This is a genomic window from Pirellulales bacterium (genome assembly GCA_035533075.1).
Classification (GTDB): domain Bacteria; phylum Planctomycetota; class Planctomycetia; order Pirellulales; family JAICIG01; genus DASSFG01.
This window is the reverse complement of the sequence record DATLUO010000262.1, coordinates 1-49,267: the sequence shown is the minus strand read 5'-3', so window position 1 is coordinate 49,267 and position 49,267 is coordinate 1. Positions and strand designations below refer to the sequence as shown.

39 protein-coding genes are annotated in these 49,267 nt (G+C 63.2%); 21 read left to right on the top strand and 18 right to left on the bottom strand.

The genetic code is table 11. The features are described 5' to 3' along the window. Positions 1-346 precede the first annotated feature (346 nt). Positions 347-1,621: a fumarylacetoacetase gene (gene fahA, locus VNH11_32880; protein ID HVA51183.1), complete on the top strand. Its 1,275-nt coding sequence runs from the start codon at positions 347-349 to the stop codon at positions 1,619-1,621. Positions 1,622-1,642: 21 nt separating this feature from the next. Further along, the gene (locus VNH11_32875) at positions 1,643-2,455 is read left to right on the top strand and encodes a hypothetical protein (protein HVA51182.1); all 813 of its coding nucleotides are present in this window, start codon (positions 1,643-1,645) and stop codon (positions 2,453-2,455) included. A 48-nt stretch (positions 2,456-2,503) separates the two neighbouring features. Here the strand turns inward: VNH11_32875 and VNH11_32870 are convergent, their stop codons facing one another. After that, the gene (locus tag VNH11_32870; GenBank protein ID HVA51181.1) at positions 2,504-3,340 is read right to left on the bottom strand and encodes a hypothetical protein; all 837 of its coding nucleotides are present in this window, start codon (positions 3,338-3,340) and stop codon (positions 2,504-2,506) included. Between the two features lie 344 nt (positions 3,341-3,684). Between VNH11_32870 and VNH11_32865 the strand changes: the two genes are divergently transcribed. Next, positions 3,685-4,716 (top strand): hypothetical protein, encoded by a 1,032-nt coding sequence (locus VNH11_32865; GenBank protein HVA51180.1) that lies wholly within the window; start codon positions 3,685-3,687, stop codon positions 4,714-4,716. A gap of 93 nt (positions 4,717-4,809) precedes the next feature. On the opposite strand, the gene VNH11_32860 is transcribed toward VNH11_32865, so the two are convergent. Further along, on the bottom strand, positions 4,810-7,047 hold the full coding sequence (locus VNH11_32860; GenBank protein ID HVA51179.1) for an SO2930 family diheme c-type cytochrome: 2,238 nt from the start codon (positions 7,045-7,047) through the stop codon (positions 4,810-4,812). A gap of 220 nt (positions 7,048-7,267) precedes the next feature. Here VNH11_32860 and VNH11_32855 point away from each other — a divergent pair, with 220 nt between their 5' ends. Both VNH11_32855 and VNH11_32850 read left to right on the top strand, forming a co-directional pair. After that, positions 7,268-7,597, top strand: coding sequence for a hypothetical protein (locus tag VNH11_32855; protein HVA51178.1), 330 nt, complete (start codon positions 7,268-7,270; stop codon positions 7,595-7,597). A gap of 118 nt (positions 7,598-7,715) precedes the next feature. After that, positions 7,716-8,414 (top strand): hypothetical protein, encoded by a 699-nt coding sequence (locus VNH11_32850; protein HVA51177.1) that lies wholly within the window; start codon positions 7,716-7,718, stop codon positions 8,412-8,414. A 154-nt stretch (positions 8,415-8,568) separates the two neighbouring features. Here the strand turns inward: VNH11_32850 and VNH11_32845 are convergent, their stop codons facing one another. Further along, positions 8,569-9,318: a YebC/PmpR family DNA-binding transcriptional regulator gene (locus VNH11_32845; GenBank protein ID HVA51176.1), complete on the bottom strand. Its 750-nt coding sequence runs from the start codon at positions 9,316-9,318 to the stop codon at positions 8,569-8,571. Between the two features lie 72 nt (positions 9,319-9,390). Further along, positions 9,391-11,619: a tetratricopeptide repeat protein gene (locus VNH11_32840; GenBank protein HVA51175.1), complete on the bottom strand. Its 2,229-nt coding sequence runs from the start codon at positions 11,617-11,619 to the stop codon at positions 9,391-9,393. Between the two features lie 191 nt (positions 11,620-11,810). Between VNH11_32840 and VNH11_32835 the strand changes: the two genes are divergently transcribed. The 4 genes from VNH11_32835 to VNH11_32820 all read left to right on the top strand — a co-directional run bounded on the left by VNH11_32835 (position 11,811) and on the right by VNH11_32820 (position 16,991). Further along, on the top strand, positions 11,811-13,511 hold the full coding sequence (locus VNH11_32835) for a serine/threonine-protein kinase (GenBank protein HVA51174.1): 1,701 nt from the start codon (positions 11,811-11,813) through the stop codon (positions 13,509-13,511). A 307-nt stretch (positions 13,512-13,818) separates the two neighbouring features. Next, positions 13,819-15,204 (top strand): threonine synthase, encoded by a 1,386-nt coding sequence (thrC, locus tag VNH11_32830; protein ID HVA51173.1) that lies wholly within the window; start codon positions 13,819-13,821, stop codon positions 15,202-15,204. Positions 15,205-15,235: 31 nt separating this feature from the next. Then, a complete protein-coding gene (locus VNH11_32825) occupies positions 15,236-15,388 on the top strand; it encodes a hypothetical protein (GenBank protein ID HVA51172.1) in 153 nt (50 codons plus the stop codon). A 451-nt stretch (positions 15,389-15,839) separates the two neighbouring features. Continuing rightward, the gene (locus tag VNH11_32820) at positions 15,840-16,991 is read left to right on the top strand and encodes a hypothetical protein (GenBank protein ID HVA51171.1); all 1,152 of its coding nucleotides are present in this window, start codon (positions 15,840-15,842) and stop codon (positions 16,989-16,991) included. Positions 16,992-17,667: 676 nt separating this feature from the next. Here VNH11_32820 and VNH11_32815 read toward each other — a convergent pair. Then, on the bottom strand, positions 17,668-19,692 hold the full coding sequence (locus VNH11_32815; GenBank protein HVA51170.1) for a GNAT family N-acetyltransferase: 2,025 nt from the start codon (positions 19,690-19,692) through the stop codon (positions 17,668-17,670). 509 nt (positions 19,693-20,201) lie between these two features. Between VNH11_32815 and VNH11_32810 the strand changes: the two genes are divergently transcribed. Next, on the top strand, positions 20,202-20,624 hold the full coding sequence (locus tag VNH11_32810) for a hypothetical protein (protein HVA51169.1): 423 nt from the start codon (positions 20,202-20,204) through the stop codon (positions 20,622-20,624). A 671-nt stretch (positions 20,625-21,295) separates the two neighbouring features. On the opposite strand, the gene VNH11_32805 is transcribed toward VNH11_32810, so the two are convergent. The 5 genes from VNH11_32805 to cphA form a co-directional block, all read right to left on the bottom strand. Then, positions 21,296-21,832 carry a restriction endonuclease gene (locus VNH11_32805; protein HVA51168.1) on the bottom strand — a complete coding sequence of 179 codons (537 nt, stop codon included), beginning with the start codon at positions 21,830-21,832 and terminating at the stop codon, positions 21,296-21,298. Continuing rightward, the gene (locus VNH11_32800; GenBank protein ID HVA51167.1) at positions 21,825-22,766 is read right to left on the bottom strand and encodes a toll/interleukin-1 receptor domain-containing protein; all 942 of its coding nucleotides are present in this window, start codon (positions 22,764-22,766) and stop codon (positions 21,825-21,827) included. The genes VNH11_32805 and VNH11_32800 overlap by 8 nt, the downstream gene beginning before the upstream one ends. A gap of 1,502 nt (positions 22,767-24,268) precedes the next feature. Then, entirely contained in the window at positions 24,269-24,550 is a 282-nt protein-coding gene (locus VNH11_32795; protein HVA51166.1) for a hypothetical protein, read from the bottom strand. A 292-nt stretch (positions 24,551-24,842) separates the two neighbouring features. Further along, complete coding sequence (locus VNH11_32790) at positions 24,843-25,799, bottom strand: ATP-binding cassette domain-containing protein (GenBank protein HVA51165.1); 957 nt, start codon at positions 25,797-25,799, stop codon at positions 24,843-24,845. A 6-nt stretch (positions 25,800-25,805) separates the two neighbouring features. Continuing rightward, entirely contained in the window at positions 25,806-28,526 is a 2,721-nt protein-coding gene (gene cphA, locus VNH11_32785; GenBank protein ID HVA51164.1) for a cyanophycin synthetase, read from the bottom strand. A 730-nt stretch (positions 28,527-29,256) separates the two neighbouring features. Here cphA and VNH11_32780 point away from each other — a divergent pair. The 3 genes from VNH11_32780 (at position 29,257) to VNH11_32770 (ending at position 33,522) form a co-directional block, all read left to right on the top strand. Further along, positions 29,257-31,527, top strand: a complete 2,271-nt coding sequence (locus VNH11_32780; GenBank protein HVA51163.1) for an ABC transporter ATP-binding protein — start codon at positions 29,257-29,259, stop codon at positions 31,525-31,527. A 70-nt stretch (positions 31,528-31,597) separates the two neighbouring features. Beyond that, positions 31,598-32,095, top strand: a complete 498-nt coding sequence (locus VNH11_32775; GenBank protein ID HVA51162.1) for a DUF1854 domain-containing protein — start codon at positions 31,598-31,600, stop codon at positions 32,093-32,095. Between the two features lie 47 nt (positions 32,096-32,142). Beyond that, entirely contained in the window at positions 32,143-33,522 is a 1,380-nt protein-coding gene (locus VNH11_32770; GenBank protein HVA51161.1) for a DUF1501 domain-containing protein, read from the top strand. 10 nt (positions 33,523-33,532) lie between these two features. On the opposite strand, the gene VNH11_32765 is transcribed toward VNH11_32770, so the two are convergent. From VNH11_32765 to VNH11_32740, 6 genes are all read right to left on the bottom strand, one after another. Continuing rightward, a complete protein-coding gene (locus tag VNH11_32765) occupies positions 33,533-34,351 on the bottom strand; it encodes a hypothetical protein (GenBank protein ID HVA51160.1) in 819 nt (272 codons plus the stop codon). 94 nt (positions 34,352-34,445) lie between these two features. After that, positions 34,446-34,703 (bottom strand): hypothetical protein, encoded by a 258-nt coding sequence (locus tag VNH11_32760; GenBank protein ID HVA51159.1) that lies wholly within the window; start codon positions 34,701-34,703, stop codon positions 34,446-34,448. A gap of 4 nt (positions 34,704-34,707) precedes the next feature. Next, positions 34,708-34,896: a hypothetical protein gene (locus VNH11_32755; protein ID HVA51158.1), complete on the bottom strand. Its 189-nt coding sequence runs from the start codon at positions 34,894-34,896 to the stop codon at positions 34,708-34,710. Beyond that, positions 34,893-35,555 (bottom strand): hypothetical protein, encoded by a 663-nt coding sequence (locus tag VNH11_32750; protein HVA51157.1) that lies wholly within the window; start codon positions 35,553-35,555, stop codon positions 34,893-34,895. Before VNH11_32750 ends, VNH11_32755 begins: the two co-directional genes overlap by 4 nt. Before the next feature lie 8 nt (positions 35,556-35,563). Next, a complete protein-coding gene (locus VNH11_32745; GenBank protein HVA51156.1) occupies positions 35,564-35,818 on the bottom strand; it encodes a hypothetical protein in 255 nt (84 codons plus the stop codon). A gap of 82 nt (positions 35,819-35,900) precedes the next feature. Continuing rightward, complete coding sequence (locus tag VNH11_32740) at positions 35,901-37,370, bottom strand: Nramp family divalent metal transporter (protein HVA51155.1); 1,470 nt, start codon at positions 37,368-37,370, stop codon at positions 35,901-35,903. Between the two features lie 726 nt (positions 37,371-38,096). Here VNH11_32740 and VNH11_32735 point away from each other — a divergent pair. The 8 genes from VNH11_32735 (at position 38,097) to VNH11_32700 (ending at position 46,975) form a co-directional block, all read left to right on the top strand. After that, on the top strand, positions 38,097-39,929 hold the full coding sequence (locus VNH11_32735) for a sigma 54-interacting transcriptional regulator (protein ID HVA51154.1): 1,833 nt from the start codon (positions 38,097-38,099) through the stop codon (positions 39,927-39,929). 475 nt (positions 39,930-40,404) lie between these two features. Then, on the top strand, positions 40,405-41,340 hold the full coding sequence (locus tag VNH11_32730) for a radical SAM protein (protein HVA51153.1): 936 nt from the start codon (positions 40,405-40,407) through the stop codon (positions 41,338-41,340). 234 nt (positions 41,341-41,574) lie between these two features. Beyond that, positions 41,575-42,159 (top strand): YceI family protein, encoded by a 585-nt coding sequence (locus VNH11_32725; protein HVA51152.1) that lies wholly within the window; start codon positions 41,575-41,577, stop codon positions 42,157-42,159. Positions 42,160-42,162: 3 nt separating this feature from the next. Continuing rightward, entirely contained in the window at positions 42,163-43,068 is a 906-nt protein-coding gene (locus VNH11_32720) for a hypothetical protein (protein HVA51151.1), read from the top strand. A gap of 37 nt (positions 43,069-43,105) precedes the next feature. Further along, positions 43,106-45,070 (top strand): PDZ domain-containing protein, encoded by a 1,965-nt coding sequence (locus tag VNH11_32715; protein HVA51150.1) that lies wholly within the window; start codon positions 43,106-43,108, stop codon positions 45,068-45,070. A gap of 47 nt (positions 45,071-45,117) precedes the next feature. Next, positions 45,118-45,426 carry a hypothetical protein gene (locus tag VNH11_32710; protein ID HVA51149.1) on the top strand — a complete coding sequence of 103 codons (309 nt, stop codon included), beginning with the start codon at positions 45,118-45,120 and terminating at the stop codon, positions 45,424-45,426. A 2-nt stretch (positions 45,427-45,428) separates the two neighbouring features. Further along, positions 45,429-46,223 (top strand): TatD family hydrolase, encoded by a 795-nt coding sequence (locus VNH11_32705; GenBank protein ID HVA51148.1) that lies wholly within the window; start codon positions 45,429-45,431, stop codon positions 46,221-46,223. Between the two features lie 98 nt (positions 46,224-46,321). Then, positions 46,322-46,975: a Uma2 family endonuclease gene (locus VNH11_32700; protein HVA51147.1), complete on the top strand. Its 654-nt coding sequence runs from the start codon at positions 46,322-46,324 to the stop codon at positions 46,973-46,975. Positions 46,976-47,023: 48 nt separating this feature from the next. On the opposite strand, the gene VNH11_32695 is transcribed toward VNH11_32700, so the two are convergent. Both VNH11_32695 and VNH11_32690 read right to left on the bottom strand, forming a co-directional pair. Beyond that, positions 47,024-47,749 (bottom strand): hypothetical protein, encoded by a 726-nt coding sequence (locus VNH11_32695; protein ID HVA51146.1) that lies wholly within the window; start codon positions 47,747-47,749, stop codon positions 47,024-47,026. 718 nt (positions 47,750-48,467) lie between these two features. Continuing rightward, the gene (locus tag VNH11_32690) at positions 48,468-48,800 is read right to left on the bottom strand and encodes a hypothetical protein (GenBank protein ID HVA51145.1); all 333 of its coding nucleotides are present in this window, start codon (positions 48,798-48,800) and stop codon (positions 48,468-48,470) included. Positions 48,801-49,267 lie beyond the last annotated feature (467 nt).

Sequence of the window (49,267 nt, the reverse complement as noted above, 5' to 3'; positions counted from 1 at the left end):
TGCGAGATTGGCTGGCGTCAAAGATCCACCTGCACGGCCAGCGTTACAGCGCGGCCGAGTTGGTCGAGCTAGTGACCGGCGCGCCTCTGTCGCACGAGCCGCTGCTGGCCCATCTGCGGGCGAAATTGACGCCGCTTTACGGACTGGCGTAGGGTGGGACCAGCGAGCTTGCGAGCGCCGGCCCACCGTAACAGGGTTCAGGGTTCAGAGATACTTGAATTGACTTTTTGCCGGATGCCTGATGCCTAACGATGGTGGGCCGGCGCTCGCAAGCTCGCTGGTCCCACCCTACGTGGCCGCGTTCTTGATAGAATCGTGACACTGCAAATTCGCCAAACGGCTTACTATGACGATCCACGAAAGCTTGGTGCCGGTCGCTCCCGACTCGCACTTTCCAATCCACAATCTCCCCTACGGCGTCTTTCGGCCGCCGGGGGCTCGTATGCCGCGCGTCGGCGTCGCTATCGGCGAGCGGGTGTTGGATCTCTCCGTGCTCGAGCGCGAGGGGTTGCTGCACGTGCCCGCCTCGCCCGGCGACACGATTTTCGATCGGCCGTCGCTGAACGCCTTGATGGCGCTGGGACGCGAGGCGTGGAGTTCGGTGCGGCGGCAAATCGCCGACTTGCTGCACCGCGACACGCCGACCTTGCGAGACGATGCCGCGCTACGGCACGAGGCCCTGGTGCCGATGAACCAGGTCGAGATGTTGCTGCCCGTCGAAATCGGCGACTACACCGATTTTTATTCGTCCAAGGAGCACGCCACCAACGTCGGCACTCTGTTGCGGGGGGCCGAGCACGCCTTGCCGCCGAACTGGCGGTGGCTGCCGATCGCCTATCATGGCCGCGCCAGCTCGGTGGTCGTCAGCGGCACCGATCTGCGTCGTCCGTGGGGCCAAACCAAAGGCGATGATAAAGAGGCGCCGACGTTCCACCCCGCGCGAGCGGTCGATTTCGAGTTGGAGGTCGGTTATTTCATCGGTCAAGGAAACGACTTGGGCGAGCCGATCGCGGTCGAGCGGGCTTGCGAGCACGTCTTCGGCCTCGTGCTGTTGAACGACTGGAGTGCCCGCGACATTCAAAAATGGGAGTACGTCCCGCTGGGTCCGTTTTTGGCCAAGAGTTTCGGAACGTCCATTTCGCCCTGGGTCGTCACGCTCGACGCGCTGGCGCCCTTTCGCGTGGCGGGGCCGACGCAAAACCCGCATCCGCTCGATTATCTGCGGTCGCGCGACCACCAGGCTTACGACATTCAACTGGAGGTCGCTATGCAAACCGAGGAGATGGAGGCACCGCGGCGCATCTGTTCGTCGAACTTCAAGTATCTGTATTGGAACATCGCGCAACAGATCGCTCATCACACCAGCAACGGCTGCAATCTACGCACGGGCGATTTGCTGGCCTCCGGCACAATCAGCGGCCCCGCGCCGGAATCGCGCGGAAGCCTGCTGGAACTGACGCAAGGCGGCGCCGAGGCGATCGCGCTGGCCGAAGGTGTCGAGCGGCGTTTTCTGGAAGACGGCGACCGCGTCACGATCAGCGGCTACTGCCAGGCCGCCAACCACCGCGTGGGTTTCGGCGAGCTGACGGGGACGCTGCTCCCGGCGAACGCAACGCCGTAGTGCGTCCCCGCGCCGTGCGGAGTGAGCCGCTGCACGTCCTTAGCCCGATGCCGTTCGCCATGCTATGTTGCAGGGAGCGAAGCCGACCAATTCGGCCGCCACTTCTTCGCCACGGTGCCACAGGTTATGTGCCCTGCAAGTCCATTCAAATCGGATTTCGACGTCGCCAAGACGGTCGCGGCCGTCGCACTGACGATGCTTGGCCTTGGCATCATCAAACTGGGTGGCCCGCGACGTGCCGGCGAGTTCGGTTTGATTGGCGGGATCGTGGTCATTGTCGGCCTGGTGCTGGCACTGGTCGTCATCGGCCGATACGTTCTCGGCCCGCTCGACTCCGAGGCGCGATACAGGCGGCGGCCGACGCAATTCACCATCGCCGATTTCCTGGCGCTCGTGTTTTTGTTCCAGCTTCCCGTGGCGCTCATTCGCCTGGCGGTGCCATCGGAAGCCCCGCAAATGCGGTTCCTTTACATTTTCGCCTGGACCGCGAGCACTCTAATGTGGGCCTTGTCGGTGCAGACGCTCTCGCGGGCGGGCGTTGCCACACCGTGGCGACGCGTGGTGTTCTTGTCGGCGGTGTTGCCGATTGCTTACTTCGGCTCAGTCGTCTTCATCGGTGCAGGGCTGTTAGCCGTGTCAGCGGTCATGTTCGACGCTGCCCTGGCCGAAATGAGAGGTTTTTGGTGGTACATCGCTATCGGTGCAGCGCTGCCGGCGGCTTTTTTCTGGGCGGCACGATTCGTGCGCGGCATGGTAGCTGAGTCTCAAGCCGACGAGACATTGACGGCGGCCCTTCTCGTCGAACCGGCGAAAAATGCCGATGCGCCAGACTAAGCTGGTCCGCCGGCTGCGGGAGGCGTGAGCCTCACGGAAGTTTCCGCATCAACGCTTTGCCCCCGGATGCAGCTTGGCCAGTTCTTGCTTGGCGGATTGATGCACTTCCGAATCGCGCGGCGCCTTGGCCAGGATGTCCTTGAACAGCGCCTCGGCCTTTTCGGGCAACGATTTCTCCAGCAGTTCGGCCTGGTGGAATAGCTTGTCGCATTCATGCAAGGTGCGGCACTCCTCGGCCTCGGCCACGATCTCAGGGTCCTTCTTCATCGCCTCATAGCGTTCTTCTGCTTTGATGGCCGAAGGCGCGGGCACCAACTTGGCGGTTGCTTCGTACATCCAGAAAGCACAGCAACGCGCATCGTCCTGTTCCGCGGCCTGTGCCTGCGCCAGCATGTCGGCCGCCGGTTTTTCGTTGAGCACCGCTTGATAGCGCGACTCATTGTGCAAGCGGGTCACGTGGCTCTTGATCTCCTCGTTGAAGTTGGGCACATCCTCGTAGGCCCAGGCCAGATAATCGAGCTTCTCGAAGGCTTCCACGATCTTGTTTTGGGCCAGCAATTCATCGGCTTTCTTCATCTCGGCCTGGCCTTCGGCAGCCATCTGTTTGAGCGCGGCCTTGGCGGCGGGGGCGTACTTCTCCTTGCGCGAGAGGGCGACCCGCAAATAAAGCGTGGCGGCCAGCCGCGGTTTGCCTTGCTTGCGCGCCAACTCGGCATATTTCATGCGTTCCTGATTGTTCTTGGCGCGACGAATCTTCTCGGCGGCCGCTTCCCGGCGCTCCCAAGCGGCCCGTTGGGCGTTAAAGGCCGCCGCCGCGCTGAAAATCATGCCGAAGCCGCCGCCGCCGCGATGCCCACGGGCCAGAACCGCGCTAGGAAGAAGCATACTGCCAACCAAACAGAGAACCACAGCGGAGCGCTTGGACATGCGATAGACCTTGCGAAAGCCAAAGGAGGGGCGAGCGAGGCGGGACGCGGATCGGCTCATTATGCGCTATCGGCCGGCGTTTTTGCAACTGGCGCGCGACCTTGATAAGCTTACTTTGTCGCAAGCCGGGTCTAGCAGCATTGCAAGCAATGACATTGCGGATCAATCAAAGACGTGATCGGAAAAGCCGTGATAGATGCCCCATCGGCGGCAAGTCTCGGGGAATAGCGGGTTTAGAATTGTCTTAGTCCGGCATACTATTTCCACCCTGGGGCCTGAGAAAGTGAGAAAGGGGGACGAAAATGTGGCAGTTCGCCAAGGCTTGGCAAACAGGGGCTCATCGGGGCCGCGGCGCGGGTCAGCCGCGGCACGACCGTCGTCATGGCTTCTCGCATCCCGCACGATTCGAAGCCCTGGAGGAACGCCTCGCGCTGAGTCTGGCGCCTGGCACGACCGAGTTCGGTAATGTGTCTCCGGACGCGTCGTCGATCGCTCAAAGTGGTCTGGTTGCCCTGCCGGGTTCCGCCGCACCCTCGAACAGCACCAACCCGGCAGACATTGCCCTGGTCGGCGCGACCGGCAGCGCCGTTCCCGTGGATATCAGCTACGCGGCCAACGACGCGCTGGCCTTCAACCATCCGTCTTGGATACCGAACGACCGACCTCCCTTCCCCGGCGAGAATCTGCCGCCCGAATTGTCGCCGAACCTTTACTACCAGGCGGCGAACACGCCCTACGGCATTCGCAACTTCAACATCGGCGCCAACACGAGCTTGGTCCATCGCAACACGGTGCCTATGGGCGTGGGCACGCCGACCGCGCGTCGAGCGACGGACACCAAGACGGCGATGACCGAGTTGATCGCGCGGCCGCTCGGCGAGGGCCGGCCGGCCGACATTGATTTGCTTGCACCGCACGCAAAGGCGCCGCCGGGCGACCGTTCATCGACGGGCCACGCTCTTTTGGCGAACCAAGATCAGCCTGGGAACGAGGATCCGTCGTCGCCGGGCAGCGCGGCGGCCTCGCGCGGCGACCGAGAAAGACAGGAAGACGCCCCGCCGACGTTGCTTGCCGCGTCGGACGATGCCCCAGCGAAGTCGCCGCGGTTTGACGAAGCTGCGGTCGATCAGATGATGGCCGCCCAAATCGAGGCCGAGGCGGCGACAGCCGACGTTGCCGTTTCGCAAATCGTCGCGGAAGACGCGCCGGAGAATCGGGCGGCCGCGCCGAGCGCGGTGCATGCTTTGGCCGCCAGCGTCGCCGTGGCAGCGACCGTAGCCGCGCAACCGCGGGCCTCCGAACGGACCACGCCCGATTCTTGCCGGATACCTTAACACAAGTCAGAGACTTCTGACGTTCGCGAAAGGACTTGGGTGCGGTTTGGGTGGGTTTATTTCACTACATTTGGACCTCGGCCAGGCGACGCGTCACTTCATCGCCGCAATCCAGTCGCGAATCAGTTCCACCGCCTCTTCCGGCACCAGACGCTTGCCCAGTTCCGGCATCATTACGTCGGGGTGCGTCGAACGCAGGCGGACCATCATGATCGAGCGATCGGGCCGGCCGGGAACAAGGTCGTATTGCATTCCGCCCGAACCCGTGCCGGCCGCCACCGGCGGCTTGAGCACGCCCAGCTTCATCGGATCGCTCTGCGAAAGCCGCAGATCGAGGCCCGAGTTCTGGGCATTGCCGCCCGGCTGATGGCAATGGGCACAGTTGATCTCCAGCCAGACGCGAGCGCGGTCGTCGAGATCGGCCGTCGAGTCGTCCCAGGCGACGGCACGCGGCGCTTGGTCGGCATCGGGCGCACCCGATAACGCTCCGACCTTGGTCCAATGGCTCAACTGGTTCTCGGTCATGTCGCCGTAGTCGAACGCGCGGTTCAAATGCCGGGCCTTGATGCCGATGGGCGCCATGCCGGCACTCGTCGTATGACAGCCCTTGCACTGATTCACATTGGGCACCAGGTAGTTGTTCGACCGCTTCTCGCCATCGGTGTGGATCCACTCGACGTCGATTGTGTCTCCCGCCAAGGCCAAGAATGCCTCCGTTTGTTCATCATTCCAGAGGTAGGCCACACCGGTCCAGCCGTCGTCACCGCGCTCTAAAATCCTGGTCTCCAACAGCCGCTCGCCGTCGTCGGGCCGGCGAAGGTCGTGGGGCATGGCGAAAGTCTTGATAAGCTGCGTGCCGAGGGGCAAGTCGAACACATCGTCGGCCGAGTATTTCGCAGCCGGTCCCTTGGGCATTTTCACGAAGCGGTGCTTGACCGTGTAATCGGAAAAAAGCGGCGTGTTGACATCGTAAGGCAGAACTCCGTCGGCCGGCTGCTGACGGGCGCCGGCACCTCGGAAGAAGCCGTATTCCGACAGCCGCTTGGGGACCGGCCGTCGCGGCTTACGTTTGGCCACGCCGACCCGCTTGATTTGCACCGCCGCCAGCGGCGCATGCTGACCGACGTAGGGGGCGAGGTCCTGGCTGACCTTGCTCGGGCTGGGCACCTTGGCCGCCAGGTCGATGCGGGCAAAATCCGCGTCGCCGTTGTCGCTGAACAGGCTGCGCAAGGCGGGCGGCAGCGAGCCGTCGACCTGCCGGGCCGGGTTCTCCGACCAGTCGAGAATCATGTCGGGCAAGGTGCGGCGAAACAGCACGACTTTGAGCAAGGCCAACTCGCCGGCCGGTTTTTCCCCGCCGCCTTCGAATCGGTTGCCGTGTACCCAAATCGTCTCGCAGTACGGATCGAACTCTTTGTCGGTGAATTCCAGCCGCGTGGCGAGGTAGCTGATCACCGTCAGGTTGACGGTCTGGTTGTCTTCCAGGTCGTTGTCGAATATCTCGATCTCGTCGCTGGCCATCACCATCAGGCCGGTGCCGCTGGGCACCTGGGCCACGATATTCCCCTTGGGCGCGAAGTTCTCGTGGTTGTTGGCCACGATGCGGTTCTTGAATGCCCGACAGCCGCGGCACTGCTTCTCCACCAGGTCGGGCAGCGTGAAAACCAGCAATCCGGCGGCGTTCTCGGTCAGGTCGTTGTCGTACACGTCGGCCGACACCGAGTTTTCGATCTCGATGCCCGCCACGTTTTGATAGGCCCGATTGCGGCGGACGATGATGTTCTGCGACTGGCCGACGTAGATGCCGGCGTCCGACGAGCCGCGTACCGTACAATCTTCGACCAACACGTTGCGGCACAGCACGGGATACAGCCCGTAGCTGCCGTTGGTGGTTTTCGGGCCGTCGGTCCACTCGATGCGTAACCGCCGCATCGTCACGCCGTCGGCACCGCTGACTTTCACGGCGTCGCCACGGGCATCTTCGACGGCCAGGTCTTCGATGGTGAAGCCGCCGGCCGTGGCGAGCAGCCCTTCGCCGCCGGTGCCCTGCACCAGATTCTTGAAGCTGAGGACCGTCTGTTCTGGCCCGGCGCCGCGGAGGGTGACGCCGGCGACATCGAGCGAGATCGTGGCCGTGAAGTCGTAGCGTCCGGCGGCAAGCCGAACCACGTCGCCTGCCTGCGCTTCGATCAGCGCGGTTTGCAATTGCTTTTGGGCCATCGGCCCGGGTTCAATCGCGACCATTCGGGCCTCGTCGCCCGCGCGCGCGATGGAAGCGGTTAATAGAACCGGCACGATCAACCGGGCCGGCAAGGTCGATTTAATCCGCATGACGCCTCCTTCCTGAACCCTGAACCCTGAACCCTGAACCCTTCCACGCCGGCGCTCGCAAGCTCGCTCGCACCCTACTTGCAATGTAGCGTCGTCGTGCTCCGGCGGGAACTCTTACCCTGTTTATGTCGCTTCTCGGCGTTCTGACGATTCCCTCAACACGAGTGAATCGAGCGACGATAACAACGGCTAGCGACCCAAACTGTCAGGAACCACCGCCATGAAACGCGCCTTTTTTGCCAGCCTGATGATTGCCGCCCTGGGACTGGCCGCCGAGTGTTTTGCGGCCGGCGGCTGCCCCAATGGCGGGTGCCCATCGTGCAAGCCCGGAATTTTTCAGCGCTGCGCGGGCCTGTTCCATGCCAAGCGATGTCCCGGCTGCGGCAAAGCGTGCGGTCCGTTTCACCGCTGCGCGCTGCTGCACCGTCGCGCTGCCGACGAAGATCTGGGATACGGTGGACCCGCGGCGGCCCAGATCACCTATCCGTATTACACGAACCGCGGCCCACGCGACTTTCTCGATCCCAACCCGCCCAGCATCGGCCCCTAGCGCGGATGATTCAGTGGCCTGTCCGTTGGACTCTTCGCAGCGAACTGCTCTTTACGGCGGTCGGGAAAACGCTAAGCTTCCGGACACTCACCCGGAAGATCATGGTAGGAGTCGAGTCATGCGATGGCCGGCGGCTTGGATGTTCGCAGCCGTTTGGGCGGCTGGTTGCCATAGCACGCCCCCGGCGTTCGATCCCTTCTTGCCCAATACCCGCATTCCGCCCCCTCCCACGGGCGCCGCCACAGGTTCGGGCGACGCCAATTACCTTAACCCGGCGCCTTTCACGGGGTCGGTGCCCGCCTATCCGCCACCTGCCGCCGTGCCCGGCGGCAATGGCACGAGCAACCCCTACACGCCACCCGGCGGTTACCAGTATCAGCCGTCGCCGGCACCGGCGTCGACACCGACGCCGGCGGCCGGGGGCGGTTTTGGCTCGACGCCCGGCCCGGCGCCCAGCAAGTCATTGCAATTCGTGCCTGCCGTTGGAGGATCACGCAATCGGGGTGCCGTGCTGGCGTCGTATAACGCTGCGTCTACCGGCGAGGACGCCCAAGGCGGCCAGGAACAAAGCGAATCCGCGGGTCGCGGATCGGGTAGTCCGACGTCGGCTCCGGATTCGGCAAACGTCTATTCGGGCCGCACGCAACGGCAGGCGGTGCGCGCCAACCACGTCGCGGTCGTCAATGACGAGCCGTCACCCGTTTATGAGCGGGCCGCCGCCAAGCACCCCTCGCGGGCCGGCACTGCCCGCACACCTTCTTCGTCGGACCCCATCGATTTGATGGACCTGCCACCGGTTGCGCGTTCTACTCGGTAGATCGGTTAGTGCTCTGTCAGCCGTCGATGGATTGGTTCGGGCTGAGTGTAGGGTGGGACCATGACTTTGCTTTCGTCCGTCGTTGATAGCGATCCCGATATTCCGACCGTCTCACGGGCGCAAGCGGTCGCGGCGTTGGTGCAGGCCAAGGATTTCACTGCTCCAGCGCGGCCAGGGCCTCGTCGGGGATGTTGAAGTTCGAGGAGACGTTCTGCACGTCGTCGTGGTCGTCGAGCCGCTCCATCAGCTTCAGGACGTTGCGGCCCGATTCGGCGTCGAGATCGACGGTGCTGTTGGGGATGCGGGCAATCTGGCTGGTGTCGGGCGTCAGACCGCGCGCGGCCAGCGCCTCGGAAACCTGCTGGAAAACCGCCGGGTCGCAAAGGACTTCATAGGCGTCGCCTGCCGGTTTCACGTCGTCGGCGCCGGCCTCCAGGGCCAACTCCATGAGCGCGTCTTCTTCGATCTGCGAGGCCGGAATAAGAAACATCCCCTTGCGCTCGAACATCCACGCGACGCAGCCGCTCTCGCCCAGCTTACCGCCCGACAACTCGAACACTTTGCGTATTTCGCTGGCCGTGCGGTTGCGGTTGTCGGTGAGGATTTCGCAGAGCACGGCGACGCCGCCCGGCCCATAGCCTTCGTAGAGCACTTCGTCGAGATTGCCGCCTTCCAGCTCGCCAGTGCCGCGTTTGATGGCCCGGTTGATGTTGTCTTTGGGCATGCTCACGGCCCGCGCGGCGTCGATGGCATAGCGCAAGCGAAGATTGGCTTCCGGATCGCCGCCGCCCATTTTGGCCGCCACGATGATCGCCTTGGAGAGCTTGCTCCAGTGCTTGCCGCGCTTGGCGTCGATCAGGGATTTTTTGTGGGCGATGTTGGCCCAGTGGGAATGTCCGGCCATTAGCTTATCTTGCTCCGGCGTTTGGGATTTTGAGAAGTGGTCTGTCATCCGTCGATGGCATCGTTAACAGGTTCATCCTGCGCCCGCCAGCTTTTGCTTGACCCGCGCGATCTTTTCGGGGTCGGCCGCTTTCTCGAAGGCCGTCAGTGCCTTCTGCCAGGCATCTTTCGCGGCGTCGTGTTGGCCGGCAGCCTGGCAGGCCTCGCCCAAGTGTTCGAGCATCACCCCGTCGGGCGATTCGCCGGAGGCCGCCTTCTTGAGCTCGACCACCGCCTCTTCGTGCCGCCCCAGGCGGTGCAAGACCCAACCCAGGCTGTCGCGGTAGGCGACGTTCTCGGGCTCGGCCGCCACCGCACGCTCGATCATGGCCAGAGACGTCTTGAGTCGCTTGCCCTGATCGGCCCACAGATAACCTAGATCGTTCTGCGCGCCAATATCGTCGGGAAACTCGTCCAGCACCTGCGACAGCCATTCTTCGGCGGCCGGCAGATCGTGCTCGATGACGGCGATGCTCGACAAAATCATGCGCGCCTGATGCAACTCTTTCCGCTCGCCTTCCGCTTTGCCCGGTTCGTCGAAGCGTCGCAGGAAGTCCTCATACGCGGCACGTGCCTCGTCGTAGTGCTTGGCATAATACGCCACCCAAGCCACTCGCCCAGCCAGCATGATCGAACGAGGATTGAGGCTGGCGGCGTGTTTGGCGGCTTCCAGTGCCTCGTCTGCCTTGTCGTCCAGCACCAGCGCCGCCGACAGGAAGTAATGAAACGTCGGATCGTCGCCGGCGACGGCCCGCTCGTCAATGGCCCGTCGAAAGATTCTCGCCGCGGCCCCATAGTGCTTGTCGGCCAACAATCCCGTGCCCCAAACTCGATAGACATGTTTGGCACTTTCGCGGTTGACCTTGATGGCCCGCTCAAAGAATTCAGCGGCGTCGTCCATGCGCCCGGCTTTCAAGGCGACGAGAGCCATCGCGAGCCGGGCACCATATCCCAGGCTGTCGGCGTCGGCCTGATGCTTTTCTTTTGCCAACTGCAGTAGCGCCCCCACGGTTTCCGCATCGGCGGCGATGGCCGCTGTCTCGTCGCCCAAGGGGTCGAGGTCGCCCGCCTTGCCGGCCACGTCGGCGAGCAGATCGAACAGGGCCGCCGTCTGCTTCAGCCGATGTTGCGAGACCGCCAGCCCCTCATACGCCAGCGGTGTCGGGCTGTTGGCCAGCATGTCGCGATAGAGCGGAGCGGCTTTCTCGAATTGGCTGGCCTTTTGATATTGCTCGGCCAGAAAAAGTGACAGCAACGGGTTGTCGGTGTCCCGTTCGTGCAACTTTTCCAGCGTGGCGGCCAGCTCCGTCTCGCGCCCCAAATCGGTCAAAACCTTGGCCAGCAGTTGATAGGGGGCGAGCCCGGCACCGGTCTCTTTGGTTTCGAAATACTTGTTGAGCAGGTCGAGGGCCTTGGCCGGCTGGTGGCGTGCGTCTTCGACCCGCGCCACACGGTAGGCATGCACCGCCGCATTCGGGGCGGCGGCCTCGGCTTTTTCCAACGCGGCAGTTGCCTGGTCCGGCCGGTCGGCCGAAAGAAACGCCTCGGCAGACAACAGGTAGAGCGCCGCCATGCCGGAGGCGCCTTCGCCGTCGAGCGAAATGCGTCTGCGCGTCCGCTCGTCCACGCCGTGCTGTTCGGGGTGCTCGAGCGCTTTCACGAGTTCCGCAAAGGCGTCGGCGGCTTCCGGAGACTGGCGTGCCAGCAAGGCCGACCGTCCGATTTCGCGCGTCAGCAGCACATAGCCGGCCGAATGCTTGTCGGTCTGCAAGGCCCGCGCCGCGCGAAAGTGCCGCAGTGCAGCCTCATATTGTTCTTGCTCCTCGAAATGCCGCCCCAACTCCCACAACACGCTGGCTTCGTCAACGTCGAGGTCGCCGCGGGCCGCATAGCGCAACGCGTCGGACCATCGTTCCAGCCGAATGGCCGTCAGCACCGCCTGCCGGCGGGCCACCTGCGACGACGGATCGAAACGGCTGGCCCGCTCGTAGCGCCGCAAGGCCTCCAGGGGCCGGTCTTCCTGCTCGTTGATGCGTCCCGCGGCGAAAAGGCCGAGGGCTTCAATGCGGTTCTCGTCATCTTCGGCGCGGGCACGGGCGGGAACGAAGGGCTCGGCGGGATCGTCGAGATCCAAGGCCGCGGGACCCGCTGCCGCCGGCCGCGTCGGCGGCTCGACCGGGCTCTTGCTCGGCTCGGCAAAGCCTGGGGCCGGACCGCCGACGGCGAAAAAAAGAGCGATCGCAACGGCAAGGGCGATACGCACAGGTGTTCTCCAAGCAGGCGGAATAGTCAGTATCATGTGGCACCGTAGGGTGGAACCACGAACGATCCATTTTACCAGACCCGGCCAGTCGCTCCCAGGCCGACAAATCGCGCGCGCGGCAAGTCGCCTTTTCGGTCGCAAAGGTCTATGATGTACCAATACGATTGCGTTTTTCCACGGGGCGTTTCCCCATGAAATCGGCTTATCCCAGCATCAAACAGCTTGCGCCCGACGACGTGACTCTCGACGCGCCGGTCGATCTCTTGTCGCCCAGCTCGGCGCCGTCGCCGGCCTGCAAGGTGGAACTGGTCGAGGGGAGCGAATCGGGACTCACCAGCCAGACGCAGGTTTTATTGCGATCTCGGCTGCGAGCGGCGTCGTTGGTCTTGTTTTTCGGATCGGGCGCGTTCCTGGTGAAAAACCTGATTACCGGCGGCCTGCCCGATCTGCGCGATCCGATGCTGCTCGCCGGCGAACGGCTGTTGTTTGGCTTTCATCTCTTCCACGTGACCATGCTGGGGTTGGTCAGCGTGGTGTTGCTGCGGCGCTGCCACCAGTTCAGCTTGCGTCAACTCCGGTTGACCGAGTTGGCCATTTTCGCCTGGACGGGCCTGTTTTTGTTGCGCGTGCAGCACTTCACCAGTCTGTATTGCGCCACGCAGCACGGTTTCATCCCGAATCCGGCCGGCATGTGGTTCACGCTCATCTTCACCTACGCGATCTTCATACCGAACACCTGGCGGCGGGCGGCCTGCGTCATCGGCGTGATGGCGGCCGCCCCGGTGATTTGGACCCTGTTCGATATGACCTGGTTCGAATCGATCGCCCAATGCCGTCAGAACTACGACGATTTTCCCGCTCTGGTGCTGATGATGGGCACCGCCTTCGGCGCCAGCGTATTGGGCACGCACATGATCGGCACCTTGCGCCGCGAGGCCTACGAAGCGAAGCAGCTCGGACAGTACCGGCTGAAGCACCTGATCGGTTCCGGCGGCATGGGCGAAGTCTATCTGGCCGAACATCAGCTTTTGAAGCGGCCCTGCGCGCTCAAGGTCATCCGGCCCGGCAAGGCCGACGACCCCAAGGTGCTGGCCCGCTTCGAGCGCGAGGTGCGGGCGACCGCGGCCCTTTCGCACTGGAACACGGTCGAGATTTTCGACTATGGCCGGACGGAAGACGGCACGTTTTACTACGTGATGGAGTATTTGCCCGGCTTGAGCCTGGCCGATCTCGTCCAGCGTTACGGACCGCTGCCGGTGGGCCGCGCCATCTATTTTTTGCGGCAGACCTGCGAGGCCCTGCACGAGGCCCACTCCAGCGGCCTGATCCATCGAGACATCAAGCCCGGCAATATCTTTGCGGCCCAGCGGGGCGGCGTTTACGACGTCGTGAAGCTGCTCGACTTCGGGCTGGCCAAGCCGCTGACCGGCAACGGCGACTACCTGGAGTTGACCCTGGACGGCGCCATCACCGGCTCTCCGCTGTTCATGTCGCCCGAACAATCGCTGGGCGAGAACGAGGCCGACGCCCGCGGCGACATTTATTCGCTGGGCGCCGTGGCCTATTACCTGCTGACGGGCCGCCCTCCCTTCGAGGGCAACACGGCCATGAAGGTGATGGTGGCCCACGCCCGCGAAGACGCCGTGCCGCTCTCGCGCTGGCGGCCGGAAATCCCCACCGACATCGAGCAGGTGGTGCTCCGCTGCCTGGCGAAGCGGCCCGAGGACCGCTTTCAGGACGTGTTGTCGTTGGAACAGGCCTTGGCCGACTGCGAGGCGGCCGTCGACTGGTCGCGCGACCGTGCCAAGCAGTGGTGGTACGAGACGGAAAGCGTGTTGGCAGAGCCGGCGATGCGGCCGGAATCCCTGACCTCCTCCGCCGTCGGGCAATGAGAGGAAGCCGCGGCAGTAGAACTGGCGTCGGGGCCGCCGGGTGTGGGCGCCGCGCCCACCCCGCCGGAAGCACGAGGACGGGTCGAGGGGTGGGCATTGGCAAATCCTGCTCTTGCGTGGACGCGTAACGGGGTTTGGTCCGGCAACGCACAATACGCGTGGCCGCCGGCGCGATGTCAAAACTGCCTTGTCTTGAAGGCCGCCGATTCGCGTCGTACACTGGATTTTCGCCCCCTATACGTCTTGCGACTCTGCCCTCGCACTTACCGCCGGAGCCCTTGCCATTAGTGTTTCTGCCGCGACCGACTTGGCCTTTCAACGGTGCATTGCGCACGATTGCGGCGCGACCTACGGCATCGACGAGGTGCGAGTCGCGTGCGATCGTTGCGGCAATCTGCTCGACGTGGCTTACGATTGGGACCGTGCCCGGCCGCCCGACTCGTGGGAGTTTTTCGAGCAAAAATGGTCTCGCCGCTACGACCCGCTCGATTTCAGCGGCGTGTGGCGGTTTCGCGAGCTGCTCCCCTTCGCTCCGCCCGAACAGATCGTGACGATCGGAGAGGGGCAGACGCTGCTGCTGCCTTCCGGCGGCGTAGCTAAGTATGTTGGCCTGCAGCCGGGCCGGCTCTTTCTGCAATACGAAGGGATGAACCCTTCGGGCAGCTTCAAAGACAATGGCATGTCGGCCGCCTTCACGCACGCGCGGATGACCGGCGCCACCCGCGCCGCCTGCGCTTCGACCGGCAACACCAGCGCGTCGCTGGCCCTCTATAGCTCGGTGACCAAGCTGATGCGGGCCTTGATCTTCGTCGGTTCGGGCAAAATCTCCTACGGCAAGCTCTCGCAGGCGCTCGACTACGGGGCGCTCACCATGCAGATTGCCGGCGACTTCGACGACGCCATGGCCCGCGTGCAGGAAGTCTCGAAAGAGCTGGGCATTTACCTGGTGAACAGCGTCAATCCCTTCCGGCTGGAAGGCCAGAAGACGATCATGTACCGCGTGCTCGAAGCGCTGCGCTGGGAGGTGCCCGACTGGATCGTCGTGCCCGGCGGGAACCTGGGCAACTCCAGCGCTTTTGGCAAGGCCTTCGCCGAGTTGCGGGAGATCGGTCTCATCGACCGCGTTCCGCGGCTGGCGGTCATCAACGCCGCGGGGGCCAACACGTTGCACGTGCTCTATGCCCAGCGAGAGCTGCGTTGGAACGCCGGCTGTCCCGACTGCGGCAAGTCGACGGGCTACTATTCCGAGCTCGATCGGCGAGGGCAACGCGCCTCGACCATCGCCAGCGCCATCGAGATCAATCGGCCGGTGAACCTGCTGAAATGCCTGCGGGCGCTCGACGTGTGCGACGGCGTGGTGCGCGAGGTGAGCGATCAGGAGATTCTCGACGCCAAGGCCCAGGTGGGCGCCGGCGGACTGGGCTGCGAGCCGGCCAGCGCGGCCAGCGTGGCGGGGGCGAAGCTGTTGCGCTCGGAGGGCGTGATCGGCGCCGACGAACGCGTGGTGTGCATCCTCACTGGGCACCAACTCAAAGACCCGACGGCCACTGTGGCTTATCACACGACCGACCAGCAGAAGTTCAACGAAGTCTTGGGCAGCCGCGGCGTGAAGCGTGCTTCGTTCGCCAATCGTGCCGTGGCGGTCTCGAACGATCTCAACGAGATCATCAAGGCGATCCAGGTTTACAGCTAGTGAACCGTGAGGGTTGCCTAAAAGTTGGGCAATGGATCGTGGGTTCGTCCACGAACGCACCGTCCGCCAGCATCCGGGCGACGTGCGGTTCTTGCAGGTCGCCGTCCGCGTCGCCGATCGGCAACAGAAGTTGTGGCCGAGGGTGGAAGTCGAGCAGGCGGAGGAGGAAGGGGCCGGCAAGTGATATTACCCGTCCCCGAGCGGCGTGGGGTAGAATGGCGGACGCCCGTCGAGCCGCCGAGAGCGTCGACGATCTACCACTACACTACGGAGACGGACTACCATGAGAACGATTGCTGCGTTTTTAGGTATTTCAGACGTTCGATGGCACGGCTGACATCTTTACCTACTTCTTTGAGGCTGGGCTCAACATTCTTCGCGAGCGCGGCCGCCTCGCATTCATTACGTCAGGAAGTTGGGTGCGCGCGAGCTTTGGCGAAGCGCTTCGACGATTCATCTTGGGGAACGCGAGTGTCGAATCAATGGTCGACTTTGGCGAATACCAACCGTTTGAAGACGCCGAGATGATCCGCCCGAGTATCACTGTGCTTCAAAAGGGTGGGCGCGACCGAAAATTGCGCCTCTTCAAGTGGCTCACGAGCGGCCATCCTCCTGAGAACCTATCGGAGGTCATCTTGTCTTCGCCGACAATGACGGTCGAACACCTGTCGGCGGCACCTTGGGAACTAGAGTCGGACGACGCGCGGCGGTTGCGCCAAAAGCTTGCATCAGCGGGCCAGAGCCTCGACGAGTATTGCCGCGGCCGGATTCTTCGCGGAGTGCTGATGGGTCTGACGGATGTCTTTGTGATCAGTGAGGCAAAGCGCGCGGAATTGATCGCGGCAGACCCACGAAGCGCCGACCTGATCAAACCGTTCGTGCAGGGCACTCACCTGCGGCCCTTTTACATCGAAGTATCTGACGAATATCTGCTTGCCATCAAGTCGAGCGCCAACCACAACTGGCCCTGGTCGGGGGCTGGCGATCAGGCCGAGGCGGTCTTCGCCAAACATTACCCGGCTGTGCATGCGCACCTTGATGCGTCGCGCGAGCGTGCAATAAAGCGGCAAGATCAAGGCCAGTTCTGGTGGGAGCTTCGCGCATGCGGATATTGGGACGCATTCGACCAGCCCAAGATCATGTGGCCAGACATCAGCAAGTTGCCACGGTTCAGTCTCGATCGCTCCGCGCGATGCGCGGGAAACACGGCGTACTTCGTGCCTGGAGATGACCCGTACTTGCTCGGCATACTCTCGTCCTGGACGACCTGGTTTTACATCAGCAAAACCGCTCAGCCGCTACGACTCCGCGGCAACCGCTGGCAGTATCGGCTCTTCACACAGTCGATGAGCGCAATCCCAATACCTGCGGCGAGCGACGCGGATCGGCACGCGATCGCCACGTTTGCCGAGCGCAGCGGGGTGTTAGCGCTCGAGCGCTACCGACTGCAATCGCATGTTCAGCGGCGCCTGATCGAGTCGTTCGGCGTCTCGCGCGACGGCCAGTCGCTTGGGACGCTGAACGAGAAGGCTCAGTTGTGGTGGGGGCTTGCTCTCCCCGCGCTCGGAGACGCCTTGAAGTCGAGTTTCAAGCTTGCGTCAAATCCGCTCAAGAACCCGCGAGCCGCGGACGAATGGGAGCCGTATCTGATGGAGAACCGCGCCAAGGTCGAGTCGTTGACCCGAGAAATTGCCGACGTCGAAGCTGAGTTGAATGATCGCGTCTATCGGCTGTTCGACCTGACCGTGGACGAAATCAAGTTCCTTCAACGTGAGGCGGAGCATTGATTCGATGATCAGCAGGACCATCGGCGCTCTCTCCTGCCGGTGATGACAATTCTGCCGTTTGTTACGCATGTTTGGGCGATTCGGTCTCTCTCGGGCGTCTTTCGCCGCCATCAAGCGAGTCTGCAAGGTCGATCGCTGGAAAGAATCCGGTGCGTTCTAGTCGCCTCATCGCCGCGTTGACTCGTAAGGCCCGGGATTGTCACTCCGCGGCAAGTTTGAAGACAAGCCACGAGAAGTTCGCTTTCACTAAGCGGCTCTGCGAGGGGGCGTGGCGGCGCTGACAATACCAATTCTTTCAAGCGCCGCGAGATCGTCTGCATGAACGTACCGAAAGCCTTGTGGCGGGTGAAACCCTGTCCAGATTTTGCGCAACTCCGCCAGCCTAACTTGCCGGTCGGATCTGCTGGGTTCGTCGATGTGGACGGCAACGCCTACTTGCGCGCCGGAAAAATACTGCAAGAACTCGCGTTGGCTTAGCCCGGAAAGCCCTTTGACGCGACGCCACAACTTATCCACAGGCAGCCGCGACACGCGTGCGACAATGAAGCTGCCCAGCAACGCGCCCACCGGCAATTTCGAGTACATTAGGACGCAGGCGCCGGGCGATACCTCTGGAAACCGCCGGCGAAGTTCAACTCGCTTTGTGCCAGCCAGGATTTGCTCTACGAATCGCGGCTCAATCGAAAGCAAGAGCGTACAGGGCGGCGAAGACTCGGGCCGGAATCGTGACGGGTGACTCAAGATTCGTCCTAATCCCATGCGTTCTAAGAATGGACTGAAAGTCGTTCCATCGAATTGGGCGTAGCAACTCCGTGTCGTGGAAGCGAACCGCCATGATTTCTGCTTCGGGGTCGCCCTTCGCCGTCGCTAGAACCTCCGGCCATTCGTAGACCCCAAGCCTTTGAAACTGCCGAAAAAGCCGCTTTGCCGCCCCGACCTGGACTTCGGCGATCCGCGAGCAGGCGCGAATCGATTTTGTTCCCTGGTATCGGTCATCGTCGCTGACGTACCAGAGGATCCGGCCGGGCCGTTTGACGTTTCGCTGACACGCGGAGCGATAATAAACGGATTCGGGGTTCAAGGCTAGGTCAACGTCTGCGCCAAAAAGCCCTTGAGTTGCAAGATGCTCGTCGAACAGGTGCGCGGCGAACCCGGCACGAATCGGCAAAAGGTAGGTGAGGAGCGGCCCATCCACGATCTTTCCAGGCCAGATCATGTGCTCAATTTCCGACGCCACCGCCGGAGTTAGCTCGCCTTTGAGCGACTCTGCGATCGCTGGAATGCGGTCTGATACAACGCCGACCTCATCAATCGCCCGGCCCAGGTTGCTCTTTCCCCAGGCCCCGGACAGGCAGAGCTTCATGTGCCCCTCTGAGACGCGAAGGAACCCGAGATCCGCGCACGCGCTTTCCACTGGCCCAGCAGCGATGCTTTCGCAAAGCAACAAACGGCTTTTTCCGTCGCCAACCGCGGTACGCACTAGGTGCGTGAGGATGCAGCGAGCGAGCGTTCCGGCGATTTTGTGTCGACACACGCGGAATAGCGGTATGCGAAGGCATCCCGAAGTCTGCTCGATGACGTAGAACGCCAGTACCGATCCGTCGTTGTCGCTGATTTTGAAGCAGCTAAACCGCTGAGGAGCTGCAAAAAAAGTGTTGAGCCCGTCGCGCACGCTCCAATGCGGGTCATTTGGGCCGGCCACGGCGCGGATCAACGAGTCATCGGCGGCGCTTGCACGTTGCCGGTTGATCCGCCTCGTTCCAGCAACCTGGAAGCGCTGATACTCGCTTTCTCGGACCAATTCGTCGATTCGCCCGATTAGCTCAGCGGGGCGCAGCACGCGAAGCCCTGAGAGGTGATAGACTTCGTCCGCCAGACGGAGAAGTTCGTCGTCTCGTGTCACAAAGGCGGCGGCCCCGCCAGCTACTGCACGAACTAGGTGCCTGAAGTCAGACTCGTCTTGTTCCGTTTTGAAGACCGGGAACAAAGGCCGGATAACCTGCTCCCACTTCATGAACTCGTCGTGCGAGTGTTTCAGTTCCTCGAATCGCAGTGCGTCCTGTTTCCGCTTTCGACGAAGCTGCGGGTCGCGAGCTCGATTGATGTCGTTGTTGAGCTCGGACGTAACGAAGAATTCGACTGAGTCTTGAAGCCAGTCGGCCAGCAGTCCCTGCGATTCTTCATTCCGACATTCCGCGAGGTCGACGAAAACGTTCGCATCGAGCACGACGATCGCGCAACGCGGCTCGCTCGTAAAAAGATCCGCGTGCCCGAAATCAAGCCAGAAATGCGTCAGCTCACTGCCGTCCGCCGCCCGACCAGGCGATTCCTTAAGCACGGTAAAGCCTAGCCGTTGCCAAACTCTGCACGCCGGGAAGTCCCTTCGGCAACGCAGATCGATTCCGGCCAGATGGTTTGTGCGAACAACGAGATGTCGAACCAGTTCTTCGGGATACCCCTTACCTCGCGCAGTTTCATCTACGCACAAGTGCGCTATGGTGGCCTTTGACTTTCCGAGGCGGTAGAGCAGGTATCCGACAAGAGCGTCGCGATCCCGCGCGATGAGAATGCCGCCTTTGCTTGCGTATTCATCGAACGCTCCGTCGGGAAGGAACCCGAGGGTTTCGCTGTTAGCTCTCCAGAGCTTCTTGACGAGCGTTAGGTAATGAGAGCCGGCATCAATCGGCTCAATTGTGGCCATGCGAATTATCGTAGCAAAGGAAGGGCAGGCTGGGAATCGCTGAAGATATCATCGACCCGCTTGCCGTTCCCACTTTGGGTCGCGCAGTGTGCGACTACTGCCCTCGTCAAGGCCAATGACCCGCGTGAAGGAACGGTTTCGCGCGGCGGTTCTTGGTGGTCGACCATGCGCCCCGCCGAGATAAACTCGGGCTTGCACCTGTTGGCCTATAACCTGGTTCGGCGCGTGTTGCTGGCTGATGCAAGAAGCCCTGCGGAGGGCCAAGCTGACCGAGAAGAAGATCACGACAGAGAACATGAGGGGCGTGCGACTTCTTCGGCCGCGCGGCGCCAATCTTGGCTGGGCGCGCGCCGGGGCGAAGTTGCTTGACGCCTTTCCATCGATTAGAATCCAGGACGTGACGCCGCCCAAGACTTGCGCCGATCTCAAGGATCCGCAATAGGCGAACAGCCGGTGGACGCGAGAAAACGGCGGAAAGAAACTGAACAAGAACAGCAAAAGGGAACGCGATGAGCGATGAAAGACGATGGGAATGGCTGGTGCAGCTCGATGACGAGCTCCTCATGGGTGGCATCATGACGTCGGATTTTGCTGCCGAGCTAATCCGGAACGCCGATCTCTGTTTCGTTCACGATGCGTTCGTCGCATGCCTGATAACGTGTGGTGCGACGATCGAGACTTGGCTCCGCGAGGAGGGAACGCATGGAAATCGCTTCGTGGATTTAATCGACGCCAGCGACTTCGATGCGGCCACGAAGACAGAAATGCACGCGTTGCGGAAGGAACGAAACCTTTGGGTCCATATCGATGATCCTTGGGAGGACCACGACGTGGAAGAGCAATACAGTAATGGACATTCTGAGCTGAAAGCCAAATGCGAGTCCGCTCTCCGGCTCATGCGGACAGTTGTGTATTCTACGCCATTTGTCTGACGTTCCGTTTCCGCAAGACGCCCATCAGCCTGGGCAGGAGGAGCGGCGCATCGAGCGAGTGCAGCGCGACGCCCGATCCATTCGCGGCGCGGAGTCGCGTCTGCTCTGCATCGTATCGCCACCATCCGGCGTTGTGCCGGATGGAGCGGCGATTGAAGGCCAGAGACGAATGGCCCCGCGCCGCCCTTTTCGCCTCCGTGGGTTGCCGTGCGTGTCGCCGCCGCGTCGCGGCGGCGGCACGCACAGGCGGGAGGGAGAAGGTCTCTTGCGTGGCCGGCTTCTGGCGTTCAATCAGCGCTCGACCGAGGCAAGCTCGGGTCGTGGCGGGAGAGGGCGCGGCGCGCCCGTTTCGCGCTCGTCGCCTTATCGACGCCGCCGAACCGCCCCGCGCGGAGGCGAATTCTCGCACGGCCAAACGGGGCTGCTTCGCCCCGCCACCATCGGGCCTCGTGGCGGTGGAGCGCTGATTGACCGCCAGAGACGAAGCGGCGTCTCCATTCCTCCGTCGCAGGTGCGCGCCACGGGCGTCCGCCGGCCGCCACGACGCGGCGGCTGGCGGACGCCCGCTGAGGGAAGGGGCCTTTGTCCGCGCCGGCCCTATCGGTGTTTCGCCCTTTGGCGTTCTTCATGCATCGGTAAAACCGGCAACGTCGCACGCGACTCTGCCGCATCTACGGCCAGACGGTGCCCGAAACAATCAGCTCGCAGAGCTTGCGTTTTACGGTGCGTACCAATTCGTCGCTGTCGGTCAGCGCGAGTATCTCGTCACGGGTCAGGAGAACCATCCGGACGCCTTCGGCGAGTGACTTCGAAACCACATCGTGCGCCTGTCTCTTGTCCTCGTCGCTGCCGGTGATGCCGTTTGCCGCGATAAGGATGCCGAAATCCAGCGCGCGGTTCTTGATTTTCGTGAGGAACCAATTCACTTCCATGCTGCCGACGGGGGACGACCAGTTCTTGCACTCCACAAGGATAAGGAAGTTGAGCGTCTTGAAGCCCCTCGCGTGCTGCTCGTTCCAAAGCGCGACGTCGATCTCCTCGGCATCGTAGGTGTTCTTCTTGTCCCGCGCGGTCATGCTAATACCCGGGATCATTTGAAACAGGTAGACGGCCAGGTCTTCGAGGTATTTTCCCTTCTCCACTTTCGTTTTGGCCGCGTCTGACTTGGCGAAGAGGTCTTTGATTTTCTTGGCCGAGAACTTAGGCATCGGCACGCGCCCCATGCACGGCCCGGTTTCGCAGATCGGCGACGATCCTGCCGAACGACCGCTTTCGCAGCCCTTCGAGGAAGTCTTCGATCGACATCGCCAGCACCGGATACTTGCTTAGGACACCCATCGCGTCCGCGGTCGCTTTCAGGAACAAGATCAGGCCCCACCGGACCTTTGCGCCGACGATCGCCCGCATCAGGTTCTTCGCCGCGCCCTCCGCATCGCGCGCAGTCATTACGGACGATCGGACTTCGATGGGGAGCGGATTGCCAATCAGTGACTCCAGTTCATCAGACCACACGGCGATGTCGGCCGTAATCTCTTCGGCAGAGGCGCGATGAAGAACACTCGCCTGGGTGTCCACGCCGCTCTCCCGAATCGCCGACGCGATGATGATGACCAGCTCGTCTTCCCTGATGGCCTGGTCCGCGTGTAGCCGGGCAAGAAAGGCGTCAACCAGTTCTCCAATTGGTTTCGTCGCAGTCTTGTAATCCCGCTCGTGCTTCGACCCGTGGTGCGGCGCGTGAATGAAGTGTGCGAGCCCGAACCGCAGAGCCTCCTCGTCGTCGGGTCGCGCGCGGAGGTACGGATAGAGGGCCAGATCACTGACTGGATCGGGCGCGCCGACGGAGACAACAAGAACGGGCTTCCCCATCGCGTCGGCGAGCCCCATCTGATAGAAGACGTTGGAGCTCTTCGGCCGCTCTCCCAGAACGGCGATCACGGCGTCCGCCTTCTGCACGCCTTCGATCAGCGACGCACGAAAGTTGTCGCCCGGTTCAATGTCCTCGTCCGACCGAACGCCGACACCTTCCCCTTCCAGCACGCGCCGGATAACCGACGTGTCCGTGCGGACTGGATACGACAGGAATACAGAGCGCACTATTTTCGCTCCGTTCGCTGGGCCGTTTTTCTGGCTTGCCGAACTCATGTCTCGACTCCGAAGCTGTTTCGCCCACTGACGGTCATTATACCGCCGAATCGGGATCCTCGCCCTACGAACCTTGCTCGACCGCCCAAAAGTTGGTTGGAATCCGGACCTTGGACCGCCGCACCACGGCGGAGCAAGAGGGAAAGGGAAAAAGCTTATCGGGCCGTCGCCTGGCGCATCCCATCACCGCCTGACCGAGGCAAGCTCGGGTCGTGGCGTTCCAGCGACATGCGGCTTTCGTTGCTGCCGCAGCCGACGCGGAATAATGCCGTCGGCTGCCTTTTCCCACGAGCGGGAGGCTACGGCAATGAGCGTCAGCTTCTCGGTTTCGCCCGACGTGGCGCGGCCTAGAACAGCCTATTGAAAAGGGGGACAGGCACCTCGCAACATGCTTGATTCGCGGCATGGAGTCCAGCAGCTCGGCCCCAGGCCCCCTTTTTCAACAGGCTTCCAAACCGCAGCCGGTTGTCGATCACGTTTGCGCTGCGGCGGCCTGTCGCGGCCCTTTGATCCTTTCGCCGGACGTGGTTTAGCTCACGCGCCGCAAGCCACCATCCGGCTTTATGCCGGTGGTGCTGTGATTGACCGCCAGAGAGGAAGCCGCGACCTCCCTTCCTCCGGCGACGGTGCGCGCCACGGGCGTCCGCCAGCGCCGCGACGCGGCGGACGCGGCGCGCCCGCTTCGCGGTCGTCGCCGTGGCGACGCGGCGGAACCGCGCCGCGTCGTGGCGAATCCTCGCACGGCCAAACGGGGCTGCTTCGCCCCGCCACCATTCCGGCCTTGTGCCGGTGGAGCGGTGATTGGACGCCAGAGACAAATGGCCGCCACCGCCCTTTTCGCCGACGTCGGTTTCCGTGCCGTGCGTGCCGCCCACAACTCTCCCAGAACAGAGAAGAGGAACCCGTTAAGGAACCCGTTCGCCCGAACCACTCGACGCCCCACCATCCTTTAGGAGCCGCACCATGAGTTAAAAAAACGGGGCGTCATCACGCCCGACGCACTTGACATTCATCGTTGGATCTCGACCGAGGCAGGCTCGGGTCGTGGCGGGGAAGACGCGGCGGGCGCGGCGCGCCGGCTTCGTGCTTGTCGGCGTGACGGGAATGGGGGGAGTTTCGCCGCGTTGCGGCTGACGAGGTTTTTGCGGCCCGGTAACCCAGGGTTCCGCTGCGCTGCACCCTGGGCTACCGAATGACGCCCGTTCCGGGCTACGGACGGCCGGCGGCCGTTGGAAGAAGTGTGGTTCCCGAAGTCGCCACCATTGACGGCCTTGTGCCGGTGGAGCGGTGATTGGACGCCAGAGACGAACGGCCCCGCGCCGCCCTTTTCGCCTCCCTCGGTTGCCGCGTCGTGCTTGCCGCCGCCGCGACGCACAGGGCTAAAGCCAACACGGAAGCCCGGCCGAAGCCGGCTGACGAATGATGGGGGCTGTTAGCCGTCAACCAGCAGATAAATCTGGTGGCAGACGAAGACAGCGCCATTCAAAACTCGCCCTCGGCGATCAAAGCTTCGCGCAATTCCAAGCGGCGCTGCGTATTGAACTGGAGCAACTGAACGGTGGCTCGGCCGGTAGGCGTGAGCCCGACAAGGTGCGCGCCTCGAAGCGCGAAATGCTGCGACCAATCATCACGACGCGGGTCGCGATGATGTCAAGCTCCTCGATGTAGCCTTCATACTCTTTGCGCTCGTCGGGTGATAGACTTCCCTGGTTGGCCTTTTCTGCGAGCTCGTCCAGCCGGGTCTGAAGCTCGGGATCGATGCGCAGCTCGATGATTGTAGGCAAGAGGCACGAGCGATTTGGCTCCGCAGTTCCACCGGATGAGAGGCGGACGGCATGTTTACAAAGAATACCAACGCAACCTGGGAAGCCCCAGCGGTTGTGCAAGAAGCATAAAGTGCCGGGTCGGGGAACTTCTCGCTACCCCGACGAATACCTCTATGAAGAATTGAGGTTGGTCCGGCAGACGAAAGGGCCGGCAACCGATAGGCCGCACCTAAACCACCGCGCCACTGCTCGACTCTACCTCGACCGGTTCGATTTCGGCCCAGCTTCCGCCCCAGCCAGCGAAGACGTCTCATTGCCGCCCGCGCGAAGTATCATCGGCGTCGCTCCAAAACTTATGGCCGGTACGGGCAATGAACACGTCTTCCAGCGTCGGTTTGCCGAGCGTGATCGAGTGGATGCGGCCGGGCAAGGCCTCGATCAAACGCGGCACCCACTGGGCGGCCTCCGGCATCTCCAAACGAACGCTGCCGTCGACTTCGTGCGGCGACAACTCGAACCGCTCGGCGATCGAGACGGCCAGCGACGCGGCGTCGTCCGTTTCGATCGTCAGCGTGTCGCCGCCGACGCTCTCCCGCAGCCGTTCGGGCGTATCGAGCGCCACCAGCGAGCCGGCGTTCAGGATGGCCAGGCGGTCGGCCTTGTCGGCCTCTTCCAAGAGGTGCGTGGTGAGCACGACGGTGACGCCCTCGTGGCCGCGAATCTGCCGCAAGTAGTCCCACAGATCGCTCCGCGCGGCGGGATCGAGTCCCGTGCTCGGCTCGTCCAGCAACACGAGCCGCGGACGGTGCAACATTCCTTTGGCCAGCTCGACGCGCCGCCGCAGGCCGCCGGAGAGCGTCTCGACCAGATCGCGGCGACGGTCCGTCAGTCCCAGCCGGGCAAGCATTTCGTCCGCCCGATGCCGCAGGGTGGTGCCCGACATGCCGTAGAGATGGCCTTGGTGGTGCAGGTTCTCGGCGACGGTCAGCTTTTTATCGAGGCTGGGCGATTGAAAGACCACGCCGATGCGCAGCCGCACGTCGGCGGTCTGCTTGGCCACGTCATAACCAAGCACGGCGGCCGAGCCTTGTTGGATGGGGATGAGCGTCGATAGCAATCGGAAGAGCGTCGTCTTGCCGCCGCCGTTGGGACCGAGCAGGGTGAAGATTTCGCCCGGCTCGACGCGCAGGTCGAGCCCCGCCAGCGCGGTTCGCCGGCCATAGCGATGCACGAGTTGCCGGGTTTCGATCGCGGCGGCGGGGAACATGGGATGTCAACCGGTGACCAACTGCGGCTCGGCGCGGTGCGGCAGGATCACGGGCTGAGGCCCGGTTGGCGCGGGCGGCACGGCCGCGGCGAGGGCTTCGTTCAGGTCGATCTCGCGGCCAGGCACCCGACGCGAAAGATACTCTTTCACAAAGTCGACCGTCTCATCGACTTCGTCGGCCTGGATCACCAGCAGCTCGCCCGGCTGCGACACGCGCAGCGCGGCTTCGACGGCCGAAACGGCGCCCTGAATCTCCAGCACGTCTCGAGCTCGCGTGGTGTTGGCCATGCCTCGGCGGAAGAGACCGATGATTTCCCCTTCGGTGCGTCCGCGGCGGTAGTGGTCTTCGTAGAGCACGACGCGATCGAACGTCTTGCCCAGCAGCTCGCCTTGCTCGATCAGGTCGCAATCGCGGCGGTCGCCGGCCGCGGTGTAGACGATCGAGCGATGGCCGTGCGGGAACTGCTCCACCACGTCGGCCAGCGCCTGCAACGCCGAAACGTTGTGTCCGTAGTCGACGATCACGGTCGTGTCGCCGATTTCGAGCAGGTTGAAGCGGCCGGGCGACTGCTCCAGGTTCGCCGAGAACGACGCCATGGCCGCAGCCAGCTTGTCGAGGGGCAGACCGAGGGCCCAGCCGGCGGCGGCGGTGGCCAGGGCGTTTTCGACCTGGAAGCCGATTCGGCCGCGGTGCGTCAGCGGCACCAGCGGGAGCGTGGTAATCACCGATTCTTCCAGGCCTTCGGCCGCCACAATCTCACTGCCGCGAACAAAGACCGCACGGCCGCCCGTCACGCGGTGCGCCGCAATCACCGCATCGTGCTCGTTCTGGGCGAAATAGATCACTTTGCCCGGACATTTCTCGGCCATGCCGGCCACCAAAGGATCGTCGGCTTTGAGCACGGCATAGCCCGTGGCAGCGACGGCTTCGACCACGCACCGCTTGACGCGGACGAGCTGCTCGAGCGTATCAACGCCTCCCACGCCCAAATGGTCACCGCCCGCGATATTCGTCACCACAGCCACGTCGCAAAAATCGAAACCGAGCCCTTCGCGGAGAATGCCGCCACGGGCGCATTCGAACACGGCCGCCTCAACCTGCGGATTGAAGAGCACCGCGCGGGCGCTCTTCGGCCCGGAGCAATCGCCCCGGTCGATGCGGCGATCGTTGATGTAAATGCCGTCGGTGCAGGTCAGGCCGACGGTCATGCCTTGCGACCGCAGGAGATGAGCGATGAACCGAGTGGTGGTGGTCTTGCCGTTGGTGCCCGTCACCGAGACGATCGGAATGCGGGCCGTTTCGTTGGGCGCAAACATGTTCGAGATGACGGCCGCGCCCACCGGACGCGGCTGTCCACTCGAAGGTTCGATGTGCATCCGCAGGCCCGGCCCGGCGTTGACTTCGACGATCGCGCCGCCCTGTTCTTCGAGCGGCCGGCTGATGTCGGTGGCCAGCACGTCGACGCCGGCGATGTCGAGTCCGATCGTCGTGGCCGCCTCGATGGCGCGAGCGGCAACTTCCGGGTGTACCAGTTCGGTGACGTCGGCGGCGGTCCCCCCGGTGCTCAGGTTGCCGTTGCGGCGGATGAGCACGCGCGTGCCGGCGGGCGGAACGGCCGAGGGCGACAGTCCCTGTTCGGCCAGCACGCCCATGGCCACCGGATCGAGTCGAATCTTGCTGAGCGGCGTGGCGTGGTCGTTGCCGCGGCGCGGATCGGCGTTCACGTGATCCACCAGCTCCGCCACCGTGTGAACACCGTCGCCGATGACCTGGGCCGGTTCGCGTCGAGCAGCCGCCACGAGTTGGTCGCCGACGATCAGTAACCGGTAGTCGGCGCCGGTGATGAACTTTTCGCAGACGACCGAATAGCCGCCTTCCGAGGCCGTGTTGAAGGCGGCAATGACTTGTTCTTTGGTTGTCAGAAAGGTGGCCACGTTCTTGCCCTGATTGCCGAACTGCGGCTTGACGACCACCGGGGTGCCGATCTCCTGCGCGGCCACCCAAGCGTCGTCGGCATTGGCCACCGGTCGCCCTTCGGGGACAGGCACGCCGACGGTGCGGAGCAGCATCCGCGTGAGGTCTTTGTCCTGGGCGATCTCTTCGGCGATGGCCCCGGTGCGGTCGGTCTCGGCGGCCCAGATCCGTCGCTGCCGTTTGCCATAGCCAAGCTGCACCAGGTTGCCGTCGTTCAGCCGGCGTGCCGGAATGCCGCGGGCCTTGGCGGCGTCGGCGATGGCACGTGTGCTTGGCCCCAGCCGAAGCTGTTGGTTCAGGTCGCTCAACCGGGCAATCTCGGCCTTCACGTCGAACGCACGGTCATGCACCGCCGCCTGCAAAAGCTCGAAGGCCGTTTTCATGGCAGCCTGGGCAAAGACCTCTTCTTCGTACTCGACGACCACTTTGTAGACGCCTTCGACCGAAGTTTCGCGGGCACGGCCAAAACCGACGGGAGAACCCGCCAGGCTTTGCAGCTCCAGCGTCACGTGCTCCAGAATATGGCCCTGATAGGTTCCGGTGCGCAGCCGTTGGAAAAAGCCTCCCCGCTCTCCAATGCCGCAACGATGCTCGATCATCGATGGCAGCCAACTCATCAGCCGCTCATTGAAGCCGGGCAACTCGTTCGAGGGAGAGTCTTTTAGCTCACCGAGATCGACCCAGGCTTCCAGCACCGGAAAGTTCGCCCAGACGTTCGGACCACGTAACACCAAAATTTTCTGAATTTCCATGCCTCTTCACTCAGGGTTTGCCCGATGGCTGATAAAGAACTTATCGCTCGCTGTTCCTCGCGGGCGAGAGACCTGTCTCGGTTTACGCGGCAGACGCCACCGCAGTTTGATGATGACTCAAAATCCTGGGAGTTGCTACCCTTCTCGAGCGGCTACGGCGCTGACGCGACTACTTCTACCGGCGAAGTGGACCGAGAATCCATTTAAGGCAAATCATCGGTGGCCAACCGGGCCGGCATGACCCTCCTCATGCGAATGACCGTGCATACCGGTGGGACCGGAAATACAGGCGGTGCATTGCCATCCGCGCTCTCAGAGCAAGACGCCGCTTCTGTAGGGAACGGACTCCGTGCCGTTCCGCGTTAAGACGTGAGAACGCTTCCTTGCAACTCTCCTCGAAGCCTGAAGGGCGGTCCATCGAGCACCAGCAAAGAAGAACGCCGGCCCCGCGTGGGCCGGTTGCTGAAGTGTCGATCAAGCTCGAGCTCAAGATCCTTGACGCAGTGTGGCGGCACCTATCATACATGAGATGCCGCTCGCGGCCAATTCGTTACCCGGCCGACCGGGATTTTTTTTCTCGATTCCTAACGGGATGCCAACCGAGCGCAAACGGTATAGAATTGCCCCAGGCTTGGCCCGCCCTCCTACTGCAAATGGCAAGCCGCTCGTTCGCGAAACCGCACAAGCTCGCCTCGGTCGTTTTTACGCAATTTCTTGGGAGACAACGCTTTTGCCCGGAAGAACCGACACGCTCAGCCAATTGCCCAAGCACTGGCAGCGGGAAGTCCGCCGGCAGCTCGATTCGGGCGAAACTGTGCTGGCGTGGTTCGAGCCCGACCTGGACACCCGTTTGCGGTATGCCGAAGGTCTCGTGCTCGTCACCGACCACCGAGTGTTGACCGCTCAAGCGCCGGTGAGCGTCGAGGCGGGTGCCGACGAGGGTCTGTGGCGGTCGTGGCCTCTCGATAGTGTCACTGAACTGGGGGCCGCGGCCGAGGCGGGCGTCGGCACGCTGGAACTGTTGGCCACCGGAAGGCGTTTGGCCCATTGGCATTACACCATCGGCCGCTCGTCGAACGCCGACCGGCTCGTGCAGCAGTTTGCCGCCTTTCGACGCAGTGGGCTGACGCGCCCAGGCGACGCCCGGCTCGGCGACGAACAACCGAAAACCTGCTGCCCCGATTGTGGCGCGGAGTTGCCGGCGGAATCGATCGATTGTCCGATTTGCGCCGCGGGCAAGTTGGCCCGACCGACCCGCTCGCTGCTGCGGTTAGTCCGCTTCGCTCGTCCGCACGCGCGGACTGTCGCCCTCGGCTTCTTGTTGATGCTCGTCGGCACGGCGGCGGGACAGCTCCCGCCCTATCTCATCATCCCCCTGGTCGATAAGGTGCTGAAACCGTTCGAAGCCGGCGCAGACATTTCGTTCAGCCTGGTTCGATGGTACCTGGCCGGACTTTTTCTAGCCGCCATTCTGGCTTGGGCTTTTAACTGGGGGCGCACCTATGTGCTGGCCTGGGTCTTTGAGCGGATCAGCGCCGACTTGCGCACCCACACCTACGGCCATCTCCAACGCCTCTCGCTGGAATACTTCGGCGGGCAGCGGACCGGCGACTTGATGGCCCGCGTCAGTACCGACACGGAGCGCATTTGCGACTTTCTCTCACTCAACCTGCTCGACTTCGGCACCGACCTGGTCATGATGACCATGACCGCGTCAATCTTGTTCTGGATCAACCCCTGGTTGGCCCTCGTCACACTCCTGCCGTTCCCGTTGCTGGGCTGGATGATTTTGCACGTGCGCGAGCGGCTGCGTAAGGGCTTTCTGGAAGCCGGCCGCGTGTGGGGCGATATGACGAGTGTGCTGGCCGATACGATTCCCGGCATTCGCGTGGTGAAGGCATTTGCGCAGGAGCAGCGCGAGATCGAGCGCTTTCGGCAGAGCAACGACCAGGTATTGGCCGCCAACGACCGCGTGAATCGCGTCTGGTCGTCCTTTGGCCCGGCGGTCACCTTGTCGACCGAGGTCGGCCTGCTGGTGATTTGGGCCTTCGGCGCTTGGATGATCTTTCGTCACCAGATCACCGTCGGCGTGTTGATGGGATTCACCGCGTATATGGCCCGCTTTTATGCGCGGCTCGATTCGATGAGCCGCATGGTGGCCGCCGTGCAACGCGCCGCCGCCAGCTCGCAGCGCATCTTCGAGATTCTCGACCAGGCGCCCAGCGTGCGCGAGCCGGAAAACCCCGTCAGCCCAGGCAGGCTCGACGGCGAGATCGAGCTGCGGCACGTCGGTTTTCGGTATGGCAACCGGCCGGTGCTCGACGACGTGAATCTGACCATCCGTCCCGGCGAAATGATCGGCCTGGTCGGCCCCAGCGGATCGGGCAAAAGCACGCTGGTCAATCTCGTCTGCCGCTTCTACGACGTCAACGAAGGAGCCGTGCTGATCGACGGCCACGACGTGCGCCGGTTCGCTTTGGAAGAGTACCGCCGCAACATCGGGCTGGTGTTGCAAGAGCCGTTTCTCTTCTATGGCACGATCGCCGAGAACATCGCCTATGGCCGGCCGGACGTGGGTCTCGACGAAATGATCGCGGCGGCGCGTGCCGCGCGGGCCCACGAGTTCATCTTGCGCCTGCCCGACGGCTATGACTCGATTGTCGGCGAGCGCGGGCAAAAGCTGTCGGGCGGCGAGCGCCAGCGGATCTCGATCGCCAGGGCGCTGTTGATCGACCCGCGCATCCTGATCCTCGACGAAGCCACCTCGTCGGTCGACACCGAGACCGAGCGCGAGATCCAGTTGGCGCTCGACAACTTGATTCGCGGCCGCACGACGATCGCCATTGCCCACCGGCTGAGCACGCTGCGCCGCGCCGACCGCATCGTGGTGCTCGAACACGGCAAGATCGTGGAGATCGGCCAGCACGACGATTTGTTGGAACAACAAGGCGCCTATGCACGTTTGCACCGGGCACAATTGGAACTGGCCGGAGAACTGTAGCCATTTTGGATTTTCGATTTTGGATTGTTCGCCATTCCAATCCAAAATCCAAAATCCGCAATCCAAAATCATGAACGAAGACCTTCCCCTCGACGCTCCGCCCGTGCTCACCACCGGCCTGACTCAGGACGCGTGGGGGCAACTTATCTTCACCGATGCCGACGGACGGCGTCACGAAAACGTGGTTCCGGTGCGGGCCTTTCCCATTACTGATCCGACCCGACACATCTCGATCTGTGACAGCCGCGGCGCCGAACTGGCCTGCTGTGAAGACCTGACGAAGCTGCCGGCCGACGAACGAGAGCTGATCGAGTCTGACCTGGCACGCCGCGATTTCATTCCGGAGATCCAGCGGATCGTGCGCATCTCGTCGGGCCTGTCGCCCACGGAGTGGACGGTGGAAACCGACCGCGGAACGACGACCTTTGTCGTCGAGAGCGAGGAGAACGTCCGTCGCTTGGGCCGTCATCAGGCGACGATCACCGACAGCCATCGCATGCGTTACCTGATTCGCGACCTTCGCCAGCTCGATACGGCCGGCCGCCGGCTGCTGGAAAGGTTTTTGTAGCGGGTACAATCAAGGCCGGGCATTCCAGGGCTTCAGAGGAGTATTGCGTGGGCCATCAAGACGACAACATCGTTGTGCGCCGCTGGTCGCGTCGGCGGTGGTTGCACTGGGGCGCGCTCGGCGCCGCGGGCTGCGGTTTGTCCTTGCCCGATTTGTTGGCCGCCGAATCGGCCGCCCGCTACGGCATTCGCCCGACCGCCGACAACTGCATCCTGCTGTTTCTCGATGGCGGTCCCAGCCATCTCGATATATGGGACATGAAGCCCGATGCGCCGGAAGGCATTCGGGGCGAATTCAAGCCCATTTCCACCTCGCTGCCGGGCTACCAGATGAGCGAGCACCTGCCGAAGGTGGCCCGGTGGATGCACCGGGCCACCGTCGTGCGGTCGATGCACCACAGCGTCAACAATTCGCACGGCGCCGCGGTCTATACGGCGCTCACCGGGCTGGACCGCGGCGAGCGCGGCGGGCTGGCTTCGCCGACCGATCATCCCTGCATGGGAGCCGTACTGTCGAAACTGCGGCCCACGCCCCCCAACGTGCTTTCGCACGTCCACATGCCGTACATCACTCAGGAAGGCGCCGGCAATCCTCCGCAACCCGGCTTCTTCGGCGGGTTCATGGGCCGCAGTTGCGATCCGCTGTTCGTCCTCGAAGACCCCAATTCACCCAACTTCAAAGTGCCCGAGCTGACGCTGCGCGAGGAGGTCTCTGCGGGGCGGCTCGATGGCCGGAGGCAACTGTTCAGCACGCTCGGCGCCCGCTTGGCATCGAGCGCGGGTCGATCGGCCGCCGCGGAGATGACCGCGGCGCAAGGCGTCGCGCTGAATCTGCTCACCTCCGATGAAACGCAGCGGGCGTTCCGGTTGGCCGAGGAAACCGACGCCGACCGTGACCGCTATGGACGCAATGTCTACGGCCAGAGCGTGCTGCTGGCCCGGCGGCTGATCGAGCGCGGCACGCGGCTGGTGACGATCTCCTGGGCACCGAACGCCAATGCCACCTGGGATACGCACGGCAGTAATTTCCAGAACCTCAAGACGACGCTTCTGCCGCAGCTCGATGCGGCGTGCAGCAGCTTGGTCAACGATCTCGTCGATCGCGGCCTGCTCGAGCGGACCATCGTGGCGGTGTTCGGCGACTTCGGCCGCACTCCGCGGATCAACGGCAACAACGGCGGCCGCGATCACTGGAACTATTGCTACAGCTTGATGTTGTTCGGAGGCGGTTTCAAAGCCGGACTCGTATTCGGTTCGAGCGACGGCACCGGCGCCTATCCGGCCAGCAATCCGCTGGTGCCGGGCGACATTCTGTCGACCATTTACCACGCGTTGGGCGTTCCCAACCAGCACGAGATTTACGATCAGCTTCAGCGGCCGCATCGCGTCGTCCCGGCCGGCGATGTGGTGCCTGAGTTGTTGGCGTGAGGCGTGCTGTCTATTTCGCGTCGTGCTGGCGACACCAGGCGATTTTTTCGGCTGTCGTTGTGGGGCGGTCCCCCGCCGGAATAGCCTTGGCAGGCTTCTCGACTGCGACGGTAGCGGCCGAGGCTTCCTCGGCCGGCGATTCAGCAACGGGCGCTTCGACGGGCGCGGCGTTCTCAGCCGGCGCCACCTTGCGGCGCGCCGCCGCCAGGATTTCGGCCGTCGTCGGCTGGCTTGCGGCGGGCGCGGGCGGTGCCGCTTCGGGGGCCTTGGCTACGGGAGCAGCGCCCGCACCGGCCTTGGCACGGGCGGCCGCGATAATCTCCGAGGTGCTCAGCTTCTTCTTTTCGCCGTCCGGAGCGGCCGGAGCAGCCTCGGCCTTCGCAGCCGGGGCTGCCTTCGCCGGAGTGGGCGACTTGCCGGCGCGAGCGGCCGCCAGGATGTCGCTGGTCGATTTCTTGGGCGCCTCGCCCGGCTTTTTGGCGGCGCCTTGGGCACGGGCCATTTCCAACGGCGAGAGTTTCTTTTCGCCGGCCGCTGCCTTGGGGCCTGGCTCGGCTTTCTTGGCCGGCGCCGCCTTGGCCGGTTTGGCATGCGCCTCGGCGGGCTTGGCAGGCGGCTCGTCGACCACCTTGAGAAAATCGAGACCGATGTCGTACCAGCCGACGTTGTTGTAAGCGTCGAACTCGACCAACGCTCGGCCGCTCATGTTGACGGTCTTGATCCGCCCGGCCAGGCCGCGAAAGCGGGCCAGTTCCGGCCGCGAATCATCGACGACCACGTACTTGTCAGTGTATTGCTGCTTGAGTGATTCGATCTGATCGAAAACCATCGCTCTCTCGGCCTGCTGGACTAAAGACCGGATTTTGGCGAATCCTGGCGGTGAAATCAAGCGGCAAATCGGCAAGCGACGCGAAGTGCAGCGATCAATCGTCCCTCTTCTCGAACAGTTCGCCCAGCACGTCGGGGGTTTGCTGGTTCCAGTGGTCGCCCAGGCATTCCCAAAGCGTGACGACCCCAAGCAACTCCGGTCCGGAATAAGCCAGGAAGCTATGACCGTTTTTTCTCGCGCACCAAAGCGATCCGTTCTCCGCTTTTTCCAGCCACAGTTCGTAGCCTTTATCGCGCAGCACGATCAGGCTCGGATTGTACGTGTTTCCCGAGGCAACAAGATTTGCTGGCATTGGCTTAGCATGCCTCCATAATCGCCACCACCCGCTTGGCAACCGATAGTGCCAATTCCGCATCCGCCTCCGTGGCACTTGCGCCGTTATGGATAATTCCGTTCCGGTGGTCGTAGCTGCGCGAAAGGTCGTCCCACAAACCCGCTTCGCGATAGAACGACCGGTTGGCGACGAGATGCATCACGGCGCTCATGCGGTGGCGCATTGGAATATCGGCGTGACCGCGAAAAAACCTGCGCGCATCGTCCCATTCTCCGCCAAGGCGTCGTCGACAAGGGCTTCGTACTTCCTGCTGAACGTGGCATCGATCGCGCTCCAGCAAAACAGGATCGCCTCGCGGAAACGGCCGGTTTTGATCGCGTACTCCGCGTCGAGCATGCTCAGCGAGGCCACAGACGGCTCGGCGGCGCTGGCCAGTCCCTCGCGGATCGACTGCTGGATTTCGGCAATCTCCGCGGGCAAGGGCTCGGGCGTGGCGCCATACTCGAGCGGTTCGCTCCAAAGCTCACCGGTCTCTTCTACGGTGAAACAAAACCGGCTTGCTTGTGCGCGGCTCAGTTCGGCGACCCGCGGTTGCCGGCTGACCGCACGATACCAGCGGAGCAAGTGATTCGTTTGCCGCAGCAGTCGCTCGGCTTGCACCGCGCGAATCTGTTTCACCGCATCCTCTTGTTCCGATCCGCAGACGAAGAGCGCCGATACCTCCGTTCGTAGCTCTTCTGGTTCGTTAGCTTGATGCAGCTCGCTTTGCTCGCGCAGGCGGATGCTTCCGCCAACCGCGGGCGTTGCATACTCGCCATCGGGCAAGAGCAGCAGATAGGGGAGGCGAACGGCCACGCGCACTTCGGGCATCGGCGCGCTCAATCGGAGAGAATTGTCTTTAGTTTACCGGCAAAGCCCTGCTCCGTGGCATATCGCGTCAATTCACTCCAGTATCGGTCGGTCGCCGTTGTCGCATCCCAGCCCGGCGCAAAGTAGATGTAGGCCACTAGCCAACCTTGCCGCTCGAATAAATGAGCAACCACCTGTCCGCCTTCGCTGCGGAAGGTTGAATGGTACCTGCCCAAGAATTGCTGCCCCTCGCCGGTAAACGCCTGGTCTTTCATGAACGGCATAATGATTCTCCGTGCCCAAATTAACGAGCGGTCCACAATCATTGTATCCAACGCAATCGACTCGGCGAAGAAAGAAAGCGGCCTACCACAGCATACTCCACAGTGCGGTCCAAATGCCCCGGACGCTCGTCGGCACCGCGTACATCGCCGCCGCCGCGATCAAAAGAAACGCCAGCCACACGCAGACGTCGGTGAAACGCGAGGGCGCCAACCGGCGGTCGGTCCGCCGAAACCGCAAGTAAAGCGCGGCCCCGGAAATCACGGGCAACGTCGCCGCCTGGGCGAAACCGCCCAACAGCACCATGAAGGCCGGATCGCCGAACAGCAGAAACAAGCACAAAGCCAAGAGCGGATAGAACACGCAAAAGCGGTTCACCCAGCGGCCGCGGGCCGCGGCGTCGGGATGACGGGCAATCTTCGCCAGGCGGAGAAAGTCGGCCGAAAGGCGGCTATTGCCGGCGGTGGCGACGTACAGCGTCTTGAACAGCACCACGCTGCCGCCGATCAAGAACAGTGTCTTGGTCCAAGGATGCCCGAACGCTTGAACGTACATCTGGGCAAGCTGCTCCATCATGTGGTCCTTTTCCGGGATCATGCCCAGCCGGTGCAGCACGCCGGCGCCCATGAAATAGAACGCCACCGTCGCCACGGTGAACACCGCCATGCTCACCCAGGCATCGAGCGACAGCACCCGCATCCACCCCCGCGCGCGGTGCGCCCAGGCCTCGTTGTCCTGCCGGACTCCCGTGTATCGGCCGTATCCCTTCTCCAGGCACCAATAGGGATAGGCGAACAACTCCGACGCGCCGACGCCCGTGATGCCGAACACCGAAAAGGCAATGGCCACGCCTTTGCCCCCGGCGGGCAGCGACACCGCCAGTCCCCGGCCCACCTCCTTCCAAGGCACCGGGTAGCCGGTGAAGGGAAGTGCCAGCACGCAGGCCACCGTCACGCCGGTCACCGCCACGACCAGCACGGTGGTGATGATTTCAATACGTTTGTAGCCGCCGCTGAGCAACAATCCGATGGCGACCAGTGCCGTCGGCACGGCCCACGGATAAGCCGCATGCTCGCCGCACTTGCGGGCCAGGTAGGGAGCAACCGGCTGAAGCCATTCGACCAAGGCCTGGGTGCTCTGCGGCCAGAGCAGATGCATGGCCTGACCGACGCCGCCCACCATCGCACCAAGCTGAAACACCGTGGCCAGCAGCATGAAGAACCACCACCACACGAGCCAATGGGCGCCCAGCCGCGGACCGGGAAGCTCGTCGAGCGCGGAGAGCGTCGGCTTGCCGGACGACAAAGCATATCGCCCCAACTCGACCTGGATGAACACCTTGGCCACGCAACTGAACAGGATCAACCACAGAAACTGAAAGCCGTGTTCGGCGCCCATCTTCGTGGTTTGCAGCAACTCGCCGGTGCCGATGATGCTGCCTGCCAGGATGATGCCGGGGCCGATCTGCTTCAGGGCGGTCCACAGGCTATGGGGCGGCTCGCGCAGCGCGTCGGGCGGCAGGGCATAAGGATCGTATTGCTCGGCATCGCTCATGGCCCGATTACAACCGGCCCGCCGCGCCAAGTAAAGGGTGCATGACGCAGGCGGTGGCTGGGGCAGAGCTTGGCCGCGCGCGATCCGGATTTGAGAACACGCCATGCGGCCAAGCGATGCCCCGGCGCCGACGGCTTCCGTTACAAGGTAGGGTGGGACTGGCCTGCGCAAACGAAGGATTTCCGACGATGACGTTGCGATCTGTTTTTGTTCCGAGATGCGACATCGCGCGAAACTGGCGCAGATCCATGAGCCGGCTTCAGCCGGCTTCAGCCGGCTTCGATGCTCTGCCACCAGCTTTAGCTGGTGGTTTGCGGGACGGGGTCCGACTTCGGTAGCCGGCTTTAGCCGGGCTTCTCGACCGTGGCTTCAACGCTCGCCCGCGATACCGAATGGTGCGACGGTCCAGGAAGCCCGGCTGAAGCCGGCTCAAAGGAAAAGGGTGGGCAGCCGCAGACCACCAGCTAAAGCTGGTGGCAAACACAATCCCAATTCGGAACAAAACTCGCATCATCGGATCGCCTCCTTGCCCCCGATTTTGCGCATGCCATGGGACCAGCGAGTTTGCGAGCGCCGGCCCACCAAGGGCGACGTCGTTTACTCCCCTCTCCGTTTCGCTCCCACGCTCCTTCGCTCCTTCGCTCCCACGCTCCCACCCTACGGGCTTTTGGTTATAATAGAACCGTCGGCACCGTCAGCAGGCCCATTTCCCTTTTCCCGCACCCTTTGTTCGCATATCTCACTATCACGGCTGGTCAGCGCGCTGGAAGCAGCGTCATGCTCGACCACACCAAGCAAACCCGCATCGGTCGCGGGGCCGAGTGTACGTTGATGCTCGGCGATGCTCTTTGCTCGCGGGTACACGCGGTGGTTTCTTTCGAAAACGGCGCCTGGCTGGTCCGCGACGCCCAAAGCCGCAACGGCACTTTTGTGAACGGCCAGAAAGTCGAGGAGGCGACGCTCGGCGACGGTCATCGGCTGCGGGTCGGCGCCACGGAGTTTCTGTTCCACCAGAGCGAACAGCCGCCCACCGTCGGGCGGATGAGCGATCTCAACCTCACCCAGACGCTCATCAAAGACACGCGCATCGGCGTGGCCGACGGCCAACCGCTCTCCATCGCCGCCATCCGCGATTCGGAGCAGTCGAAAGAGCTGCTCCTGCTCTATCAGCTCTGCATCCGCCTGCTCGGTTGCAGCGATCCCAACGAGCTGATGCGAGTTTCGCTCGACCTGCTGCGCGAACGCACCGAGGCTTCGGTGGCCGGCTTCCTCTGGATCAGCGACGACGGAAAGCTGAAACCGAAGCTGGTGGTGCCCGAAACTTCGGCCGCCCCAGTGACGCTCAGCGAATCGCTCACGCGGCTGGTGTGCGACGAGGGGCACGCCGTGTGGATTGCCAACCAGCATGCCGACGGCGCCAATGACGCCTTGCAGCACTATGCCGACGCCATCTGCGTTCCGCTGCTCTCCAAGCGGGGCGCCCTGGGCGCCATCCACGTCTACCTGGAACAAGGCCGCTTCCGCCAGTCGCACTTCGACTTTGCCATCTCGGTGGCGAACATCACTACCGTGGCGTTGGTCCGGGCACGCAAAGAAGAAAGCCTGGAGACCGACCTGGCGCGGCTGAAGGACAAGACCGCCGGCTACGACGAGATCATCGGCGAAAGCCAAGCTATTCGCGAACTGAAAGACAAGATGGCCCGCATGAGCCGGGCCACCGGCTGCGTGCTCATCCGCGGCGAAAGCGGTACGGGCAAAGAGCTGGTGGCCCGAGCGCTGCACCGCATCAGTCCGCGGGCTGACCGGCCGATGCTCTCCATCAACTGCGCGGCGATTCCGGGCGAATTGATGGAGAGCCAGCTTTTCGGCCACAAGGCCGGCTCGTTCACCGGCGCCGAGCGCGATCACGTGGGCCTCTTTCAGCAGGCCGACCTGGGCACGCTGTTCCTCGACGAGATCGGCGAGATGACGCTGCACGGCCAATCGAAGCTGCTCCGCATCCTGGAAGGGCATCCCTTCTTGCCCGTGGGCGCGACGACCGAAGTGCAGGTCGACGTGCGGGTGATCGCGGCCACCAACCGCGACCTGCTGGCTTACGTGGCCGAGAAGAAGTTTCGCGAAGACCTCTATTATCGTCTGAGCGTCTTCGAGCTGATGGTGCCGCCGCTGCGCGAGCGAGAGGGCGACGTGGCGATGCTGATCGACTTTTTTCTCGACCATTTCCGCAAGCAGCACGGCCGGCCGGGGCTGGAGCTGGCGCCCGAAGCGCGCAACAAGCTGCTCACCGCGCCCTGGCCGGGCAACGTGCGGCAGTTGCGCAACGTGATCGACAGCGCGGTGGTGTTGGCGGGCGGCGAGCGCATCGAGGCCAGCGACCTGGGACTGCGCGACGCGACTCAGGGATCCCTCGATTCGCTGCGGATGGACCATTGGGAGCGGAAGCTGATCGTCGAGGCGTTGTCTCGCGCCGGCGGCAGCGTGCCCGAAGCCGCCCGGCTGTTGGGCATCGGCCGTGCCACGCTCTACCGCAAGCTGGAAGAGTACGACGTTCCGCGGTAACGGCGTCCCGCCCTACGGTTTTTCCGTCTGCAGACACTTCTCGATCGCTGCCTTTAACTCGCCGGCCCATTGCGGCCTGAAGCCGACATGGACATTGGCTCCCTCTTTGTTGAGGGATGAGGGAATCGGGCAGTGGCGAGAGCCGCGCAAGCCAGTTGCCGTGCATGATCAGAGACGAGCGATCGCGGTCCGGGGCCGGAAGATTCCATCACGGCGGAGCGCGATGCCTATCCCGGCGCGCCGGGATGCCCAAGCCAGTTCGGGAGTACAACACAAGAGCGTAGATGGCAGACGGCAGACGCGGAGTCGACGGCCGAATCCCACAAGGGCGTCGCCGGCCGCGGAAACGTCACAAAGGCGGCGCCGCGGAACGGCGCTCGACGAAACAGCCCATTCAACGGTAAGATTTCTACCAGCCAGACAAATATCCGCCGGGCGGCTTCGCACGTCCTGGCGGCGTGGCCCACGAGATTTGATGGATTTATCGACCCCCGCGGTCCTCGCCGCACGCCCTCCGAAAAACGCCGTCGATGTCCGGCGGCCCTACGCCTTCTTCGTCGAGCGCGAACCGTCGGCGGAAGGCGACATGGTCGATGTGGCCACGGTGTTTCTCACGGACCGCGAATGCCCCTGGCGCTGCTTGATGTGCGACCTGTGGAAAAACACGATCGACGGGCCGACGCCGCCCGGGGCAATTCCAGAGCAGATCGACTATGCTTTGGCCAGGCTGCCGCCGGCACGGCAGATCAAGCTTTACAACAGCGGCAATTTCTTCGACTCGCAGGCCGTTCCGCCCGACGATCACGCGGCCATTGTCCGGCGCGTCGGCCGGTTCGAGCGCGTCATCGTGGAGAACCATCCCAAGCTTTGCGGCGATGCGTGCCCGCGGTTTCGCGACGCCTGCGGCAGCGAGCTGGAAGTCGCGCTGGGACTGGAGACGGTACACCCGGAAGTCCTGCCGCGGTTGAACAAAGGCATGACGCTCGACGATTTCGCCCGCGCCGCCGAGTTCTTGCTGGCCAGCAAGATTGCCGTGCGGGCATTCCTTCTCTTGCGACCTCCGTTTTTGAGCGAGAAGGAGGGGGCCGAATGGGCGATCAGGTCGTTGGAATACGCCTTCTCTCTCGGCGTCGGTTGCTGCGCGATCATTCCCACGCGCGGCGGCAACGGGATCATGGAACAATTGGCCGCGGCCGGCCTCTTCTCGCCGCCCACCATCCGCTCGCTGGAGCAGGTCTTGGAGCATGGCCTTTCGCTGGGCCGCGGCCGCGTGCTGGCCGACCTGTGGGACATCGACCGTTTTTTCGACTGCCCGGACTGCGGCCCGCGGCGTGCCGCACGCATCGCCCAGATGAACCTCAGCCAACAGGTCGCGCCGAAGGTAACCTGCTCGCATTGCGAGCCAATGTAGGGTGGGACCAGCGAGCTTGCGAGCGCCGGCCCACCATGAGCGCCGATGGTGGGCCGGCGCTCGCAAGCTCGCTGGTCCCACCCTACGGATATTCGCTAACCCGACCGGACATCTGCAGCGGATCCGGGTTACCCGCTTTACTCCCGCCCCGCGCGAGCTTACCATGCCAGTTCGCGTGCTTCACTGAGCTTCATCCCTGAAACCCCTGAAACCGTCTTGCCAAGGAGCGACCTCGTGCGTCAATTCTTCTCAACCTGGACGATCGGCATCGTGGCCGGATTGTGTCTTTCGACGGGCGTCAAGCCGGCCGCCGCGGCCGATGAGTACGCCTTCGACATGGTCCATTCGTCGATCAGCTTCAAAACCCAACACCTCGACATTAGCTGGATCCACGGCCGCTTCAACGAGGCCGAAGGAAAGTTCGTGATCGACAAGCTGGACCCGGCCAAGTCGTCGTTCGAGCTGTCGATCAAGGCCGATAGCGTGGATACCGCCAACAAGGCCCGCGACGAGCACCTGCGGCAGCCCGACTACTTCGACACCAAGCAGTTTCCCACGATCGACTTCAAGAGCACCAGCGTGAGGCCGATCAAGGGCGGCTACGAAGTGGCGGGCGACTTCACCATGCACGGCAAGACGAACCCCGTCACCATCAAGCTGCTGGGCGGCAAAGAGGCCGATTTCATGGGCACGAAGCGCGTCGGCTTCTCCACGGAACTGTCGCTCAAGCGGAGCGACTTCGGCTTCGACAAGAAAAACATCGGCCTGATCGGCGACGAGGTGCGGATCTACATCGACTGCGAAGGAATGCGGAAATAGCCGATGCCCGACCCGGTCGAGTGCCTGCTGGCCACGCTGGCCGCCGCCGGCGCCAGTGCGGTCTTGGTCGTGGCGCTCGGCTGGCTGCGGTGGGCGAACCCGGCCTGGATGAACGCCGCTTGCGTCGTGGCCGTCGGCCTGGGAACCGCAATCGGGTGGGCCGTCCTCGATCTTCGTCCCCAATGGCCGCCGGCCAACGCCTTGGACCGGCTGCTGACAATCGTCTTGCCGGCGGCGACCGTCGTGGAATTGCTGGCCGTGCTTCCACGGCTGCCGACGGGGCTGGCCGGCTTATTGCGGATCGGCCTGGCCCTGGCGACCGCCAGAGTACTCTTACACGGTTCCGTCTATCTCGGCGGCGCGGCGGATGCTTGGCGAACGACATGGCCGGCAGCCATCTGGCTCGTGCTTGCCGGCGGTGGTTTGACGTGCGTGTGGACGATGTTGTTCTTATTCGACCAGCGCCACACGGGCGTTTCACTTCCGCTGGCTTTGTCGCAGGCGATCGTCTGTGGCGGGCTGGCCGTGATGCTGGCCGGGTACATCCGCGGTGGCGAAGCGGCTTTGCCGCTGGCCGCGGCAGTGACTGGGGCAGCGGTCGCTTCGGCCGCCATCAGCCGACTTTTCGCTGCTCACGGATTGATCGGCATGGGCCTCATTGCCTTGGCAGGAGTGCTGCTCATCGGGCACTTCTTTGGCCGGCTTTCGGCCACGCCAGCGATCGTCGTGTTTCTCGCTCCCTTGTTGTGTTGGGTCACGGAGTTGCCGCCGCTTCGCGGTCGCAAACCGTGGCAGGCTGTGGCGATTCGACTGCTATTGGTGGCCCTGCCACTGATCGCCGTGCTTCTCTTGGCGAAACACGACTTCGACCGCGACATGGCCCCGCTGCTGGGAAATCTGCTAGAATAGCATGAGCAAACCATTCGGAGGCCGTTTGAACTCGTCCATGACTCGCATGAAAAACGCTTTGCCAGTCCCCGTCGCCGCGATGCTGCTGATCGGGTCCGGCCTGTTGTGTGCCGACGACGATCTGTCGATACGCGAGCAGCGTGCCATTCAGGCCGCCGTCGAAAAGGTTGCGCCCGTCGTGGTCGGCATCGAAACCGTCGGCGGACTGGAACGCGTCGGCCAAGTGCTATTGGGAACCGGGCCAGCCACGGGGCTGATCGTGTCGGCGGATGGCTACATCGTGTCGAGCGCGTTCAACTTCGTGCAGAAGCCAAGTTCGATCATTGTTACGCTGGCCGACGGCGCCCGCCTGCCGGCACAACTGGTCGCCACCGACCATAGCCGCATGCTCGTGCTGCTCAAGGTCGAACGCGAGCAGCCGCTCCCGCTTCCTGATACAGCACCCGAAAAAGAGATTCAAGTCGGCTGGTGGGCCATCGCCCTCGGCCGGGCGTTCGATGTTTCCAAGCTCAACATTTCGGTCGGCATCGTGAGCGCCGTCGACCGCCTTTCGGGCCGGGCCGTCCAGACCGACGCCAAGGTCTCGCCCACCAACTACGGCGGGCCGCTGGTCGATATTCGCGGCCGCGTGATGGGCGTCCTGTCGCCGCTCTCGCCGCAAAAATCCGGCGAGGTGGGCGGCGTCGAATGGTACGATTCGGGCATCGGCTTTGCCGTGCCGCTGGAACACATCCATCGCGTGCTGCCGCGCTGGAAAGAGGGCGACCTGAAGCCGGGCCTGGTGGGCGTCAGCCTGCAAAGCGGCGACGTGTATGCCGACGCGCCGGTCATCGCCGCGGCCCGGCCGAACTCGCCCGCCTACAAGGCCGGCCTGAAAGCGGGCGACAAAATCGTCGCCATCGACGACCGAGCCGTCGCGCGCTCCTCGCAGTTGCTCGACGAGGTTCACCGCCATTATGCCGGCGACAAGCTTTCCATCACCGTCGTCCGCGGCGAAGAAAAGCTCGTGCGCGAGATCGAGCTGGTCGATCATCTCGATCCCTATCAGCGGGCGTTCCTGGGCGTGTTGCCCGAACGCAGCGGAAAGGACGCCGAACAAAACGGCGTCGTCGTCCGTTATGTCTACGCCGATAGCCCGGCCAAGAAAGCCGCGCTGGAGCCGGGCGACGTGATTACGTCGCTCGCGGACAAGCCGGTAAAGCGCCGCGACGATCTGGTCGAGATCGCGGCGGCGGCGGAAATCGGACAATCGACGCCTATCGAGATTCATCGCGGCGATCAAACGCTGAAATTCGATCTTGTCTGGCAGGCGGAGCCGGACGCCGTGCCGGCCGAGTTGCCGGACGCAGCCCAACTTCCCGCGTTTGAGGGCCAGCGTCCGGCGACCGGCCGCTCGACGCTGAAGATTGCGGAGTTGAAGAATGAGGCCCTGAGCTATGTGCCCGAAAGCTACGATCCACGGCGGCCGCACGCGCTGGTCGTTTGGCTCCATCCGCCCGGCGAACCTCAGATCGACGACGACCTGCTCTTGACCTGGAAGGACCGTTGCGACCGCGGGCGATTGATTTTGTTGGCGCCGAAGGCGGCGGAATCGGGCAAGTGGCAGTCCGACGATTTTGAGTTCATTCGCAAGGCCGTCGAGCAGCTCAAGGCCGGCTACCAGATCGATCCGTTGCGGGTGATCGTGTGGGGCGAAGAGGTGGGCGGCATGGTGGCCTATTACTACGCCTTCAATCACCGCGACACGGTGCGGGGCGTCGTCGCGCTGCGGTCGCCCTTCCTTCCCTCGGCGGCCGACAACGATCCCGTCGCGCGGCTCGACTTTTTTCTCACCGAGACCAAAGCCAGCCGTTTCGAAAAAATGACGGCAGCGGCTATCAAGACGCTGCGCGATCGGAAGTTCGCCGTGACCGTGAGAGAGCAGCCGGAAAAAGCGCCCCTGCTCGGCGACGACGAAGTATCGGAAGTGCTGCGATGGATCGACTCGCTCGACAAGATCTGACCACCTGCTGCTGTTCCCTGTAACCTGTCCCCTGTTCCCTGTTCTGCATGCACCGTCCTACCGTCGGCCTGATTGCCCTGGCGCTTCTGGCCGGCGCGGCGGCGTGTTGGTTGTTCGGATACGGCAGCGTGGCGATCGAGGGCGCCTTTTGGCGAGTGGGCCTCGTCATGGGGCTGCTTTGGCTGGCCTTGCCCGATCTGTTGCGCGTGCGGCACAAGTTCTGGCTGTTCGTCTTTTTGGCCGTGTTGCTGATGGCTGCGTTGCGACCCAAGCTGTTGCCGCTGGCGCTCTTGTTTTGCGTGATCTACGCCGTGCTCCGTCCGCGTTCGGCAAAGTCGCGCATCGACCGCAGATAGTTATGACGATGCACCTGTTCGACACGCACGCTCACCTCGACCAGCCGGAGTTCGACGCCGATCGGGCGGAAGTGATTGACCGCGCACGGCAGGCGGGCGTCGAGACGATGCTGGCGGTCGGCATCACCGCCGACAGCAGCCTGGCGAGCGTCGAGCTGGCGGCGAAGCATTCGGGCATCTTCGCCGCCGTGGGCATTCAACCGAACTACTGCGGCCAGGCAGCGCCGGGCGACTGGGAGCGCGTCTGGTCGCTGGTCGAGCGGCCGCGCGTCGTGGCACTGGGCGAAACGGGCCTCGACCGCCACTGGGACTATTCGCCGTTCGAGCTGCAGCAGGATTACTTCGACCGTCATCTGCGGCTCTCACAGGAGCGCGGGCTGCCGTTCATCGTCCACACGCGCGACAGCGACGCCGACGTGCTGGCGATGCTGCGCGACGCGCGCCGCCGCGGGCCGATGGCCGGCGTGATGCACTCGTTCACCGGCAGTGCCGAATCGGCGGCCGAGTGCGTCGAACTGGGACTCTCTATCAGCTTCGCCGGCATGGTCACATTCAAGAAGGCCGACGAGTTGCGGGCAGTGGCCCGCAGCGTGCCCGACGATCGGATCCTAATCGAAACCGACAGCCCGTATCTCTCACCTCATCCTTTGCGCGGCCGCCGCAACGAGCCGGCCCACCTGGTACACACCGCGGCCTGCCTGGCCGCGGCGCGCGGCACAACGCCGGACGCCTTCGCGGCACAGACGCTCGAAAACGCCCGGCGTTTGTTCGGCATCACCGAGCGGCAGGCTCCGTAAGGGCTGGCTGGGGTTGGTTGGGGCACCAATTTGTGCTCGCCAGGTCGTTTTACGACTGCCGGCTTGCGAGATACAATAAAGCCACGGAGGTTTCCATCATGGCTTCAATACAGCACAACGTCGCTTCGATCAATCTTGAAGTTGCCCCATTGCCTCCGGGCAGAACCATGACGGAGGAAGAGTTCCTGGCCTGGTGCGACGAAGACACGCGCGCCGAATGGGTTGACGGAAAGGTGATTATCATGTCTCCAGTCAGTGTCGTTCACGACAGGCTTTCGCACTTCCTGCACTCTCTGCTGAACGACTACGCGCGAGAACGCGACCTGGGCGAGGCGTTGGGCCCCGAAGTATCGGTGCGGATCAACTCCAAACGTCGTCGTTTGCCGGACGTTTTATTTGTCGCAAACAACCGCTCTGATCGTCTGCACAAAAACCATTTCGAAGGGGCGCCGAACTTGATCATCGAGGTCGTCTCGGAGGACAGCGTCGACCGAGACTGGCGAGTCAAATACCTGGAATACGAAGCGGCGGGCGTCGATGAGTACTGGGTGATCGACCCGCTCTATCAGCGCTTGGAAGCCTACGCGCTGGACGCCGACAAAGCCTACCAGTCGATCGCACCGGCTGAAGGCAAAATCGCATCGCGCGTCGTGCCGGGCTTTTATCTTCGCCCCGAATGGCTGTGGCAGGAGCAGCCGCCCAAGGTGCCCGCGGTCTTGAACGAGTTACTCGCCGGATCCAAAGCCGAGTAGCCCACCCATCCGATTCAGCCGTTCCGCTTGCGGAGCAAGCGGGCTACATCAGCCCGCCGCCTCCGATACCTCAGCGGGGCTCAGTTTCGAGGCCATCAGCTTGCGCAGCTCGGTGGCCATCTTGTCTTTCGGATTCAACTCGATCGCCTTGTCCAGCTCCCGAACGGACTGCTTCGGATATCCGAGGTAGCCGTAATGAAAACCGAGCAAGAACCGCTTGGCCGGCGAGTCCTCCGCCTTCACCGACGACTCCAAAGCACGCAACTGCGTGGTGTAGTCGCTGCTGGTGTAAAGCTCGCGGAAGTGAGTCACCACGGTGCCCCAGTGGTCTTGCGACAGCAGTTGCATACCAAGCTGCGTCGCGCCCGCCGCATCGTCGTAACGGCCGACCGCGAACAGGGCCTGGCCCAACAGCATCATCAGCCCGCCGTTCCGCGGGTCGTCGACCAACGCATGTTGCCAATCAGTGATGGCGTTGGTGTAGCGGCCCGCCTTGAAGTCTTGCTCGCCCAAAGCCGCGTAATCGGTTGCTTGGTCGCCCGCAGCCGGAGCGTAATTCGCATAGCCTCCCGACCCGTAGCCACCGTATCCGCCATACCCTCCGTAGCCACCATACCCGCCGTAGCCACCGTAGCCGTAGCCACCATAGCCGAGTCCGAAGAACGGCAAGAAGCCGAATCCGCCGTAGCCCAGTCCGTAGGGGCCAAAGCCAAACAGACCCAGACCTCCGTAGCCACCGTACCCGCCATAACCGCCGTAAAGGCCACGGTTCATCCCGTAAAACCCACGATTCATGCCCAGATTGCCACCGCCCACACCATAGCTTGCGAGTCCGTGGCGACCGATGAACGAGTTTGCACCGTAACGGGCACCACCGCCCGCGAACGTTTGACCGGCCCGGCCCATCTGACCGCCGCGCGCCCATTGTGATCCGGCGCCGCCAAAGTTACGCGCGGCAAAGCTGCCACCGGGCGCTCCGCGAAACCCCGAGGCGTAACCGCCCGCCGGCCCTCTGAAGCCTCCTCCGCCGAAGCCGCCGCCTCGATATCCGCCGCCGCCGAAGCCGCCAAATCCGCCGCCATGAAACCCGCCGCCCCCAAAGCCGCCGCCGTGGCCACCCCCGCCAAAACCACCACCCCCGTGGCCCCCCCCGCCAAAACCACCACCCCCGTGGCCCCCACCTCCGCCCCCACCACCGCCGCCGTGTCCGAATGACGACGCGCTCGTCGCCAACAAAATCAGCGCGGCCATCAGGCCGCTCGTCAACCAATGTCGCCGCAACATCTCACACCCCCTGTCGCTTGGCTTTGTGTCGAATCTTGCCCCTCGTATTCTCGATGGGACGCACATTCCGTGCCTTCGTCCGCTTTCCCGTGCGGCAAACGGAGACGACGATCAGAAACAAGATAGAATCGGTCGTCATGAGACCGGCAGGTCGGATCGACTGCGGATCCAACGGGTGCGCGGACCGAACGTGACGAGTAGGTGGTCGTTAATTCGACGAAAATCGAATCCGCGGTTGCGGCTTTGGAGTCGGTTTTGGTGTCGGCGAAGCGACAACCTCAAGCACCAAGCGCGCCCAAACGCACGGTCGGCCGTCGTCTTCATGTTGCACTTCGAAGTGCCGTTGCTTCACCCGGCCGAGCAGTTTTCGTTGGCGGCGCGTGGCCGTCAATTGCACCGTGCAGCAAACCAGATCGCCGATGTTCGGCACCGGCCGACCTTGCCAACCGGTGAAGACCGTTTGCCCGATGGTGTTGCCCTGCTCGTCGCGGTATTCGACAAACAGGCCCGCCGTCATTGCCGCTTGCAAATCGCCGTCCATGACGCAGTCTCCTGACAAGAGAGAAGAGTATCGGCCTAGTCCTAGGCCACCGTACCTCGGAAAGCATAGCCAGCCGGGTTGCGGCTGTAAAGCACTTGAGAGGTTCCGTGTCACACGCGGATAGAATTGTCCCCTGTTTCTGACGGATGGAAATGTCGACCGGAGCGGAGCAGTCCAACCCCACAGCGGCGGCCATACGAGGAGGGGCGAAACGGCGCCGCCAAGGATGATCCGACAGCCACTCCCGTAGCGTACTCGCCGGCACGGACAAGCCCTCGTCCCGCTCCAGGCATTCTGCCGCCAACGTAGGGCCATAACCCGCGTACTTCTCGCGATAAAGCTCCAACGCCTGCTCCTTGCGGATCGGCTGCACATGCCGGTTCGAGGCCCGCCCACGCAGCCGATGCACCAACCCCCTGTCGCCCTCCTCCTGGTAACGAGCCCAGACACGCTTCGCCTGCCGGTAG

Excerpts from the sequence above, each read along its gene's own strand:
- VNH11_32865 (HVA51180.1), top strand. The coding sequence starts at position 3,685 with ATGTGGCAGTTCGCCAAGGCTTGGCAAACAGGGGCTCATCGGGGCCGC.
- VNH11_32740 (HVA51155.1), bottom strand. The coding sequence starts at position 37,370 with ATGAGCGATGCCGAGCAATACGATCCTTATGCCCTGCCGCCCGACGCG.
- VNH11_32845 (HVA51176.1), bottom strand. The coding sequence starts at position 9,318 with ATGGCCGGACATTCCCACTGGGCCAACATCGCCCACAAAAAATCCCTG.
- VNH11_32775 (HVA51162.1), top strand. The coding sequence starts at position 31,598 with ATGAACGAAGACCTTCCCCTCGACGCTCCGCCCGTGCTCACCACCGGC.
- VNH11_32815 (HVA51170.1), bottom strand. The coding sequence starts at position 19,692 with ATGGCCACAATTGAGCCGATTGATGCCGGCTCTCATTACCTAACGCTC.
- VNH11_32825 (HVA51172.1), top strand. The coding sequence starts at position 15,236 with ATGGATCGTGGGTTCGTCCACGAACGCACCGTCCGCCAGCATCCGGGC.
- VNH11_32710 (HVA51149.1), top strand. The coding sequence starts at position 45,118 with ATGCACCGTCCTACCGTCGGCCTGATTGCCCTGGCGCTTCTGGCCGGC.
- VNH11_32720 (HVA51151.1), top strand. The coding sequence starts at position 42,163 with ATGCCCGACCCGGTCGAGTGCCTGCTGGCCACGCTGGCCGCCGCCGGC.
- VNH11_32745 (HVA51156.1), bottom strand. The coding sequence starts at position 35,818 with ATGCCGTTCATGAAAGACCAGGCGTTTACCGGCGAGGGGCAGCAATTC.
- VNH11_32755 (HVA51158.1), bottom strand. The coding sequence starts at position 34,896 with ATGAGCGCCGTGATGCATCTCGTCGCCAACCGGTCGTTCTATCGCGAA.
- VNH11_32790 (HVA51165.1), bottom strand. The coding sequence starts at position 25,799 with ATGTTCCCCGCCGCCGCGATCGAAACCCGGCAACTCGTGCATCGCTAT.
- VNH11_32765 (HVA51160.1), bottom strand. The coding sequence starts at position 34,351 with ATGGTTTTCGATCAGATCGAATCACTCAAGCAGCAATACACTGACAAG.
- VNH11_32695 (HVA51146.1), bottom strand. The coding sequence starts at position 47,749 with ATGAACCGTGGCCTTTACGGCGGTTATGGCGGGTACGGTGGCTACGGA.
- VNH11_32805 (HVA51168.1), bottom strand. The coding sequence starts at position 21,832 with ATGCCTAAGTTCTCGGCCAAGAAAATCAAAGACCTCTTCGCCAAGTCA.
- VNH11_32835 (HVA51174.1), top strand. The coding sequence starts at position 11,811 with ATGAAATCGGCTTATCCCAGCATCAAACAGCTTGCGCCCGACGACGTG.
- VNH11_32760 (HVA51159.1), bottom strand. The coding sequence starts at position 34,703 with ATGCCAGCAAATCTTGTTGCCTCGGGAAACACGTACAATCCGAGCCTG.
- cphA (HVA51164.1), bottom strand. The coding sequence starts at position 28,526 with ATGGAAATTCAGAAAATTTTGGTGTTACGTGGTCCGAACGTCTGGGCG.
- VNH11_32700 (HVA51147.1), top strand. The coding sequence starts at position 46,322 with ATGGCTTCAATACAGCACAACGTCGCTTCGATCAATCTTGAAGTTGCC.
- VNH11_32855 (HVA51178.1), top strand. The coding sequence starts at position 7,268 with ATGAAACGCGCCTTTTTTGCCAGCCTGATGATTGCCGCCCTGGGACTG.
- VNH11_32860 (HVA51179.1), bottom strand. The coding sequence starts at position 7,047 with ATGCGGATTAAATCGACCTTGCCGGCCCGGTTGATCGTGCCGGTTCTA.
- VNH11_32730 (HVA51153.1), top strand. The coding sequence starts at position 40,405 with ATGGATTTATCGACCCCCGCGGTCCTCGCCGCACGCCCTCCGAAAAAC.
- VNH11_32715 (HVA51150.1), top strand. The coding sequence starts at position 43,106 with ATGACTCGCATGAAAAACGCTTTGCCAGTCCCCGTCGCCGCGATGCTG.
- VNH11_32800 (HVA51167.1), bottom strand. The coding sequence starts at position 22,766 with ATGAGTTCGGCAAGCCAGAAAAACGGCCCAGCGAACGGAGCGAAAATA.
- VNH11_32750 (HVA51157.1), bottom strand. The coding sequence starts at position 35,555 with ATGCCCGAAGTGCGCGTGGCCGTTCGCCTCCCCTATCTGCTGCTCTTG.
- VNH11_32850 (HVA51177.1), top strand. The coding sequence starts at position 7,716 with ATGCGATGGCCGGCGGCTTGGATGTTCGCAGCCGTTTGGGCGGCTGGT.
- VNH11_32810 (HVA51169.1), top strand. The coding sequence starts at position 20,202 with ATGAGCGATGAAAGACGATGGGAATGGCTGGTGCAGCTCGATGACGAG.
- fahA (HVA51183.1), top strand. The coding sequence starts at position 347 with ATGACGATCCACGAAAGCTTGGTGCCGGTCGCTCCCGACTCGCACTTT.
- VNH11_32690 (HVA51145.1), bottom strand. The coding sequence starts at position 48,800 with ATGGACGGCGATTTGCAAGCGGCAATGACGGCGGGCCTGTTTGTCGAA.
- VNH11_32870 (HVA51181.1), bottom strand. The coding sequence starts at position 3,340 with ATGCTTCTTCCTAGCGCGGTTCTGGCCCGTGGGCATCGCGGCGGCGGC.
- VNH11_32705 (HVA51148.1), top strand. The coding sequence starts at position 45,429 with ATGACGATGCACCTGTTCGACACGCACGCTCACCTCGACCAGCCGGAG.